54 protein-coding genes, 2 tRNA genes and 1 pseudogene (2 of these 57 cut by a window edge) are annotated in these 56,365 nt (G+C 60.7%); 33 read left to right on the plus strand and 24 right to left on the minus strand.

Annotation, left to right across the window (positions count from 1 at the left end; all coding sequences use genetic code 11):
* A protein-coding gene (locus PB2503_RS14385) for a CarD family transcriptional regulator (RefSeq protein WP_013301182.1) crosses the window boundary here: on the minus strand, positions 1-860 show its 5' portion. 67 nt of this gene lie to the left of the window's left edge; 860 of the gene's 927 nt are visible here — the first part of the coding sequence; it begins with the start codon at positions 858-860; its stop codon lies off the left edge, out of view.
* Between the two features lie 236 nt (positions 861-1,096).
* The gene (fdxA, locus tag PB2503_RS10235) at positions 1,097-1,435 is read right to left on the minus strand and encodes a ferredoxin FdxA (protein ID WP_013301183.1); all 339 of its coding nucleotides are present in this window, start codon (positions 1,433-1,435) and stop codon (positions 1,097-1,099) included.
* A gap of 197 nt (positions 1,436-1,632) precedes the next feature.
* Between fdxA and PB2503_RS10240 the strand changes: the two genes are divergently transcribed.
* Positions 1,633-1,911, plus strand: a complete 279-nt coding sequence (locus PB2503_RS10240; protein WP_148235255.1) for a succinate dehydrogenase assembly factor 2 — start codon at positions 1,633-1,635, stop codon at positions 1,909-1,911.
* Complete coding sequence (locus tag PB2503_RS10245; RefSeq protein ID WP_013301185.1) at positions 1,904-2,578, plus strand: carbonic anhydrase; 675 nt, start codon at positions 1,904-1,906, stop codon at positions 2,576-2,578. The genes PB2503_RS10240 and PB2503_RS10245 overlap by 8 nt, the downstream gene beginning before the upstream one ends.
* Here the strand turns inward: PB2503_RS10245 and PB2503_RS10250 are convergent.
* Positions 2,575-4,068, minus strand: coding sequence for a sigma-54-dependent transcriptional regulator (locus PB2503_RS10250; RefSeq protein ID WP_013301186.1), 1,494 nt, complete (start codon positions 4,066-4,068; stop codon positions 2,575-2,577). The two genes, PB2503_RS10245 and PB2503_RS10250, sit on opposite strands and share 4 nt — an antisense overlap.
* 211 nt (positions 4,069-4,279) lie before the next feature.
* Between PB2503_RS10250 and PB2503_RS10255 the strand changes: the two genes are divergently transcribed.
* The 6 genes from PB2503_RS10255 to PB2503_RS10280 all read left to right on the plus strand — a co-directional run bounded on the left by PB2503_RS10255 (position 4,280) and on the right by PB2503_RS10280 (position 9,362).
* A complete protein-coding gene (locus PB2503_RS10255; RefSeq protein ID WP_148235256.1) occupies positions 4,280-4,510 on the plus strand; it encodes a hypothetical protein in 231 nt (76 codons plus the stop codon).
* A gap of 95 nt (positions 4,511-4,605) precedes the next feature.
* Complete coding sequence (locus PB2503_RS10260) at positions 4,606-5,778, plus strand: Re/Si-specific NAD(P)(+) transhydrogenase subunit alpha (RefSeq protein WP_013301188.1); 1,173 nt, start codon at positions 4,606-4,608, stop codon at positions 5,776-5,778.
* Positions 5,779-5,780: 2 nt separating this feature from the next.
* The gene (locus PB2503_RS15165) at positions 5,781-6,245 is read left to right on the plus strand and encodes an NAD(P) transhydrogenase subunit alpha part 2 (RefSeq protein ID WP_013301189.1); all 465 of its coding nucleotides are present in this window, start codon (positions 5,781-5,783) and stop codon (positions 6,243-6,245) included.
* Positions 6,246-6,317: 72 nt separating this feature from the next.
* Positions 6,318-7,490 carry an iron-containing alcohol dehydrogenase gene (locus PB2503_RS10270; protein WP_162467714.1) on the plus strand — a complete coding sequence of 391 codons (1,173 nt, stop codon included), beginning with the start codon at positions 6,318-6,320 and terminating at the stop codon, positions 7,488-7,490.
* Between the two features lie 2 nt (positions 7,491-7,492).
* Complete coding sequence (locus tag PB2503_RS10275) at positions 7,493-7,927, plus strand: acyl-CoA thioesterase (protein WP_013301191.1); 435 nt, start codon at positions 7,493-7,495, stop codon at positions 7,925-7,927.
* Between the two features lie 22 nt (positions 7,928-7,949).
* Positions 7,950-9,362, plus strand: a complete 1,413-nt coding sequence (locus PB2503_RS10280; RefSeq protein ID WP_013301192.1) for an NAD(P)(+) transhydrogenase (Re/Si-specific) subunit beta — start codon at positions 7,950-7,952, stop codon at positions 9,360-9,362.
* Between the two features lie 115 nt (positions 9,363-9,477).
* On the opposite strand, the gene PB2503_RS10285 is transcribed toward PB2503_RS10280, so the two are convergent.
* Positions 9,478-10,158: a nitroreductase family protein gene (locus PB2503_RS10285; RefSeq protein ID WP_013301193.1), complete on the minus strand. Its 681-nt coding sequence runs from the start codon at positions 10,156-10,158 to the stop codon at positions 9,478-9,480.
* A 51-nt stretch (positions 10,159-10,209) separates the two neighbouring features.
* On the opposite strand from PB2503_RS10285, the gene gpmA reads away from it, so the two are divergent.
* Positions 10,210-10,917, plus strand: coding sequence for a 2,3-diphosphoglycerate-dependent phosphoglycerate mutase (gene gpmA, locus PB2503_RS10290; protein WP_013301194.1), 708 nt, complete (start codon positions 10,210-10,212; stop codon positions 10,915-10,917).
* Between the two features lie 889 nt (positions 10,918-11,806).
* Here gpmA and PB2503_RS14575 read toward each other — a convergent pair.
* Positions 11,807-12,061: a hypothetical protein gene (locus tag PB2503_RS14575; RefSeq protein WP_148235257.1), complete on the minus strand. Its 255-nt coding sequence runs from the start codon at positions 12,059-12,061 to the stop codon at positions 11,807-11,809.
* Positions 12,062-12,216: 155 nt separating this feature from the next.
* A complete protein-coding gene (locus PB2503_RS10300; protein ID WP_013301197.1) occupies positions 12,217-12,684 on the minus strand; it encodes an Hsp20 family protein in 468 nt (155 codons plus the stop codon).
* A 198-nt stretch (positions 12,685-12,882) separates the two neighbouring features.
* Here PB2503_RS10300 and PB2503_RS10305 point away from each other — a divergent pair, with 198 nt between their 5' ends.
* The 3 genes from PB2503_RS10305 to PB2503_RS10315 are packed head-to-tail and all read left to right on the plus strand — an operon-like array spanning position 12,883 to position 15,066.
* Positions 12,883-13,788 (plus strand): class I SAM-dependent methyltransferase, encoded by a 906-nt coding sequence (locus PB2503_RS10305; RefSeq protein ID WP_013301198.1) that lies wholly within the window; start codon positions 12,883-12,885, stop codon positions 13,786-13,788.
* Positions 13,788-14,102 (plus strand): SCP2 sterol-binding domain-containing protein, encoded by a 315-nt coding sequence (locus tag PB2503_RS10310; RefSeq protein WP_013301199.1) that lies wholly within the window; start codon positions 13,788-13,790, stop codon positions 14,100-14,102. Before PB2503_RS10305 ends, PB2503_RS10310 begins: the two co-directional genes overlap by 1 nt.
* The gene (locus PB2503_RS10315; protein ID WP_013301200.1) at positions 14,095-15,066 is read left to right on the plus strand and encodes an alpha/beta fold hydrolase; all 972 of its coding nucleotides are present in this window, start codon (positions 14,095-14,097) and stop codon (positions 15,064-15,066) included. The genes PB2503_RS10310 and PB2503_RS10315 overlap by 8 nt, the downstream gene beginning before the upstream one ends.
* Here PB2503_RS10315 and dprA read toward each other — a convergent pair.
* Together dprA and PB2503_RS10325 are read right to left on the minus strand one after the other, a co-directional pair.
* Positions 15,030-16,145: a DNA-processing protein DprA gene (gene dprA / locus PB2503_RS10320; protein WP_013301201.1), complete on the minus strand. Its 1,116-nt coding sequence runs from the start codon at positions 16,143-16,145 to the stop codon at positions 15,030-15,032. The genes PB2503_RS10315 and dprA overlap by 37 nt on opposite strands.
* On the minus strand, positions 16,142-16,480 hold the full coding sequence (locus PB2503_RS10325; RefSeq protein ID WP_013301202.1) for a P-II family nitrogen regulator: 339 nt from the start codon (positions 16,478-16,480) through the stop codon (positions 16,142-16,144). Before PB2503_RS10325 ends, dprA begins: the two co-directional genes overlap by 4 nt.
* A 91-nt stretch (positions 16,481-16,571) precedes the next feature.
* Between PB2503_RS10325 and PB2503_RS10330 the strand changes: the two genes are divergently transcribed.
* The 3 genes from PB2503_RS10330 to PB2503_RS14390 all read left to right on the plus strand — a co-directional run bounded on the left by PB2503_RS10330 (position 16,572) and on the right by PB2503_RS14390 (position 19,334).
* Entirely contained in the window at positions 16,572-18,053 is a 1,482-nt protein-coding gene (locus PB2503_RS10330; protein ID WP_013301203.1) for a bifunctional ADP-dependent NAD(P)H-hydrate dehydratase/NAD(P)H-hydrate epimerase, read from the plus strand.
* 93 nt (positions 18,054-18,146) lie between these two features.
* Positions 18,147-18,231 (plus strand) — tRNA-Leu (locus PB2503_RS10335).
* Between the two features lie 151 nt (positions 18,232-18,382).
* Positions 18,383-19,334, plus strand: a protein-coding gene (locus tag PB2503_RS14390) for an IS630 family transposase (protein WP_420798244.1) whose coding sequence is annotated in 2 segments (ribosomal slippage) — positions 18,383-18,726 and positions 18,725-19,334 — 954 coding nt in all. Because the reading frame shifts where the segments join, the coding sequence is not laid out codon by codon here.
* Positions 19,335-19,488: 154 nt separating this feature from the next.
* On the opposite strand, the gene PB2503_RS10350 is transcribed toward PB2503_RS14390, so the two are convergent.
* On the minus strand, positions 19,489-21,546 hold the full coding sequence (locus PB2503_RS10350; RefSeq protein ID WP_148235258.1) for a TonB-dependent receptor plug domain-containing protein: 2,058 nt from the start codon (positions 21,544-21,546) through the stop codon (positions 19,489-19,491).
* Between the two features lie 452 nt (positions 21,547-21,998).
* On the opposite strand from PB2503_RS10350, the gene PB2503_RS10355 reads away from it, so the two are divergent.
* The 4 genes from PB2503_RS10355 (at position 21,999) to PB2503_RS10370 (ending at position 26,744) form a co-directional block, all read left to right on the plus strand.
* Entirely contained in the window at positions 21,999-23,132 is a 1,134-nt protein-coding gene (locus PB2503_RS10355) for an NAD(P)-dependent alcohol dehydrogenase (protein ID WP_013301207.1), read from the plus strand.
* Between the two features lie 219 nt (positions 23,133-23,351).
* A tRNA-Gly gene (locus PB2503_RS10360) sits at positions 23,352-23,425 on the plus strand.
* Between the two features lie 138 nt (positions 23,426-23,563).
* Complete coding sequence (locus PB2503_RS10365) at positions 23,564-24,511, plus strand: NAD(P)H-dependent flavin oxidoreductase (RefSeq protein ID WP_013301208.1); 948 nt, start codon at positions 23,564-23,566, stop codon at positions 24,509-24,511.
* A gap of 91 nt (positions 24,512-24,602) precedes the next feature.
* Entirely contained in the window at positions 24,603-26,744 is a 2,142-nt protein-coding gene (locus PB2503_RS10370; RefSeq protein WP_013301209.1) for a malate synthase G, read from the plus strand.
* A gap of 174 nt (positions 26,745-26,918) precedes the next feature.
* On the opposite strand, the gene PB2503_RS10375 is transcribed toward PB2503_RS10370, so the two are convergent.
* Positions 26,919-27,380 carry an Lrp/AsnC family transcriptional regulator gene (locus tag PB2503_RS10375; RefSeq protein WP_013301210.1) on the minus strand — a complete coding sequence of 154 codons (462 nt, stop codon included), beginning with the start codon at positions 27,378-27,380 and terminating at the stop codon, positions 26,919-26,921.
* Between the two features lie 166 nt (positions 27,381-27,546).
* Here PB2503_RS10375 and PB2503_RS10380 point away from each other — a divergent pair, with 166 nt between their 5' ends.
* The 10 genes and pseudogenes from PB2503_RS10380 (at position 27,547) to tgt (ending at position 36,617) form a co-directional block, all read left to right on the plus strand.
* Positions 27,547-28,488, plus strand: a complete 942-nt coding sequence (locus tag PB2503_RS10380; RefSeq protein ID WP_013301211.1) for a Ppx/GppA phosphatase family protein — start codon at positions 27,547-27,549, stop codon at positions 28,486-28,488.
* 128 nt (positions 28,489-28,616) lie between these two features.
* A complete protein-coding gene (locus PB2503_RS10385) occupies positions 28,617-29,351 on the plus strand; it encodes an RlmE family RNA methyltransferase (RefSeq protein ID WP_013301212.1) in 735 nt (244 codons plus the stop codon).
* Positions 29,348-29,863, plus strand: a complete 516-nt coding sequence (locus tag PB2503_RS10390; RefSeq protein ID WP_013301213.1) for a tyrosine phosphatase family protein — start codon at positions 29,348-29,350, stop codon at positions 29,861-29,863. The genes PB2503_RS10385 and PB2503_RS10390 overlap by 4 nt, the downstream gene beginning before the upstream one ends.
* An 11-nt stretch (positions 29,864-29,874) precedes the next feature.
* Positions 29,875-31,350, plus strand: a complete 1,476-nt coding sequence (guaB, locus tag PB2503_RS10395) for an IMP dehydrogenase (protein ID WP_013301214.1) — start codon at positions 29,875-29,877, stop codon at positions 31,348-31,350.
* A 33-nt stretch (positions 31,351-31,383) separates the two neighbouring features.
* A complete protein-coding gene (locus PB2503_RS10400; RefSeq protein ID WP_013301215.1) occupies positions 31,384-32,673 on the plus strand; it encodes an RsmB/NOP family class I SAM-dependent RNA methyltransferase in 1,290 nt (429 codons plus the stop codon).
* Between the two features lie 263 nt (positions 32,674-32,936).
* Positions 32,937-33,116: pseudogene (locus tag PB2503_RS15170) on the plus strand (DUF4167 domain-containing protein); the annotation flags it as partial.
* Positions 33,117-33,155: 39 nt separating this feature from the next.
* The gene (locus PB2503_RS15175; RefSeq protein ID WP_238525769.1) at positions 33,156-33,536 is read left to right on the plus strand and encodes a hypothetical protein; all 381 of its coding nucleotides are present in this window, start codon (positions 33,156-33,158) and stop codon (positions 33,534-33,536) included.
* An 88-nt stretch (positions 33,537-33,624) separates the two neighbouring features.
* Complete coding sequence (locus PB2503_RS10410; RefSeq protein WP_013301217.1) at positions 33,625-34,419, plus strand: SDR family oxidoreductase; 795 nt, start codon at positions 33,625-33,627, stop codon at positions 34,417-34,419.
* 9 nt (positions 34,420-34,428) lie between these two features.
* Entirely contained in the window at positions 34,429-35,499 is a 1,071-nt protein-coding gene (queA, locus tag PB2503_RS10415) for a tRNA preQ1(34) S-adenosylmethionine ribosyltransferase-isomerase QueA (protein WP_013301218.1), read from the plus strand.
* Positions 35,496-36,617, plus strand: a complete 1,122-nt coding sequence (tgt, locus tag PB2503_RS10420; RefSeq protein WP_013301219.1) for a tRNA guanosine(34) transglycosylase Tgt — start codon at positions 35,496-35,498, stop codon at positions 36,615-36,617. Before queA ends, tgt begins: the two co-directional genes overlap by 4 nt.
* 842 nt (positions 36,618-37,459) lie before the next feature.
* Here tgt and PB2503_RS10430 read toward each other — a convergent pair.
* From PB2503_RS10430 to crtY, 6 genes are read right to left on the minus strand one after another with little or no spacing between them, the layout of a single operon-like run.
* Positions 37,460-37,792, minus strand: coding sequence for a hypothetical protein (locus PB2503_RS10430; protein WP_013301221.1), 333 nt, complete (start codon positions 37,790-37,792; stop codon positions 37,460-37,462).
* A complete protein-coding gene (locus PB2503_RS10435; RefSeq protein WP_013301222.1) occupies positions 37,785-38,339 on the minus strand; it encodes a sterol desaturase family protein in 555 nt (184 codons plus the stop codon). The genes PB2503_RS10430 and PB2503_RS10435 overlap by 8 nt, the downstream gene beginning before the upstream one ends.
* The gene (locus tag PB2503_RS10440) at positions 38,336-39,109 is read right to left on the minus strand and encodes a fatty acid desaturase (RefSeq protein ID WP_202944372.1); all 774 of its coding nucleotides are present in this window, start codon (positions 39,107-39,109) and stop codon (positions 38,336-38,338) included. The genes PB2503_RS10435 and PB2503_RS10440 overlap by 4 nt, the downstream gene beginning before the upstream one ends.
* Positions 39,106-40,071 carry a phytoene/squalene synthase family protein gene (locus PB2503_RS10445; RefSeq protein ID WP_013301224.1) on the minus strand — a complete coding sequence of 322 codons (966 nt, stop codon included), beginning with the start codon at positions 40,069-40,071 and terminating at the stop codon, positions 39,106-39,108. Before PB2503_RS10445 ends, PB2503_RS10440 begins: the two co-directional genes overlap by 4 nt.
* A gap of 3 nt (positions 40,072-40,074) precedes the next feature.
* Positions 40,075-41,610, minus strand: coding sequence for a phytoene desaturase (locus tag PB2503_RS10450; protein WP_013301225.1), 1,536 nt, complete (start codon positions 41,608-41,610; stop codon positions 40,075-40,077).
* Positions 41,607-42,794 (minus strand): lycopene beta-cyclase CrtY, encoded by a 1,188-nt coding sequence (gene crtY, locus PB2503_RS10455; RefSeq protein ID WP_013301226.1) that lies wholly within the window; start codon positions 42,792-42,794, stop codon positions 41,607-41,609. Before crtY ends, PB2503_RS10450 begins: the two co-directional genes overlap by 4 nt.
* Before the next feature lie 9 nt (positions 42,795-42,803).
* Between crtY and PB2503_RS10460 the strand changes: the two genes are divergently transcribed.
* Positions 42,804-43,310 carry an NADH:ubiquinone oxidoreductase subunit NDUFA12 gene (locus PB2503_RS10460; protein ID WP_013301227.1) on the plus strand — a complete coding sequence of 169 codons (507 nt, stop codon included), beginning with the start codon at positions 42,804-42,806 and terminating at the stop codon, positions 43,308-43,310.
* 36 nt (positions 43,311-43,346) lie between these two features.
* Positions 43,347-44,120, plus strand: a complete 774-nt coding sequence (locus PB2503_RS10465) for a DUF2155 domain-containing protein (RefSeq protein ID WP_158305846.1) — start codon at positions 43,347-43,349, stop codon at positions 44,118-44,120.
* Here PB2503_RS10465 and aat read toward each other — a convergent pair.
* Positions 44,072-44,740 carry a leucyl/phenylalanyl-tRNA--protein transferase gene (aat, locus tag PB2503_RS10470; protein ID WP_013301229.1) on the minus strand — a complete coding sequence of 223 codons (669 nt, stop codon included), beginning with the start codon at positions 44,738-44,740 and terminating at the stop codon, positions 44,072-44,074. The two genes, PB2503_RS10465 and aat, sit on opposite strands and share 49 nt — an antisense overlap.
* A gap of 143 nt (positions 44,741-44,883) precedes the next feature.
* Positions 44,884-46,143 (minus strand): hydrolase, encoded by a 1,260-nt coding sequence (locus PB2503_RS10475; RefSeq protein WP_013301230.1) that lies wholly within the window; start codon positions 46,141-46,143, stop codon positions 44,884-44,886.
* A gap of 52 nt (positions 46,144-46,195) precedes the next feature.
* On the opposite strand from PB2503_RS10475, the gene PB2503_RS10480 reads away from it, so the two are divergent.
* Positions 46,196-47,671 (plus strand): protein adenylyltransferase SelO, encoded by a 1,476-nt coding sequence (locus tag PB2503_RS10480; protein ID WP_013301231.1) that lies wholly within the window; start codon positions 46,196-46,198, stop codon positions 47,669-47,671.
* Positions 47,672-47,793: 122 nt separating this feature from the next.
* On the opposite strand, the gene argC is transcribed toward PB2503_RS10480, so the two are convergent.
* Genes argC through PB2503_RS10505 form a run of 5 tightly spaced genes read right to left on the minus strand, consistent with a single transcriptional unit; the run spans position 47,794 to position 53,326 of the window.
* Positions 47,794-48,756, minus strand: a complete 963-nt coding sequence (argC, locus tag PB2503_RS10485; protein WP_013301232.1) for an N-acetyl-gamma-glutamyl-phosphate reductase — start codon at positions 48,754-48,756, stop codon at positions 47,794-47,796.
* On the minus strand, positions 48,753-50,072 hold the full coding sequence (locus tag PB2503_RS10490) for an acetylglutamate kinase (protein WP_013301233.1): 1,320 nt from the start codon (positions 50,070-50,072) through the stop codon (positions 48,753-48,755). Before PB2503_RS10490 ends, argC begins: the two co-directional genes overlap by 4 nt.
* Positions 50,065-51,123 (minus strand): acetylornithine deacetylase, encoded by a 1,059-nt coding sequence (locus PB2503_RS10495; RefSeq protein WP_013301234.1) that lies wholly within the window; start codon positions 51,121-51,123, stop codon positions 50,065-50,067. Before PB2503_RS10495 ends, PB2503_RS10490 begins: the two co-directional genes overlap by 8 nt.
* The gene (locus tag PB2503_RS10500) at positions 51,120-52,328 is read right to left on the minus strand and encodes an argininosuccinate synthase (RefSeq protein WP_013301235.1); all 1,209 of its coding nucleotides are present in this window, start codon (positions 52,326-52,328) and stop codon (positions 51,120-51,122) included. Before PB2503_RS10500 ends, PB2503_RS10495 begins: the two co-directional genes overlap by 4 nt.
* Before the next feature lie 2 nt (positions 52,329-52,330).
* Complete coding sequence (locus tag PB2503_RS10505) at positions 52,331-53,326, minus strand: N-acetylornithine carbamoyltransferase (protein WP_013301236.1); 996 nt, start codon at positions 53,324-53,326, stop codon at positions 52,331-52,333.
* Positions 53,327-53,570: 244 nt separating this feature from the next.
* Here PB2503_RS10505 and argH point away from each other — a divergent pair, with 244 nt between their 5' ends.
* On the plus strand, positions 53,571-54,980 hold the full coding sequence (argH, locus tag PB2503_RS10510) for an argininosuccinate lyase (RefSeq protein WP_041535603.1): 1,410 nt from the start codon (positions 53,571-53,573) through the stop codon (positions 54,978-54,980).
* 15 nt (positions 54,981-54,995) lie between these two features.
* Here the strand turns inward: argH and PB2503_RS10515 are convergent, their stop codons facing one another.
* On the minus strand, positions 54,996-56,365 hold the 3' portion of the coding sequence (locus PB2503_RS10515; RefSeq protein WP_013301238.1) for a TolC family protein. 28 nt of this gene lie beyond the right edge of the window; the window shows 1,370 of its 1,398 coding nt (coding positions 29-1,398); its start codon lies beyond the right edge, outside the window; it ends in the stop codon at positions 54,996-54,998.

The raw sequence follows: 56,365 nt of genomic DNA on the forward strand, positions 1-56,365 counted from the left end.
GATTTTTTCCGCACAGCCGCAACTTCGCGTCCGAACCGCTCACGCGCTTGTTCGAACAATTGCCGCTCAGAATAGCTCTGCTCGGGTTGATCGTCGGCGCGGAACAGATCGCGTACCACCTCCGCAACGGAAACGAGGTCGCCTGAGTTGATCTTGGCTTCGTATTCCTGTGCCCGGCGGGACCACATGGTCCGCTTCACCCGCGCCCGGCCTTCGAGCAGTTCGAGCGCATCGTCGATCTGTTCGGTGGTGGAGAGATTCCGCATCCCCGAAGCCGCTGCTTTGGCCACCGGCACGCGAAGTTTCATTTTTTCGTGTTCGAAATCGATCACGAACAACTCGACCTCAAAATCACCGATCGTCTGCTTCTCCAGATCGACGATGTTACCGACCCCGTGGGCAGGGTAGATGATCTGCGTATTGACCTTGAATTTTTGATTTTTGTCGCGGCGCGCCTCTGCCCGTTTGGCAACCCGCAGAGCAGGACGCATCGGCGCCGGCGCAATCTTCGGCTTGTCGTCGTCATCCTTTGCCGTTTGTGCGTCGGTTTTACTTTTGGGAACGGGGACGTTGGCCGATGACTTCACAGATTTTTTCTCAGTTGCTCTCTTAGGTTTTGAGGACGATGCGGTCTTGGTCGCGGTTTTTTGAGCCGTCGTTTTCGGGGCCGCCGCTTTGGTCTTGGTGGTTTTCGTCGTCGCTTTTTTAGCCGCCGCTTTGCGTGACGCAGCCGGCGCGCGGCTACTTGTCGTGCCGGTGGACTTGTTCACACGAGAGGCTGTTTTCCGCCGCGACTTCGCCGCCGCGGTGTCACTTGACGCCGCATCAGACGATTGTGAGGAGGAGGTGGCTTTGCTCATCGCCAATCCTTTCTTTCGCGCGAAACGGGGTCGCTCCGGAATCCGATAAGCGCCGTTTCATCAAAAAAAGACCGCCCGGCCGGCGGTCTTCCAATTCCTGTTTCTATGGAATCTGCCACAGTAGCGGTAGATATAGCACATCCTGCTCGGAATTGCCACTAGGTCTATTGCGGTGCAAGATGACAAGGTCGAGAGCTTGGGACGCGCGAGGGGAGCGATCGGCAGGGAAGGGGCGATCAATCGCCTTCGCCTGGCTTTTCGCTGAAATGCGTTTCAAGCTTGTTCTCGACATCCGCCATCGCATCCGCCTCGGGCAGGGCCGGTTTTGCCTTTGTGATATTCGGCCATTGTTCGGCGTATTTGGCGTTCAGCTCCGTCCATTTTCCATCGGGGTCTTCGGTGTCGGGCTTGATGGCTTCGACGGGACATTCTGGCTCACACACGCCGCAATCGATGCACTCGTCCGGCTTGATCGCCAGGAAATTCTCGCCCTCGTAAAAGCAGTCCACCGGACACACCTCGACACAGTCGGTGTATTTGCAGGCGATGCATGCATCGGTGACGACATAGGTCATCGCGGATAACTCCTTAGATCTCAGCACGAAAGGCGAAGGCTGGTTATGGAGATCTCCTGACGTTGCCGCAAGCCAAGCCTTGGGGGATCCGCCGCGAAGGGGTGACGCGCCCCGCCTCTCTTTCAGGGGGGCCTTTGGCGGCTCCCCCCTTTCGCAGCGATGAGAGATCGGATTAGAACCCTTTCATGGAAGAGATCATGCCCCCCGAACGTCGCCGGCTTCTCTATCGAGCGCAGCACCGCGGCTTCAAAGAAGCTGACTTGGTCATCGGCACCTTCGCCAAGCAACAATTAGCGGCGATGACCGAGGCGGAGCTCGAGGAATTCCAGCGCCTTCTTGAAGTGCCGGACCAGGAACTCTACGCGTGGATCATCGGTCGAGAGACCGTGCCGACCAATTACGAGGGGCCGGTGATGCGTCAGCTACAGGCTTTTGACTTGGCCGCGATCCTGACCGGAGACGTCTCGCGTGCCTAAATTCGCGGCGGGGGTGGTCCGCTTTCAGCAGCACGTTTTTCCGGAAAAGCAGGAATTGTTTGAGCGCCTGTCAAAGGGGCAATCCCCGGAAGCCTTATTCATTACCTGCTCCGATAGTCGCATCGAAACGGCGATGATCACCCAAACCGACCCCGGCGAGCTATTCATTTGTCGTAATGCGGGCAATATCGTTCCGCCCCATACCGATAATACCGGGGGGATGACGGCCTCGATCGAATTCGCCGTCGCCGCGCTTCGAATCCCGCACATTGTGATATGCGGACATACCCAATGCGGGGCGATGACGGGCGCCATGGACCCCGGCGGCCTTGAGCATCTGCCCCATGTGCGAAAATGGCTCGGCTATGCCGAGGCGGCGGTGGCGATCGTCAAAGACCAGGGGGATACCCTCACCCCCGAAGCTCAAATGCGGATGCTATTAGAGCAAAATGTCATCTTGCAATTGCGCCATCTCGAAACCCATCCCTCCGTTGCAGTCCGTCTCGCCCGCGGAGATTTGCGACTTCACGGATGGGTTTATGACATCGAAAAAGGCACTGTCGATGCCTATGATGCCGCCAGCGGCGCCTTTCGCACTGTCACTGACATCTATGCTGCGGAAGTCGCCCAATACGCCACGACATGCGAGCACGGCGATCACCGTTAGCTGGCGCGCTTGACCTCGATATTCTGTTCCTGAACCTTTCGGTACAGGGTCGAGCGACCGATTCCGAGCCGTCGCGCCACTTCTGACATCTGACCTTTGTAAAGGTCGATGGCCATTTCGATCAGGTCCCGCTCGATATCGGCAAGAGGCCGGATATGCCCGTCGCCGTCGAGAAAGGGCAGCGGCACCGGCGCCGCATCATGATCGTGATCGTAATAGGCGAGGGCGGCGGTCTCCCCATCCACTGTATTTGCCGGGCCATCATGGTCCATCGCCGGGGGCGGCCCACTCGCGATGCCCGCTTCCTCAAAGGCATCCGCCAGGAGGGGGAAGTCGTCGGCGCAAAGCCATTTCCCCGCCGACAGCACCACAGCGCGGAAAATCGTGTTCTCAAGCTGGCGGACATTGCCCGGCCAGTCCTGGTCCACCAAGACCTCCAGCACTTCATGGCGGACACCGCGCACCTCGCGGTTTTCCTCCGCGTTATATTTGCTGATGAAGTGCTTGATCAGCTCTGGAATGTCAGCCTTGCGCTCTCTCAGGGGCGGCAGGTGGATCGGAAACACATTGAGGCGATAGAACAGATCTTCGCGGAAACTGCCCGACGCCACTTCTGTTTCGAGGTTTCGATTGGTGGCGGAGATCACGCGCACATCGACCTTTACCGGCCGTTTGGCGCCGACGGGATCGACCTCGCCCTCTTGCAACACGCGCAGCAATTTGACCTGGGCCTCGAGGGGCAGTTCGCCGACCTCGTCGAGGAAGATCGTACCGCCATGCGCTTCTTGAAACTTTCCGGCGTGCTTGGAGGTCGCGCCGGTAAAGGCCCCCTTTTCATGACCGAAGAGGATCGACTCGACGAGGTTTTCCGGCAGCGCACCGCAATTGACCGTGACGAAGGGTCCCCCGGACCGAGCCGAACAGCCCTGGATCGCCCGCGCGAACATTTCCTTGCCGACGCCGCTTTCGCCGGTGATCAAGATGGGGATCGTCGAACTGGCGGCCTTTTCGCCCATTTTCGCGCACGCGGCGAGGGAGGGGCTCGATTCAAGAAGGTCGTTAAAGGCAAGACCGCCGTCGTGACGGCGCTGCAATCGTTTTACCTCGCCGCGAAGGTGCTTCACATCGAGAACGTGCCGCAGCGAGACGACCACCCGTTCAGGGCTTGCCGGTTTAACGAAGAAGTCCGCCGCGCCCGCCTGCATCGCTTTCACGACCGTATCGACGCCGCCTTGTCCGGTTAGGACGATGACGGGGAGTTCGGGCCGGAACCGCTTGAGCTCCTCGAGCAATTCCATGCCCGAGAGATTGGGCATCAGGAGGTCGAGCATCACAACGCCGACGCGATCCCCATCGCTCGACCGCAGAAGATCGATGGCCAGTTGTCCATCCTGCATCGTGACAACGCAATAGCCCGCCCGTTCGCACACGCCCTGCATCAAACGGCATTGAACCGGGTCATCGTCAACGATGAGGACAGTATGCTGCATCTAGCGAAACCTTTAACTATACTTGAGTGCTTCCCCTTCGACTTAACCTTGTCCCGTAAACATCGGGTGAAGTCAGCGGCGAGTTGTCTCGTTTTGACGCTTCATCCCTGAGAAATCAGGCCAATGCGGCGTGGCGGGCCGGAAGGTCCTTGCGCTCCAGGCTGGGCCGACTATGACACTGTCACTTCACGTCGAATCTGAGGTCGAAGAGATGGCAAAAGACACACAGACCCTTCCCCCCGAAGATACAATCGTTCGTCACCGCAAATTCTATCAGGGCATGATGGATTTCGGCTTCACGGTCTTTCTGCCGGTCGGCGGCGCCGTCAGTCTGTTTGTGGCCCTCGTATTGATGGGGACGGGGGTCCTGACCGCGCTCATCCTCTCATTCTTTGGCTGGTTGGGCCTGCTGGGCATCGCCAAAAGCTTTTTCGTTCACTGACACCAGATCAGGCGGCGCCCGGTTTGGTGACCGCGGCGTCTCGTGTAAGGCGCGGGTCGCCCGTTCCAGTTCTCGATCCAAATGAGGAAGAGCTCATGAAAATTGCCGTCCTCGCTTCGTCACGCGACCCTCGGGTTGGCGCGTCTCCTGAAAGCGTAAAGAAATTGCTTGCCCTTGGGGCCGATGTGGCCATCGAATCCGGGGCGGGCGTCGCCGCGGGCTTTTCCGATGCGGTGTATCAAGAGGCCGGGGCCGAGACGGGCAGCGCCAAGGATGTGCTGAACGGCGCGGACGCCGTGTTCGTGACGGCGCCGCCGGAAAAAGCCCAGCTTAAGCAATTTGCCAGTGGGGCAAAGCTGATTGGTCTTCTCAATCCGTGGGACGAGCAGGAGAGCCTTAGCGATTACGCCACCGCAGGGATCGACGCCTTCGCGATGGAGCTCTTGCCGCGTATCACACGGGCGCAGTCCATGGACGTCTTGTCCAGCCAGGCGAACCTTGCCGGCTATAAAGCGGTGGTGGACGCCGCTGCCGCCTATGACCGCGCCTTTCCCATGATGATGACCGCTGCGGGCACCGTACCGCCGGCAAAAGTCTTCGTCATGGGCGCCGGGGTGGCGGGGCTGCAGGCGATTGCCACGGCCAAGCGATTGGGGGCCGTGGTGTCCGCGACCGATGTGCGCGCCGCCGCGAAGGAGCAGGTGGAGTCCCTTGGCGGTAGCTTCATCTTTGCCAAAGAGGCGATGGAAGAGGGGGAGGGGACCGGCGGCTACGCCAAGGAATTGACCCCCGAGCAACGCCAAAAGCAGCAAGAGCTCGTCGCCGAACACCTCAAGAAAATGGATATCGTGATCACGACAGCGCTGATCCCCGGCCGGCCGGCCCCCAAAACCCTGACGAGGGAGATGGTCGAGGCGATGAAAGCCGGCTCGGTTATCGTCGACCTTGCGGCCCCTCGCGGCGGTAATGTCGAGGGGGGAGAAGACGCCGAAACCTATACCCTTGGCCCCGCGACGGTGCTGGCGCCGAAGAACATTCTCGCAGGGTTGCCCGGTGAGGCGAGTAATCTTTACGCCCGCAACTTGTTTAATTTCGTCACGCTCCTCACCGACAAAGAAGAAAAACGTCTGGCGGTCGACTGGGACGACGATATCGTCAAAGGCGTGGCCCTGACCCGTGACGGGCAAATCATTCATGAACAATTCGGCGGCAACGCACTAGACGATACCCCCGCCGAGGTCGAAATCGTCGAGTCGGAGGAGTCCTGAGCATGGCAAGCGAGAACGCGGCGACAAGCGAACAAGTCGAAACCACCGTCGAAGAATTGCGGCAGGCGGCGGAGCAGGCGAATAACGCCGCCCAAGAGCTGGCGAAATCGGCCGATCAGGTCGAGGGGTTGATCTCCCCTCTGGAGACCTTGACCCAGGCCGCCCATGTTGCCGACTGGGTGTATTTGGGGGCGATTTTCGTCCTGGCGGTGTTCGTCGGCTATTATGTGGTGTGGTCGGTGACGCCGGCGCTGCACACCCCGCTGATGTCCGTGACCAATGCGGTGTCCTCAGTGGTGATCGTCGGGGCGTTGATCGCGGTGGGCGCCGATGTTGCCCAAAGTCCGTCGGGAGGGCTCAGCCGCTTTTTCGGCGTGCTCGGGGTGGCGCTCGCCAGCGTGAATATCTTCGGCGGGTTCCTCGTCACCCAACGCATGTTGGCCATGTACAAAAAGAAGGGGGCCTGAGAGCCCCGACGTATCGCCTGAAATTTTCGGCGAGGAAAAGAGAAGGGAGGATATCACATGACGATGACCGCGCTGACGTCCTTCTCCTTCGTCACGCCGCCGAAGATCGTGTTTGAGCCTGGCGGGAGTGCCAAGCTTGGCGATCTCATGGGCGACCTGTTGGGCGACCGTCCCCTCGTCATTACCGATCCGGGGCTCAGGCGTCTTGGATTGCCGGACCCGGCCCTCAAAAGCCTTGCTTCTTCTGGGTGCGAGGTGACGGTATTTGATTCGGTCGAAGCCGATCCCTCGCTTGCCACCCTCGAAGCGGCGATTGCCCTGGCGAAGGAAAAAGGGACCACTGGGATCCTGGGCTTTGGGGGCGGGTCGAGCCTCGATGTCGCCAAATTGGTCGCGTTGATCGCGGGGTCCGGCGAGGATCTGGAGGCGGCCTGGGGCGTCGCCCAGGCCAAGGGGCCGCGTCTCCCTCTGGCCCTCGTGCCGACCACGGCGGGAACGGGATCCGAAGTCACCCCGGTCTCGATCATCACCCTCCCAGGGGATGAAAAGCGGGGGGTTTCCTCGCCCATCATTGTGCCCGACATTGCGGTGCTCGACCCCGATCTGACCCTCGGTCTGCCGGCGGCCATCACGGCGGCGACCGGGATCGACGCCATGGTGCATGCCATTGAGGCCTATGCCTCAAAGAGTCCGAACAATAATCCGATTTCGCGGTCCCTCGCGCGGGAAGCCCTTTCCTTGCTGGGGGGGCATATCGAGCGGGCGGTGCAAACCCCTGATGACCGTGAGGCGCGCTCGGCCATGCTGATCGGCTCGATGCTGGCCGGACAGGCCTTCGCCAATTCACCGGTGGCGGCGGTGCATGCCCTCGCTTACCCCATCGGGGGGCGCTACCATGTGCCCCACGGCCTCTCCAACGCGTTGGTGCTGCCGCATACATTGCGGTTCAACGCCGCGGATGCGACCTCAAGGGCCTATGAGATTTATGCCGAGATCGCCCCTTTCGCCTTCCCCGATCTCGACCAAGGCGTCGGGACCCAGGCGCTCTCTGCACAGTTTATTGACCGTCTGGGCGCGCTGTCGAAAAAGCTTGGGCTTCAAACCCGGCTCCGAGAAATGGACATATCGGAGGACATGCTGCCGACCTTGGCGCAGGATGCGATGAAGCAGACCCGTCTCCTGGTGAATAATCCGCGCGAGGTCACCGAAGCCGATGCCCTTGCCATCTACAGAGCGGCTTACTGACGATGAGCCGCACCCCTCCGCAAACGCGCGACGCGTATCGTGCCTTCCGCACCCTGACCACACGCTGGGCGGATAACGATATTTATGGTCACATGAATAATGTCGTACATTATTCCCTCTTCGATACCGCGATCAACGGATTGCTGATCGACGAGGGGGTGCTGGACATCCGCGGCGGCGACCAGATTGGTCTCGTGGTGGAAACCGGCTGTCGCTATTTCGCCGAACTTGGCTATCCCGATCCGGTCACCGCAGGCATTCGCGTTGCCCATTTGGGGACGTCCTCAGTCAAATACGAAATCGGTCTTTTCCGTGGCGACGATGACAGTGCCGCCGCCGAAGGGCATTTCGTTCACGTCTATGTCGACGCCGACAGCCGTCGGCCCAAACCCCTTAACCCGCAATTACGGGCGGTCCTTGACCGTCTGTCCGTGTAAAGAAAGTTTCGAGGAGGCCGCTATGGGTAACGATCTCACCGCGATCTTATATATCGTCGCTGCCATTTTCTTCATCTTGGCCCTGAGAGGATTGTCCTCCCCGGAAACGGCGCGGCAGGGGAACAGAATGGGGATGATCGGGATGGCGCTTGCCGTCTTCGCCACCCTCTTCTCCGATCGCTTTTTATCGGGGGCCGGGTTCGGCGGCTGGTTCTGGGTGATCGTGGCCGTGGCGATCGGGGCCATCCCCGGCGCCATTATCGCGCGCCGCGTCGCCATGACCTCCATGCCGCAATTGGTGGCCTTCTTCCACGCTCTTGTCGGCCTGGCGGCGGTGTTTATCGCCTGGGCCGCCTTTCTCGCCCCGCGGGCTTACGGCATTGGCGAACCCGGCGCGATTGAGGGCAGGGCCATTGTGGAAATGGCGCTCGGCGTTTTCATCGGTGCCGTGACGTTCTCGGGGTCGATCATCGCCTTTGCAAAGCTTGATGGGCGGATGTCCGGAAAGCCGATTTTGCTGCCGGCCCGTCACGCGATCAATATTGCCCTAGCGGTGATCTCCCTGATCCTTTTGATCATTCTGTCCACCGGCGGTCAAAGCGCCACCCTGTTCCTGATCCTTACCCTGATCGCCATTGCGCTTGGCTTCTTGCTGATCGTTCCGATCGGCGGGGCGGACATGCCGGTCGTGGTGTCGATGCTGAACTCCTATTCAGGCTGGGCCGCGGCTGGGATCGGCTTCACCCTTGAAAATATGGCGCTGATCATCGTCGGGGCGCTTGTCGGCTCCTCCGGCGCGATCCTGAGCTACATCATGTGTAAGGCGATGAACCGGAGCTTCGTGTCGGTCATTCTCGGCGGGTTTGGCGGCGACGATGCCGCCGCGTCGGGGGGCGAGGTCGAGGAGCGGCCGGTCAAGCAAGGCTCGGCGGATGATGCGGCCTTTATCATGAAAAACGCCGGCAAAGTGCTGATCGTCCCCGGTTACGGCATGGCCGTCGCCCAAGCCCAGCACGCGCTGCGGGAGATGGCCGATATCCTGAAAGAGGCAGGTGTCGACGTGAAATACGCCATCCACCCCGTCGCAGGCCGGATGCCCGGCCATATGAACGTCCTGCTGGCCGAAGCCAATGTGCCCTATGACGAAGTGTTCGAACTTGAGGATATCAATTCGGAATTTTCGACCGCCGATGTGGCGTTCGTCATCGGCGCCAACGACGTGACAAACCCCGCGGCGAAAACGGACAAGACCTCGCCGATCTACGGCATGCCGATCCTCGATGTCGAAAATGCCGGCACGGTGCTTTTCGTCAAGCGCGGGATGTCCGCCGGCTATGCGGGCGTTCAGAACGAGCTGTTCTTCCGGGACAACACCATGATGCTGTTCGGGGACGCCAAGAAAATGTGCGAAGACATCGTCAAAGCAATTGGATGATTGGGCAGAGCCCGTTGATGCAGGGCCCGTGGATGCGGGGGGCGGCTACACACTGCGCTAATGAACGCTTGCGGTGCCATGCCCTCCGCCCCTGAAGGGGGGAGCCCCGACGGCTTTACGCTGTCGGGGGAGTGCCGAGATGACCGAACTGGACGACCTCAGACAAGGGTTTGCGTCCATTCGGGCTCTCCGCATCGCGTAGATCCTCGGGAAGGGTGGAGGGGTCACTTCGCTTGCCGATGGCGAAGGCACAAATGACCTTGTAGGCATTTCCATCGGCGCCAATGCGCTTGGCTGCCTGAGCCTGGTCAAAGCCGCCCATTCCATGCGTGTACCACCCAAGCGCGTTGGCCTGGAGGGTCATCGCCATCCAGGCCGCGCCGCTGTCGAATTCGGCCCAAGCATTTTTGGCTTCTTTCTCGGCAAAATGCCGCCGACAGACGACATAGCCGATAAGCGCCGCCTTCTTCGCCCATTTCTGGTTCTTCGGCGCCAGGGTCTCGAGAAAGTCCTGAAAATCAAGGCCAGTCCGCGGCGCGACGACGAACTGCCAGGGCTGGTCATTGAAACAAGAGGGCGACCACCGGGCGGCGCTGAAGATGATCTCAATCTCTTCGCGACTGATCTCCTGGGTAGGATCGAAAGCCCGTGGCGACCAGCGGTCGATGAATTGACGATCGACGCCGGGGCGCGCGTTTCTCTCTGTTCTGTCCAGGCTCATCGTGTACTCCTTCTCGATAGAGGAGATAGCGGCAATCAGGGCGGCGGAAAGAGCGTTGCCGGTCGCTTGCCTCACCGGCGGCAACTCTTTATCGACACAAGACAGATTGTTGGTTCGGAGACATTTATGCCGCGTATTTGCTTGGTGCGACACGGTCAAAGCCGCTGGAACCTCGAAAACCGCTTTACCGGATGGGTCGATGTCGACCTGACCGAGAAGGGGGAGGCGGAGGCCCGTCGGGCAGGGGAGTTGATGAAGGCGGAAACCTTCAAGCCCGTTCGTGCCTTTACGTCGGTTCAAACCAGGGCCATCCGAACCCTGAATATTGCATTGCATGCCCTCGACCGGCTTTGGGTGCCGGTGACCAAGGATTATCGCCTTAATGAGCGGCATTATGGCGGGCTGACCGGGCTCGACAAGGCCGAGACGGCGGTCAAACACGGCGAGGATCAGGTAAAAATCTGGCGTCGGAGCTATGATACCCCGCCGCCGCCCCTCGATGATCCTTCGCCCTTTCCGTCTCTGACGGATGAACGCTATGCCGGTATCGAGGTCCCCAAGACGGAGAGCCTGAAGCTCACCCTCGACCGCGTGGCTCCTTATTGGCAATCGACCATTGTGCCCGCCATTTCCGAGGGCGATTTGTTGATCGCCGCCCATGGCAATTCGCTCAGGGCGCTTGTCAAACTCCTTTTCGCCGTTGGCGACGATGAGATTACGTCGGTCGAGATTCCAACGGGCAATCCCCTCTTGGTGGAGTTGAACAACCAGATGCGGGCCTCCTCGGCAAAATATTTGGATGACTCGCGCGCTCAGGCGTTGCCGAAGATTTGAGAAGAGTCAGCCGACACCCCGATCTAGGGGCAGCTTCGTCTGCCCTGGGCAAAGTGGCCCGATGGTTGAGGTCGCTCTCACGCCAAATGAGGAACTGAAGACTGGCCCCGATATGATAAAAACCCGAAGAGATCGCCGGGAATATGCGGCTGGTTTCTGAGGCAGATAATAAGTATCTAATAGTACAATACGGCAGCCAGGCTTAAACAGTTCCCCTTGAGAGAAGATTAGACAAAATATTGCAATCGTAATTGACCTCTGAATATTTTGCCATTATCACAATGAAATCCATACTTCATTCCGGGGATAAAATTTGTTGTGAAGCCCACAGGACCATCGCCAATTATACGTCCGTCAAATTGAGCAATTATGGGATCGCTGCCTGTGTTTATGGGAACGATACTCTGCTGGAAAAGGATATTATCGATTCCTCCTAGCCTTTTGACACTTACACTTAGGGTACCCATATTCGTTGTTAGACAGCCAAAACGATTATGAACAGTGAAGTATTCCACTTCACGGTCATTGTTATCACTATAATTAAGTTCGTATACGAGCCCAGGTACAAATACGCCTGGCGCATTTTCGTGTGAGCTAATTCCCTCAGGTGATGACAAAATTGTTGCTTGAACTACGGTGTCCCCCCACTGGTGCTTTGCCACTTAGGGTGAATGCTAAATCCGAAGCGCACAAGCTATAATTGCATGGCGCATAATCATCGCTTGATTTTTCGGCGTGTGAGGATGGAGGCAGAGCCTACATCCATATCGAAGGGGCGTTCCAAGCCGTGTCCGTCATGGAAGAACGGCTATTGTGAGAGTTTCAACACTCGAGGCCCTTTTCGTGGGGGACATTATTGAGAGGCCAACTCACCGGGGAAGGGGAGGCCTTAATAGCACCGGAAGGTGCGATACTCCCACCCCGCGGCGGAGAGGGCCGGTTGCTGTGGCGCTGGCGTGGCTCTGACATACCCTTTGGCCCGGCACTGATTGGTCCCGGCCGCGTAGAGCTCAGACTGATTGTAATTATCAGGGTCATATTGCACGGTGACCACCGCATTCGGGTCGTAAGTATAAGGGGGGACAGATCCGCATGTCCCCAAGACGGTGACCGGAAGGAAAGCCAGCAAGCTCTTTTTATTCATGACCCCACGCCCGTACTGCTACCCGCAGCTGAGTGTGGTCGAGGGCGCGATCAGACGCAAGAGATCAAACGAGATCCCCCTTATCCGCCATAAGGATCAAGGGAAATTGGGGGGAAGAGATTTCCTCTTCCCCCCACAAACACCCCTATGAATGATTATGCGGCGTTCGAGGCGCTCAAGACGGCGGGCTGATCGCCACTGGTCTGACCGATCTCGATTTTACGCGGCTTTTTCGCTTCGGGAATTTCCAAGGCCAGAAGAACCGTCAGCAACCCATTTTCCAATTGGGCGCCGCGGACGGTCAGATGCTCAGCGAGCCGGAACCGGCGGTCAAAATTGCGGCCGGCAATGCCTTGGTGAAGATATTCCCGGTCTTCGTCCTGATCGGAATCGCGCCGACCACTCACGCGCAATTCACGGTCAACTACCTCGATTTCGAGATCATCCTGGGAGAACCCTGCTACTGCGAGCGTGATCTCGTAGTCCGTTTCTGAGGTGCGGACGATATTGTAAGGGGGGTATCCACCGCTTTCGAGCTTGGTGGCATTATCCACCAAGTCGTTGAACAGCTTGTCAAAACCGACGGTGGAACGGAGAAATGGTGTCAAATCGTAGCTTCTCATGTCATCCTCGTTGTGAGCAATAACCAACGATCTTCCCTCCCATGCGGCGAGGGGGATCGGTCAGACCATAATAGTCCTGACAGGGCGCATGTGTGGATAAGTCCTGGGATTTCAAGAGTGGCTGATCTCGGCTTCCGACGAAAACGCCTTCATTCACCGGCAGAGGCAAGCTAGGAAGGCAGGAGAGGAGAGTCCCCCATGCGATCATATCTATTGCCCAGTCTGTTACTACTCACAGTCGCTGCTTGCGGCGGTGAACCGGAAAATGTGGGGGGCACTGATCTTGGACCTTCTGAAGTCAATGAAAATCGGGCGGCGAGTGAAGACCGCACGACATCTAGCGGCCTGACCCTTACGGCGGCTATCGATCATCCGGCGCGGGACCCCGACGATCGCGCCAGAGACCGCTTCCGGCATCCGGTTGAGACCTTGGAATTCTTCACCGTTGTGCCCGACACGACGATCATGGAGATCTGGCCCGGGGGAGGGTGGTATAGCGACATTCTCGTCCCGTATATCAGTGAGAACGGGGGTACCTATATCGCGGCGCTCTCCGCCGCCGGTGATCGCGCCGAAAAGGCCGAGGCTTTTCGGAACGACTATCCTGACCATACGGTCGAGGTGACAGTCTTTGGCAAGGATACAGGCCCCCTGGCCACGGCCAGTTCGGTCGACCAGATCCTGACCTTTCGAAACGCCCATAACTGGGTCGATGGCGGCTATGCGGAGAAAGCCTTCGCAGACTTCTTCGACGCCCTGAAACCCGGCGGGACGTTGGGACTGGTGGATCATCGTCTGCCCAGCGAGGCGGATCCAGCACAGGAACAGGGGACTGGATATCTCAAAGAAGAGACCGTCATCGATTTGGCGGAGGCGGCCGGTTTCACGCTGATCGCGCGCTCGAACATCAACGCCAATCCTCTCGATACGGCGGACCATCCCTTCGGTGTCTGGACCTTGCCGCCGGTCAGCCGGACCGAGGCCAGGGACGGGAGTGTGCCTGAGGGGTTCGATCCCCAAATCTATCTGGCCATCGGTGAGAGTGACCGGATGACGATCCTGTTCGCAAAGCCGATTACGGCCGATGGACCGCTTCTCGAATAGTGGTCGACGAAGATATCATCGACGCCGCGCATACTTTTTTCATTAGCTCCTTCGAAGGCGTCATTCGGATCGAAGTTCTTGATGCGACCTTCGCCCTATGGATCGATGGTCGGGGGACAGGTATGCCGTTAATCTCGCGTGATCCGCCTGCCGATCTTCAGTCCCATTTCTGTTTATGGCGGGTTGATTATATCGACCTGATGCCGATCCTGCGGGAAGGCGCCCGGCGGCTGGAGGCGAGTTTCATTACCGGTCGCCTGGCGATCAGCGGCGATATGGGCGTTATGGCCCGGCTGGAGATCGGCGATGGGTGACGCCCCGCTGATCACGGTTCCTCACAATCCGCTGCCTGAGGGATTGTCGGCTTTTTTCGTGTCTTCCTATGATGGGGCCACCCTCCGTCTCGCCACGCTGAACGGGCCTTCCGGTCCGTCGGCGCCGGGACGGCGGGGGGCGATCCTGGTTCATCCGGGGTGGGCGGAATATATCGAAAAATATGGGGAGGTCGCGGAGGAATTGCACCACCGCGGGTTCGATGTGCTGCTTCTTGATCCCAGGGGACAAGGCCTGTCCCAACGAGTGAGCCCAGGGGACGACCGGGCTCTCATCGATAATTTCGATAAATTTACTGAGGATTTTTCCGTCGCGGTCGCGGAGATGACGGCGCGATATGCCCCGCCCTACCACGTCCTTGCCCATTCCATGGGGGGATTGATCACCCTTCTGAGTTTATTGAAGCCATCACCAATTGCCGTGGAGAAGGTCATACTCAGTGCGCCCCTGACGCGTCTGTTTTCCGGCGATCTTACGCGCGGTGTGACGCGTGGACTTGTCTCAACAATCTGTCGGCTCGGCTTTGGACGCCGGCCCCTTGCGGGGCGGTCTGATCAAGCCATGAATTTCGAGATCAATCGGTTGACCCATGACCCGATCCGCCACGAGCGATTCCGCCAACTCCTCCTGGCGCGCCCCGATACAGCCGCAGGTCCCCCCCGCTTTGCGTGGGTGAGAAGCGCGTTCCGTGCGATGGATACCCTGACACCGGCGGCGCTTAATCGGGCCCTCCGCCATCCCATCCTCGTGGCCTCGGCCGATGCCGATGTGACCGTCGATCCGCGCCATCATCGCGAATTGGCCGTGACGGTTCCCAATTGGCATCTCGTCCGTATTCCGCATTCCCGTCACGAAATCCTGATGGAGAAGGACGTCTTTCGAACACAGTTCTGGCGCGCCTTTGACGATTATCTTCCGCCGGTCCCGCCGATCGATAAGGCATAGGCGCCGCCCCCGACCTCTTCGATATGCCCATCGAGGAGAAGGTCGAGAAGACAGTCCGCCAGCGTTCCCGGCGCGAGGCCCGTTTCGCGAAGCAGAACATCGCGGCTGGTCGGTGTGACGCTCAACAGATTGCGGACCCGCTCCTTGAGGTCTTCTGTGATCTGAGGGGCTTCATAGGGGGAGGGAAGTTCTTGAAGCGTGATAGGCTGCGCCCGGTGCTCCTGTTCGAGAAGCTCCAACACATCCTCCGCATGACGAATAAGGGTAGCCCCGCTTCTTAACAGTCGATTGGTTCCTGCCGAACGCGGATCGAGGGGAGAGCCCGGCACGGCTCCAATCTCCCGCCCTTGTTCATTGCCCATCCGCGCGGTGATAAGGGTGCCGGAGCGTTCAGCGGCTTCGACCACGACGATCACCCGGCTGAGACCGGCAACGATCCGGTTACGGCGGGGGAAATCTTGGCCCTTTGCCCGACGGCCAATCGCATCCTCGGCGAGGATCAAGCCTTGCTTCCCTATAGCCCGATAGAGATCGGCATGATCAGGCGGATAGATCGAATCAATGCCGCCCGCAATGACAGCAATGGTCCCGGTCTTCAGGGCGCCCTTATGCGCAGCTCCATCGATCCCCCGCGCGAGACCAGAGACCACCACGCAGCCCGCCTCGCCCAGATCCGCCGCTAGTGTCTCAGCGAGGCGGAGACCGGCGGAGGACGCATTCCGTGCGCCGACGATGGCCACGGCGGGACGCGTGAGGAGATCCCCCCTTCCAAGCAAGGTCAGCACAGGGGGCGGATCTTCGATCGCCCGAAGAGCCGTTGGATAGGACGGATCCGTCAAAGAGAGGAGGGTGGCCCCATATCCATGGGCATCCGCCCATTCAGCCCGGGCCGCCGCCGCCGATGGGAGCGCCAGCGACCGCCCCTTGCGCGGGATTTCACCAGAGTCGAGGCCGCGAATCACGGCGATGGCTGAGCCGAACCGGTCAATGAGCCGACGAAAAGTGAGGGGGCCGAGCCCCACGGTTCGGGCAAGGCGAAGAGCGGCCAGCGTTTCGTCGCTGACCCCCTCGACACTCAAAGGGCGGCGGCGTCGGTTTCCCCGGTCCGGATCCGAACGGCCCGCTCCACTGTCGTCACGAAGATCTTACCGTCTCCGATGCGACCGGATTGAGCCGCCTCGGTGATCGCTCTTAGGACATCGTCGACAAGACTGTCCTCGATCACGATCTCGATTTTAAGTTTCGGCAGGAAATCAACGACATATTCGGCGCCGCGATAGAGCTCGGTATGGCCTTTCTGACGTCCAAAACCGCGCGCTTCTGACACCGTCATGCCCTTAAGGCCGAGGGCCTGCAGGGCCTCCTTAACATCGTCAAGCTTGAACGGCTTGATGAGGGCTTCGACCTTCTTCATCCGGGGTCTCCATGGCAATTCAATGACAGCGTACTTATCCACCGCATGATAGGCAAGAAACCTTCATAACGGCGATAGAAGAGCTTTCACCATGATTCCGCTGGTGTCACCCGATCAAATGCAGAATGTCGACCAGCGCACCATCGCCGCCGGTACCGACGGCTTTGTCTTGATGCGGCGGGCAGGGGCTGCAATTGCCGCTGTTCTACGCGGTCGATGGAGCGCAAGGCCGGTCCTTGTCCTCACCGGCCCTGGCCAGAATGGCGGGGATGGCTGGATCGTGGCGGATCTGTTGGCGCGGGCAGGATGGCCCGTCACCGTCGCAACGAACTGGGCCCCCTCCACCCTGAAAGGCGATGCGCACAGGGCCGCGGCGAGGGCGGGGCTCTCGCCGATTTCTCTCACCGAGGCGCTGTCCCGACCGCATACGCTTGTGGTCGATGCGCTGTTCGGAGCGGGGCTGAGCCGTCCGATTAAAGGGCCACCCGCGGCGATCATCAATGCGGTGAAAGAATGGGGAGCGGCCGTTATCGCCGCCGATCTGCCGTCTGGCCTTGATGGCCGCACCGGGCAAATCCATGGAGACGCGTTGACGGCCTCGGCCACGGTGACCTTCGGGGCGGCAAAACCCGGCCATTTTATCGGGGAGGGCCTCTCGCTTTGCGGTGATCTGCATATCGCCGATATCGGGCTCGACCTCCGCTCAGATGATGCGGCGGCGATCCTCAACCATCCAGAGGCGTGGCGCCAAGACCTGCCCTGGCCGCCCCGCGCCGCCCATAAATACGACCGGGGCGGCGTGCTTGTCCTCGCCGGCCCCCGTCACCAGACCGGCGCCGCCCGCTTATGCGCCGAGGCCGCCGCCCGGGCAGGGGCGGGGGCGGTGACTCTTGCGTGTCGGCCGTCGGCTGCGGATATCATCGCGGGACACGAGACCGCTGCCCTCCTTGCGATCTTGAGAGAAGATGACGACCTCGCCGCCCTCTGTCGCAGCAAGCGGGTGAAAGCGGTGGCGATCGGCCCGGGCCTTGGCATGGATGAGGCGGCGCGCAGCGCCCTCAGGACCATCCTTACCGCCCAGATTCCGGCGGTTCTCGATGCCGATGCCCTCACCTTGATAGCCCGCGACCGGTCCCTGCGGGAGCGGTTGGGCTGCCACCATGTGCTGACGCCTCATGAGGGGGAATTTTCTCGCCTGTTTCCCGATTGGGAGGGGGATGCCCTCTCCCGGTGTGCGAAAGCCGCCGATGAGCTCGGCACCACCCTCCTGCTGAAGGGGGCCGCTACCGTCATCGCAACCCCCGGCGCCCGCCCGGTGATCAATGCCCATGCAAGCCCAGTCCTCGCCACCGCCGGCTCGGGGGATGTCCTCACGGGGATCATTGCCGGGCTGATCGCGCAAGATATGCCGCCCCATAATGCCGCCTGTGCCGGGGCATGGCTGCATGGCGAGGGGGGATTGGCGGCGGACCCGGGGCTCACCGCGGAAGACCTACCGGCGGAGGTCGGGGCGGCAATGGCGGCGGCCTCTCAGGCGCGCCCACAGCGGGCGCGGCGGCTCGGTCAACGCTGAAGGGCCGCCATGTCGAGCCGCGCTGGGCAGGGAGCTACCAAGGCAAAGAGCCTCTTTCCCTCAGCGGCGGCGCCCGCTATGGGCCAGGGCTTCGCGGATGTGGCGGAACTGGTAGACGCGCTGGATTTAGGTTCCAGTGCCGCAAGGCGTGGAGGTTCGAGTCCTCTCATCCGCACCAAATTCCTTGCGCACCCGCCTCCGGCTGGTTGAACGTTCGGGCGGTTCGGGGCAGTCCTCTAGAGCGTTTTCCGACCGTCTGGAATCGTTCGGGGATTCACACGTCTGACGGATTGTGATTCACGCTTGGTGCTGGGCGGAGGCCAGCACCTATGGCGAAGGCTCTATCGGTTGATTTGCGATCTCGTGTCGTGCGGTCGGTGACCGAAGACGGACTGTCCTGCCACCGGGCAGCTGACCGGTTTGGTGTCTCAGTGTCGAGCGCGATCCGCTGGGTTCAGGCGTTCCGAGAGCGGGGCAACGTGGCGCCGAAGCCGCAGGGTGGCGACCAGCGGTCACGGCGGATCGAAGCGCTGGCGGATGAGATCCTCGCCTATCTGGAAGCCCACAAGGACGTGACGCTTGAAGACATGGCCGCCTGGATCGAGGCCGAGCATGGCGAGCGCTTCGCGGTCTCGACGGTGCATCGTTTCTTCCAGCGGCACGGGATCAGCTTCAAAAAAAACGGCACACGCCGCCGAACAGGACCGGCCGGACGTGAAGAAGCGGCGGCAGGCCTGGTTCGACGCCCAAGCTGATCTCGACCCGGAGCGTCTTGTCTTCATCGATGAAACCGGCGCGTCCACGAAGATGGCACGCCTCTATGGCCGGGCTCCACGGGGAGAGCGATGCAAATCACCGATCCCGCATGGCCACTGGAAGACCACGACCTTCACCGGCGCCTTGCGATTGTCCGGGCTCGGTGCACCTATGGTACTAGATGGCCCGATGCATGGCGAAGCTTTCCTCGCCTATGTCGAGCAGGTCCTGACGCCGACGCTCCAGCCTGGCGACATCGTCATCATGGACAATCTGCCGGCACACAAACCAGCCGCGGTCCGGCAAGCTATCGAGGCCGTAGGCGCCAGCCTCCAGTTCCTCCCGCCGTACTCGCCGGACCTCAACCCGATCGAGATGGCCTTCTCGAAGCTGAAGGCTATCCTGAAAAAGGCGACCGCCCGGACGATCGACGATCTGTGGCGGGTCATCGGAGAAAGCCTCGACGCCTTCACGCCGACTGAATGCAGAAACTTCTTCGCCGCAGCCGGATATGAACCGGAGTGATCGGAATCTGCTCTAGGTTCACCCTTTCTCCTCTGACGGCGCGGGGCGCCTTTGAGGGGGCGGGCGAGGGGAGGTCTCTTGACGTCGCTCTTTGCTGCGCTGTCGCCTCAGTGCATCCATTGATGCGGAGAACGAGGGATCTCGGCCGGGGCGTCTATCTTCTTAGGCTGAGTTGCAAAGAGAGGCGCCGTTCATTTTCGGACCAAAGGGTCGGATAAAGAAGATCGACGGTTTCCAGTCTCGAAGGGTCGAGAAGGTTCTCGCCAAGGATCGTCAGAGAAACCTGAGGCGTAAGGGCATGGGAGAGACGCAGATCAAGATCTGTGTAGTCCTCGGCAACCAGGCCACCGGTAGTCTCTCCGACCCAGCGAACCCATACGGAACCGTTGGTTTTCTCCGTAAACGAAAGATCTGTCTTAATCCCAATTTGAGCTTCTGGCCCTGCCCCCTGATTGTATTCTATCGAGCCGCTGCCCAACACCAAGGGGTCATAAGATTCGCTCCGTGAGAGATAGTTCCCGATCAAATTAACGGTCGCGCGGTCACTGGCCGTCCATTCTGCATGGAGTTCAACCCCTTTTGTCGTTTCGTCCCCGCCGGAGATGATATTGGTCGCGTTTAATGCCCGAACTGGAACCGGGCTCCCGCCCGGGCCGATGGGCGCGAAGACGAATGAAAATTCGCTCGTTTGGAACCCCATCAAATCGGAGTATTCATTCCAAAACCCCGTAACATCGATGGTCAGTCGATCGGTCACCTGACGGCGATAACCGAGTTCTATAGCGATTAATTCCTCAGCGGAAAGATCACCGCCGCCTGTCAGGGTAGAATCCACGGGCACGGGAATCGCCGGCGGGTTCGCCGCCGTCGTAAAGGAGTTCTCGATTCCCCGTTCAAATATGCCCGGTGTTCGGATCGCGCGAGACAGGGCCGCCCAATAGCTCGACCTATCGGTCGTATAGATAGAGCGGACGCTCGGCTGAACTTCCCAGCCGGTAAACTCGTTATGCTCGACCTTCGTTCCGAAGGAGACCCGCAATTTGCGATCGAACCCGAATACATCCCCCTGGATGAAGCCCGCATAAAGGGACCGGTTATTCGATGGCCCCTCGCTGACAACGCCGACAACCTGCGGATTGCTGTCAATATCATCGTTAATCTGACGATAGCTCATGCCCCAGATCGTCTCCCACCGGGCGTTCCAGGTAATGGAATGTGAAAAATCGAGATCGAAGGTGCGTGACTTCACAATCAAATTCGTCGCGTCTCTTTCAAGATCGGCGAAATACGACTGAAGGGTGATTTGGCCACCGCTCTCCGTCTTTCGACTCCACCTCGACAAGAAGTTGAACTCACGGTGTTCGGAATCGCTGATAGTCTCAATTTCACCAGGCGGCGCAATCAACGGATTATTGTACGTCGAGGACTGATCATACTCGGCAAAGACTCCATCGCCTTGGAGAGTAAACGAGTCCTCTTCGTTGGGTTCCCAATCGACGCGAAAGCCTAATTGTCCGCGAAGGGCGGCCTCGTTCACCGGTTCCTCCACGATGGAGGCAATCAACGGCGCCGATTTTTGTACGGTGGCCCACATCCTGGCGGCGGCATTTTCACTCAGACGCATGCCCTGACGCACATAGAGGCGCCCGAAATCCTCACCCGACTCGGTCAACCCGCCGCTCAACGTTGTGCTTTGCAAGAGGGTATCGACCGAATGTTTGCTGACAATATTGATCACGCCGTTGACGGCGTTGGCGCCGTAGAGCGTGGAACCCGGCCCCCTAATAACCTCGATCCGTTCGATATCTTCCACCGGCAATAATTGCGCGTCCCAAAAGACCCCGGACAGTGTCGGCTGATAAACCGCCCGACCGTCCACAAGGACGAGAAGTTTGTTTGCGTACCGCCAATTATACCCACGGATCGAAATCGCATAGGTTGAATCGTCGATCATCGCGACCTCAACCCCAGGGACGAGCCGCAGCACCTCAGGAATGGTCGTGGCCCCGCTTGTCCGGATGTCGTTTTCGGAAATCACGAAAATCGCAGCGGCGGTTCGGCTCACCGATTGGGGCTTCTTCGCCACCGAGGTCACCTCGACGGCCATCAGTTCATCGAGCGACATCTCCGATAGGTCATCATCGGCCGCATGGGCGGCCGAAACCGTAAACGCGGTCGACAATAAGAGGCTACGAAGGAAGGTTAGGTGCACCACTTCGGGTCACTCGCATTTTAGCTAATCGTTTTCGGGTTATGCCGCGTTGAGCTTAATACGCGGTGAAAGCCGACCAGATGTGAGCGGCCCGCCGTCGTTCCCGATACTAAGGCCCCAGGTCCGTTGCCTCACGCTAACGGCGAAAGGACATTGGCCCCAATGCGATGGGGGCGAGCAACCGACCTGTCGCTGGTTGGGGCCGCTACCTAGTTCGCGGAATATCCCCTCGCGTCCAATGAGGACAACGGCCGCAAGCCGGCATCGTTAGTCTATCCATGGCGAGAAGAGGGAGAGAAGGGGGAGAGGTGTTTCTTTCTTGTTTTGCCGCTTATCACTTTTGCCCCCTATCATTTTTGTCCCATGTCTTTGCCGTTAGGGGACACCCTGCCAAGTCTCGCAAGAGATGGCGCCGCTGATGTCTGGGCCCCGGCCAGAGAAAAGGATCGACGATGAAGGTTTTTGGATACGGAACCGAAGCAGCGGACAAGGACCTCGTTTCGGTCGTCTTTGAGCGCAAGGACCCGCGGGCGGGAGAAATTGCCTTCAAAGTGACCTATTGCGGTGTGTGTCACTCGGATCTTCACCAGGTCAGAAACGACTGGAGGAACACAACCTATCCCTGTGTCCCGGGCCATGAAGTGGTGGGTGAGGTCACAGCTGTCGGTGACGGTGTCACCCGGTTCGCCGTCGGCGACGTCATCGGCGTTGGCTGTATGGTAAATAGCTGCCTTGACTGCGAAAAATGCGACGCCGGGGTCGAGAATTACTGCCAGGGACCGAAGGGCTTCACCGCGACCTATAACGGTCCTGCCAAGGCGCGAGGGGAGAATACCTATGGCGGCTATACCAGCCATTTTGTGGTTCGTGAGGAATTCGCCATCACCGTGCCCAACGGCTATGACCCCCGTTATGTCGGCCCGGTCCTCTGCGCAGGGATCACCGTCTATTCGCCGATGAAACATTGGGGGCTTGAGGCAGGAAAGACCCTAGGTGTGGTCGGTGTCGGCGGCCTCGGCCATATGGCGATCAAACTGGGCAAGGCGCTCGGCGCCAGGGTCGTGGCCCTCACCCGCAGCGAAGGCAAAACGGATGAGATCCTGAAAATGGGCGCCGACGAGGTCGTGATCTCATCGGATAAAGAACAAATGAAGTCGGCCCGCCAAAGCCTTGACCTGATGATCAACACCATCCCCGTACCCCATGACATCAATCCCTATGTCGGCCTGATGAAGAGTGACTCGACCATTGTCATCGTCGGCAATTTGACAAATTTCGAAAACGTCGTTCCCGGGCCCCTCGTCTTCAATCGCATCGGCATTGCCGGCTCACTGATCGGCGGGATCAAGGAGACCCAAGAGGTGCTCGACCTGTGTGCAGAACACGATATTACGCCGTCGATCAAAATGGTGAAGATGCAGGACATCAACGATGTTTTGTCGACCCTTGAGGAAGGGAATGACGGCGATTTCCGCCATGTGATCGACATGCAATCCCTCCATGAGGCGACCGATCACCTTGAGCGTACGGCCGCGACGATCCCCGACCCCTATCGCGGTGATGTGGTGAACCGGAGGGCGAGCTGACGCGGGCCTCGTCCGGCTGCCTGCTCGGTACGGGCGCGAGCCATCGAGACCACAAGGGGGGCAGACCACGGGGGCCAGACCAGGGGGCCAGATAGCGGGGGGCCAGATAGCGGGGGGAGGCGTCCTTTGCCCGAAACCTGGACCAGCCCACAAAACCGGGGCTGTCGACAAAACAGGGCTTGCATCGCGCGCAATTTCGTCGCTTTTTGGGTCCCTCCTGCGGGTATAGCACAATGGTAGTGCAGCAGCCTTCCAAGCTGAGGATGCCGGTTCGATCCCGGCTACCCGCTCCAGTCGTTCGCCTTGTCTGACGCGAAGGGGTGCTGACACGGCGCTTTGCGGCGAAATCAGCTCACGCCGTCTCCACCACCTTGCGGCCCGTCGCGCCCACCCCCAAAAGCGGGGAGACCTATTCTGCCGAAGGAGACCCCATGGCCCTGCCTGATATCCTTGCCGACCGACTGCAATTGCCGGTGATTGGATCGCCGCTGTTCATCATTTCCAATCCCGATCTCGCCATCGCCCAATGCAAGGCGGGCATTGTCGGGGCGTTTCCCTCCCTCAATGCGCGTCCTTCGGGAACGCTTGAGGAATGGCTAAAGCGGATGAACGCCGAAGTGACCGAGGCGGATGCCCCTTACGCGGTCAACTTGATCGTCCACCGGTCGAATAACCGCCTCGAAGAAGACTTGGACCTTGTCGTCAAATATAAGGTCCCCATTGTGATCACCTCCCTCGGGGCTCGGCCGGAGGTCAACGAAGCGGTTCACAGCTATGGCGGGATTGTGTTTCACGACGTCATCAATACGACCTTTGCGAAAAAGGCGATTGAAAAGGGCGCGGACGGATTGATCGCTGTCGCCGCGGGGGCGGGCGGTCACGCCGGCACCGTCTCGCCCTTTGCCCTGGTCCAGGAGATCAGAACCTTTTTCGATGGCCCGCTTGCCCTGTCGGGCTCCATTGCGACGGGCAGCTCCATCCTTGCTGCGCTCGCGATGGGGGCGGATCTTGCCTATATCGGATCGGCCTTTATCGCGACCGAGGAAGCCAACGCCGTCGCCGCCTATAAGCAAATGATCGCCGACAGCACTGCCGATGATATTGTTTATTCAAACCTGTTTACCGGCGTACACGGCAATTACCTGAAGCCAAGCATTCGCGCGGCGGGGATGGATCCGGACGATCTGCCCGGGGCCGATCCCTCGAAAATGGATTTCGGGACCGGTGGCGACGAGGGCGGCTCCGATGCCAAGGCGTGGAAGGACATCTGGGGGGCAGGCCAGGGCATTGGGGCGATCGATAGTGTTCAACCCGCCGCGGCCTTTATCGACCGCCTCAAGCGCCAATATGCCGATGCCCGCATCCGGCTCAGCACCTGAGGAGGGACGGCAAGCGGTTTGACGGCGGGACGGCTCGCCCCTACCCCTGCCGCGATATATATCACGCATTCTTAGTAAGACGGAGCATCTCATGGCTGATAACCGGGTCGAACGGTCGGGCCTGTCGATTGAAGCGGGTCTCGCCGATTTTATCGAAAACGAAGTGTTGGCGCCGATGGGTCGCGATCAGGCGGCCTTTTGGGAGGGCGCGGCGAAGATCATCGCTGATTTCACGCCGAAAAATCGGGCATTGCTGGCAAAGCGCGCCGAACTCCAGGCTAAAATCGACGACTATCACCGGGAGACCAAGGCCCCGGTCGACCAAGCGAGCTATCAGGCGTTTCTCCGCGACATTGGCTATCTGGTCGACGACCCCGCCCCGTTTTCCGTTGATACTGAGAATGTTGATCCTGAACTTGCCACCCTGGCCGGCCCGCAGCTTGTCGTTCCCGTCCTGAACGCCCGGTATGCGCTCAACGCCGCCAATGCGCGGTGGGGCAGCCTCTATGACGCGTTTTACGGCACCGATGCGATCCCGTTCACGGGGTCGGAGCAAAAGGGATATGATCCCGAGCGGGGGAGCCGGGTCATCGCCCAGGCGAAGGCGTTTCTCGACAAAGCCGCCCCGCTTAATGACGGTATTCACAGCGAAGTGAAACGCTACTGCATTGAGGAGGGGAAACTTATCCCCACCCTGAGGGATCCCGGCCAGTTTGTCGGCTATACCGGCGAGCCCGAGGCGCCCCAGACCCTTCTCCTCCGCCACCATGGTTTGCATATTGAGATCCGGATCGATGCGGATCATCCGATCGGCAAAACCGACCCGGCGCATGTCGCGGATATCCATCTTGAATCGGCGCTCTCTTCGATCGTCGACCTCGAAGACTCCGTCGCGGCCGTCGATGGTGAGGATAAGACCCTTGCCTATCGGAACTGGCTGGGATTGATGCGCGGCGATCTCAAGGAGACCTTCGAGAAGGGGGGAGAAACCCGCACACGCGAACTGCAGGCGGACCGCGCCTACACCGCCGCTTCGGGGGAGGGAGAGGTGACCGTCAAGGGTCGTTCACTCCTCCTTGTACGGAATGTTGGACACTTGATGACCAATCCCGCCGTGCAGCTGGCTGACGGGACCGATGTCCCTGAGGGCATTCTCGACGCTATCGTGACGAGCCTGTGCTCGATCGTCGATGTCGAAGGAAAGGGCCGTTTCCGCAATTCCGAAAAGGGCTCGGTCTATATCGTCAAACCGAAGATGCACGGGCCCGAGGAATGTGCGTTCACGAACGAGCTGTTTGATGCCGTCGAGGATCTTCACCAATTGCCCCGACACACGTTGAAGGTCGGTGTGATGGACGAGGAACGTCGGACATCCGCGAACCTCGCCGCCTGTATCGAAGCTGTTCGTCATCGGATCGTCTTTATCAATACCGGGTTCCTCGATCGGACCGGGGACGAAATGCACACCTCCATGGAGGCCGGTCCGATGATTCGTAAGGCGGAGATGAAAGGCTCGTCCTGGATTGATGCGTATGAGAAGCGCAATGTCGCGATCGGCCTTGCCTGTGGCCTGTCGGGCAAAGCCCAGATCGGCAAAGGCATGTGGGCGGCGCCGGATCGCATGGCAGACATGCTCGAGCAAAAGATCGGCCACCCGAAGACCGGCGCCAATTGCGCCTGGGTTCCAAGTCCCACGGCGGCGACGCTCCACGCGCTCCACTATCACGAGGTGGATGTCTTTGCCCGTCAGGACGAGGTGAAGGCCGCCGGGATCCCCTCCCTTGACGATCTTCTGACAATTCCCGTGGCGCGGGAGACGAATTGGCCTGAGGAGGCGCTGCGCAACGAGATCGAAAACAACGTCCAGGGGATCCTTGGCTATGTTGTGCGCTGGATCGACCAAGGGGTTGGCTGTTCGAAGGTCCCCGACATCAACGATATCGGCCTGATGGAAGATCGAGCCACTTTGCGTATTTCCTCACAGCATGTGGCAAACTGGCTTCACCACGGCATCGTCTCGGCGGATATGGTCACCGCAGCGTTCGAGAAGATGGCGGAAAAGGTCGACGCGCAGAATGCCGGCGACCCGGCCTATGAACCGATGGCCCCGAATTTCGATGCGTCGATTGCGTATCAAGCGGCCAAGGCCCTGGTCTTTGAGGGGCGGGTCCAGCCGAGCGGCTATACCGAACCGCTGCTTCACCAATATCGGCTGAAGAAGAAATCTCAGTAAAAGACGGGCCGGTAAAAAACGGGCCAGTAAAAGACGGAGAGGGGGAGGAGGTTTGTTTCGACAACTGTCGACAGACCCCCTGCCTCCTCCATCGTCTCCCGTGAACGAAAGCTCAGCGATGTCGCGCAAGTCGATGTCACCTGCCGCGATGTCACCAGCCCCGGGGAAAGGGGGTTAGGGACTGGGCAGCGGCCCTTTTTTCGCAACCTGGCGAAGGGTAAAGCTCGACTCGATTGAGGCGATGTTTTCGGTCCTGAGAAGTCCCTCAGACAGAAACTGCTCATAAGCGCTGAGGCTCGGTAGAACGACCTTGATGAAATAGTCGTATTTTCCGGTGACCAGGACGCATTCCATCACTTCGGGCCGCTCGGCGATACTTTTCTCAAAGGCCCGCAATGAGGCGTCGTCTTCCTTATCGAGCTTGACCAAAATGATCACCGAGACCGGCAGACCCAGGACTTCGAGATCGAGGTCCGACCGATAGCCGGTGATCACTTTCTCTTTCTCTAGCCGTCGCAGTCGTCGCAGACAGGGGGTCGGTGACAGGCCGACTTTCTCCGCCAGCTCCGCATTCGTGATTCGCGCATTTTCCTGAAGATGGGAAAGGATACGTCTATCGATCTGATCGAGTTTCAAACCGGCCCTCGGGCGTTATTATGCATTATTGTTGTGTCCGTATTTCACAGGGACGGCAACGCGAAAAGGTGTTTTTCGGCTAAATGACCTTTCTTTCTGAGCAGGGGAGGCTCTTAATCGGCGATTTCCTGCATATCAGGGGTCGTTGAACGGGGATTGAGGGTCAATGCGGGTCGCCACACTTGATTTGGGCACCAATAATTGCCGCCTTGCCATCGCTGAGGGGTCGCCCCACGCGCCGGTCATACTCGAACAGTTCTCGCAAATAACACGCTTGGGGGAGAGCCTTGTCCCTGACGGCCCGCTGTCTCCTCACGCAAAGGCGCGAACGCGGGCTGCTTTGTTGGAATGCGCGGCAATCGTCGAAAAATGGAAGGTCGTGCAGGCCCGGTGCGTTGCCACCGCCGCCTGTCGGATTTCAGCGGATGGCCTTGAATTCATCCGGGATATGCGCGCCGAGACGGGGTTGCCCCTCGAAATCATTACCGCAGAAGAAGAAGCGCGGCTGGCGGCGGCGGGGGCCGTGGACTTGCTGGGCGAGGACGCTGAGGGGGGGATGATCGTCGATATCGGTGGCGGGTCGACCGAACTTGTCTTTGTCGACCCCCATGCCCCCCTCGCCATGACCTATTGGACGTCGGTGCCGGTCGGTGTTGTCAGCCTGGCGGACCAGTTCCCGCATGATGTTTTTGACGGCGAACAGTACGAAACCATGGTTGCGGCCATCACAGAGAAGGTGGCCCCCTTCCTCCAGCACGCCGATCTTGTGGCCCATGCCCAGCCGGCACAGTGCCATCTGATCGGCATGTCGGGCACAAGCACGGCGCTGGCCAGTGTTCATCTGGGGTTGGCCCATTACACCCGCGACGCGGTCGACGGCCGCTGGCTGTCTCGCAATGAGGTCACCCGCCTGATCACCAGGCTCAGGTCGCAGGATTTGGCGCAGCGGGCGCGACATCCCGGAATTGGGAAAGACCGTGCCGATCTCATCGTCCCGGGAGGCGCGATCCTCGATTCGATCTTTCGGTCCTGGCCCGTTCCTCGGATGCGGGTGGGGGATCGCGGATTACGTGAGGGCATGCTGCGTTTGCTGCTTCACGATCAATAACCTTGCGGCAGCGTGAATTTCCGCTATTCACCGCCATGGCCGAGCGTCCTAAAAAACCGTCCAAGTCGCCGAAAAAGCCGTCCGCTGCGTCGCGGGCGCGCGGGAAGGGCGGCCAGCGGCAGACGGCCATGGGGGAGCTACCGCCAAAGCGGACCCTGTCTAAGGAAACCCGCGCCGAGGCGGACCAACTCGCCGCCAGAGAGCTGACCGAAAAGGTGAAGACGGCCAGGGGCCGCAAGATTTCCTCAAAGCTCTGGCTCGAACGTCAATTGAACGATCCCTATGTGGCCCGTGCCCGGGCGGAAGGGTTTCGCAGCCGCGCGGCCTATAAACTCCTCGAACTCGACGAAAAATTCGGATTGTTGCGCCCCGGCGCGCGGGTCGTCGACCTTGGCGCCGCCCCCGGCGGGTGGTCGCAAGTGGCGGGGCGCGCTGTCCTGCCCGGCGGGCAGGTGGTCGGCATTGACTATCTCGATATGCCCCCCCTCGATGGGGTCACGCTGCTGAAGGCGGATTTTCTCGACGAAGACACCCCCGGACGTTTGCGCGCGGTTCTTGGGGGGCCGGCCCATCTTGTTTTATCGGATATGGCGGCCCCCACGACTGGCCACAAATCCACCGATCATTTAAGGATTGTGGCGCTGGCGGAAGCCGCGCTCGATTTTGCCGAAACAGTGCTGGCACCGGGCGGCGGTTATGTCGCGAAAGTGCTGCAAGGGGGGAGTGAGAAGTCGCTCCTTGACCGACTGAAGGCAGATTTCACCGACGTCGCCCACGCCAAACCCAGTGCAAGCCGAGCGGAGTCTGCGGAAATGTACGTCGTCGCGACAGGCTATCGCAGCGCCAAAGGAAAGCCGTCATGAGAATTCATGTGTGTTCGTTGGAGAAAGCGCCCCCTCTGAGTGAGGAGATCCGGCCGGGCTGTGCCGTCAGCCTTTTGTCGCCGGAAGATGCCTTCCCCACCCTCAGTGCACAGAACCATCACAGGGTCAGTATGCATGACATCAGCGAGGTGTTGCCCGACCATCAGCCGCCCATGCATCACCATGTTGAGAGGTTGGTGGCATTCCTTGAAGATTGGGATCCGTCAACACCGCTTCTGATCCACTGCTATGCTGGCATCAGCCGCTCCACCGCCTCGGCTTTTACGGCGGCCTGTCTGAAAAATCCCGATACCGAAGAGACGCACATCGCGGATCATCTCCGATCCGCCTCATCCACGGCCCACCCCAACCGCCGCATCGTTCAGTTTGCCGACGATGTGCTTGGCAGAGAAGGGCGCATGGTTGCAGCCATTCAGGGGATTGGCCGTGGAGTTGTGGCAGAAGTGGCCCAACCCTTTTCAATTCCCGCTCGATTTCCCGCTCGACCTTGAGGAGACCTCCCATGCGAATCCGTGATGCCCTGACCTTCGACGATGTATTGCTTGAGCCCCAGGCGTCGAGCGTTCTGCCAACTGAGGTCAATGTTCAAAGCAAGCTGACGTCACGTATCACGCTCAATATTCCGATCCTCTCCTCTGCGATGGATACGGTCACCGAGGCGGAGATGGCGATCGCCATGGCCCAGGAGGGGGGGATCGGCGTTCTGCATCGAAACATGTCTATCGAAGAACAGGCAGAACATGTCCGGCGGGTCAAGCGATATGAGAGCGGCATGGTCGTCGCCCCCTTCACCCTTTGCCCTGACTCCACACTTGGCGAAGCCAAGGCGATCATGGCTACCCGGAATATTTCCGGCTTTCCGGTGGTTGAAGATCCCGACGAAACGGGCCGAGGACGCCTTGTCGGGGTGCTGACCAATAGGGACATTCGGTTTGCCGACGATCTGGGACAGCCTGTACGGGAGATTATGACCTCCGAGAACCTCGCCACCGTCAAGCCGGGCGCCAGCCAGGAGGAGGTTCGGGAAATTGTGCACCGGCGGCGTATCGAGCGGGTGATCGTTGTGGACGATGAGTATCGCTGTATCGGGCTGATCACCGTCAAAGATATGATGAAGCTCGAACGGCACCCCCGATCGGTGAAGGACGAAGAAGGTCGATTGCGCGTCGCCGCGGCCTCGACGGTCGGCAATGAAGGGATTCTCCGCGCCGAAGCGCTGATCGATGCGGGCGTCGACGTTATCGTGATTGATACGGCGCACGGCCATTCCGCGGCGGTGGCAAAGGCCGTGGAGCAGGTCAAGAAGCTGTCCAACACCGTTCAAGTGATCGCGGGGAACGTCGCAACCTATGAAGCGGCCAAAGCCCTGGCAGGCGCTGGGGCCGACGCGATCAAGGTCGGGATCGGCCCAGGTTCGATATGCACAACGCGGATTGTTGCTGGCGTCGGGGTGCCGCAGCTCACCGCGATTGCCGATGCCGCGCGCGCCGGGGACGAAGAGGGGGTGCCGATCATCGCTGATGGCGGCATCAAATATTCAGGCGATATGGCGAAGGCGCTGGCCGCGGGGGCCTCGACCGCCATGATCGGCAGCCTTCTGGCGGGGACGGACGAGTCCCCCGGCGAAGTCTTTCTCTACCAGGGCCGGTCCTACAAATCCTATCGCGGGATGGGGTCGACGGGGGCGATGGCGCTCGGTTCGGCGGATCGCTATTTCCAGGCCGATGTGAAAGAGACCATGAAATTGGTCCCCGAGGGGATCGAAGGCCGCGTTCCCTATAAAGGGCCGATTGCGCCGATCCTGCACCAATTGGTGGGCGGGGTTCGGGCCAGTATGGGCTATGTCGGCGCGGAAAACCTTCAATCCCTGCGGGAGCGGGCGCGCTTTGTGCGGTTGACCAATGCCGGCCTTCGGGAAAGCCACGTCCACGACGTGTCTATCACCAGAGAAGCACCGAACTATCCGAGCCCGAATTGAGGACCAGGAGCCGCAGCGCACGAGGACGGAATAATGCGTGACGCCGGGCGCATCGCCGCCGCGCTCGACGTCTTGGCGCAGTTCGAGGCGCGCCGCGTGCCGATCAAAGTGTGTTTGGCCGACTGGGCCCGCGGGGCCCGCTATGCGGGGGCAAAGGACCGCGCCTTTATCGGGGGGGTCGTCCATGATGCCCTCCGCTACCGAAGAAGTCTTGAGCTCGACACGCGCCCGCGTATCGGGATCGGGCGTGTCCTGATGACGCTATGGGGCTGGCCCGAGGCCCGGCTGGTCGAGGCCTTTGCCGAGACGCCGCATGGTCCCGGGGCGTTAAGCGCCGAGGAAATCGACGCCATCGCCGAAGGGGCAACCCTGGCCGCCCGAGACGTTCGGCGGGACTGGCCTGAATTTGCCCTTCCCTTGCTCGAGCGGGTGAACGACAATCCGACGGCGGAGATTGAGGCCAATCGCGCCAGGGCGCCCGTGGATCTCAGAGTGAATACCTTAAGATCCGACCTGCCCCGCACGGAAAAGGCCCTGCGCGGTGAGGGGGCGGTGCCCGCCCCCCTTGCGGCCCTGGCCCTAAGATGCGCCGTCCCCGCCGCCGAGCGCCGGGGACCGGCGATCGAGATCACCCCTGCCTTTCAAAAAGGATGGGTCGAGATCCAGGACGAAGGCAGCCAGCTTGCCGCCCTCGCCATGGGCGACCTCGCCGGCGGTCAGATTCTCGATTTTTGCGCCGGGGCGGGCGGGAAAACCTTGGCCATGGCGGCTCACCTCGACAATCGCGGTCAGGTCTTTGCCTATGACATCGACGCGCGGCGCTTAGCGCCCCTCTATGACCGAGCGCGGCGGGCGGGGGTGCGCAATGTGCAGGTTCTGTCCCCGACAAGTGACGCGGCGCGCCTTGGGGATCTCACGGGTAAAATGGATGGCGTTTTCGTCGACGCGCCTTGTTCCGGTGCTGGGACATGGCGGCGGCGCCCGGACACGAAGTGGCGTCTGACGCCCGACCAATTGGCGACACGGCAAGAGGAACAGGATCGGGTTCTCGACCAGGCAGAAGCCTTTGTCAGGCCCGGTGGTATCCTTGTCTATGTCACCTGCTCGATCTTCGCCGAAGAGAATGAAGATCGGATCGCGGCCTTCCTCGATCGCCACCCGACCTATGATATCGAAGATCCAGGGGCGGCCATCACCGCCTCAGGGGGCGTCCATGCGGGCGCGGTATTGCCTCCCGCCGACGGGCGCGGTACGCTAAGGTTGAGCCCGGCAAAAACGGCCACGGACGGCTTTGCCATTACCCGCCTGCGACGGCGCGGCTAAATTCCGGGTTGGAAAAGCGTGAGAATGCCTCTAAGCCAGTGCTCATAGAGTTCGAACGGTGATGTTCGACTTTTTAAAATTCCTCATCTGATCTGATCATCGCCGCGACCGTGCTGCGGAAGAGCTTAGGCTGAGGATAGACGCCACCGAAGGGGGGCTCCCCGCTTCGATGGCGCAACTCCAGTACGGAGACCATGCAAGGCCCTGGCAGGATTGTTGTCATAAGGCCCCATGCGCAGTGAAGTGATGAAGAACGGAGTCCCATGGCGCAAAATTCCAAACGCGGTCGCAATAGCAATCGTCGCCGACAGGGTGGAAACAACCCGAACCGATCATTTGATTCGACTGGTCCAGAGGTCAAGATTCGGGGTACAGCAACTCAAATTTACGATAAATATCAAGCTCTTGCCAGAGATGCCGCGTCCTCCGGGGACCGCATTCGCGCCGAAAGTTTGCTGCAACATGCCGAGCATTATTTCCGCATGATGAAAGCGATGCAGACGGCCAGTGAAAAGGCGGAGGAGAACCGTCAAGCCAGCCAGGGCGATCGGAACGATCCCCAAGGCCATGACTCCCAGGGTCATGACGATTCTCAAACGGAAGACGAAGCGCCCACCGAGAAAAAGTCCCGCAGGAAAGAGAGCGATGAGACGTCCAATAAGGACGATCGCGATCAAGAGGGCGAGACTGCCGCTGAGTCCGATAGCGGAACGGACACCACCACCAATGGCGACCAAGAGGACCCAGCCCCGCGACGGCGGCGTCCCCGTCGTCGGCGCCAATCGGATGAGGCGAATGGCGACGAGACACCGCCAAAAGCCGATGAGACCCAGGACAACGACGAATCCGTTTCTGTCGCTTAAGCGCATGTCGCGCCGATGAGAGAAGAGGAGCGGGTCTTGCTCCCCAGCGCAGAAAGCGGCAGCTTCCGGCGCCATAAGGAGAAGAATTATGGTCGATCTTTCGGGAACGCTGTTTGATTTGACGGGCAAGACGGCAATCGTTACCGGCGCCTCTCGCGGTATTGGCGAGGCCATTGCGCGCCGCCTCGCTCAGCACGGCGCCAATGTAACGATCTCCAGTCGGAAGATTGAGTCATGTGAAACTGTTGCGAGCAGCATTAACGAAGCCGAAGGGCGACAAGCAGCGCACGCGGTGGCGTGCAACATTTCCGACGAGGCGGCGCTCGAAAACCTCGTGAAGGAAACGAATGATGTGTTCGGACCAGTGGACATTCTGGTTTGCAACGCGGCGGTCAATCCCGCCTTCGGCCCCTCAAAGGCCATTACCGATCAGCAGATCGATAAGATTTTTGATTGCAACATCAAAGCGAACCACAAATTGGCCCATCTCTGCCTGCCGCAGATGGAACAGCAGGGGGGCGGCGCCGTCGTCATCATCTCCTCCATCGCGGCGATGGTCGGCTCCTTGGGGATCGGGATGTATGGCGTCTCGAAGGCTGCCGACATGGCGATCGCCCGAAACCTCGCCGTTGAATACGGAAAGAAAAATATCCGTATCAATTGTATCAATCCGGGGATCGTGAAGACCTATTTCGCCGAAGCCCTCTGGAAAGACCCCAAGGTTGAGAAGGCGATGAGTGCAAGCATTCCCATGCGGCGCTTTGGGGAGCCCGATGAAATTGCCGGGGCCGCGGTATTCCTGGCCAGCGAAGCCGCCCAGTGGATGAACGGACAATCCATCGTCATCGATGGAGGAACGGTCATCGGCGTCGGCAGCATGTAAGCGCCTTGAATGCGCGTCGATCTGTTCGATTACGATCTGCCCGAGGAGCAAATTGCCTTGGTCCCGCCGCCGGAGCGCGATGGGGCAAGGCTGCTCATCGTACCCCCGAATGGCCCCTTTGGCCATGATCTGATCGCCCATCTCGCCGAGCACTTTGGGCCCTCCGATGTCCTGATCCTCAATGACACCAAGGTCATTCCCGCAACCCTTGCCGGCATGCGTCCTGCACGCGATGTGGGCGGCGGCGATCCCGCAGGGGTCGGCATCGACATCACGCTGCTCAAATGCCTTGAGGAGCGAGACGACGGGGTGAGGTGGCAAGCCTTTGTGCGGCCGGCCAAACGGGTGCGGGCGGGCGATGACATCGAGATCGGACCTGTGACGGCGCGCGTGAAGCGCCGCGAGGGCGCCGAAGCGGTTCTCCATATCCCCCTGACGCCCAGCGCCTTTCAGTCGTTCCTCTACGATCATGGCACCATGCCCTTGCCCCCCTATATCGCGCGGAAGCGCGCCGTGGAGGTGAGCGATCAGGACCGTTATCAGACGGTTTTCGGCAAGCGGCCGGGATCGGTGGCCGCCCCAACGGCGGGCCTTCATTTCACGGATCGATTGCTCTCGGCGATTGCCGAACGGGGAGCGACGATCCTCAGGGTGACCCTCCATGTGGGGGCGGGGACGTTCCTGCCGATCACGGCGGCGGACTGCACAGATCACCGTATGCATAGCGAATGGGGAGAAGTGTCTCCCCCGGTTGCAGAGCGCCTGCGCGCTGCGAAGGCAGGGGGAGAACGGATTACCTGCGTCGGCACGACAGCTTTGCGGATTGTGGAAACCGCCGCCCAATCGGGAGAGGTTCAAGCCTTTGCCGGGGAGACCGACATTTTCATCACCCCCGGCTTTTCGTTCCAATGTGCGGATCGGTTGCTCACCAATTTTCATCTGCCGCGATCGACCTTGCTGATGTTGGTCAGCGCTTTTTCCGGCCGGGAACGGATTCTCTCCGCCTATCGGGAGGCGATTAATGAGGGCTATCGCTTCTTCTCCTATGGCGATGCGTGCCTTCTCGAAAGGGTATCATGACGACGTTCGGGTATACGCTCCACGCGACCAGCGGGGCCGCTCGACGCGGCACGGTCACGACGCCGCGGGGACTTATTCAGACCCCGGCCTTTATGCCGGTGGGCACGGCGGCGACGGTCAAGGCGATGCAGGTGCGGGACGTCGCGGCAACTGGTGCCGAAATCATCCTCGGCAATACCTACCATCTGATGCTGCGGCCCAGTGCCGAGCGCATTGCCCGCCTTGGGGGACTGCATCGCTTTATGGGGTGGGAGGGACCGATCCTCACCGATTCAGGGGGCTTTCAGGTCATGTCATTGGCGAAACTACGTCGTCTGACCGAAAAGGCTGTGACGTTTCAAAGTCATATTGACGGCTCCCGCCATGAGCTATCCCCGGAGCGGTCCATCGAGATCCAAAACCTTCTTGGGTCTGATATTCAGATGCAACTTGATGAGTGCCCGCCCTTTCCCATCGCCGAGGACGCCTCCCTTGAGAGCCTTGAGCTGTCCCTCAGATGGGCAAAAAGGTCTAAGGCGGCGTTCGACCACCTCGCCGATGACGGTCGGGCCTTGTTCGGAATCGTTCAGGGGTCGGTCTATCCGGACCAGCGGAAACGATCGGCGGAGGGGCTGATGGAGATTGGCTTCCCCGGCTATTCGGTCGGCGGACTGGCGGTTGGGGAAGGGCAGGGCGCTATGTTTGAGACCCTGGAGGTGACGACACCCCTGCTGCCCAGGGACAAGCCCCGCTATCTGATGGGGGTCGGCAAGCCCGACGATCTGGTGGGGGCCGTGGCCCGCGGGATCGATATGTTCGACTGCGTATTGCCCACCCGGTCGGGCCGTCATGGCCAGGCCTTTACCTGGGACGGACCGATCAATATCAAAAATGCGACCTATCAAGACGATCCCACGCCCCTCGATCCTGAGAGTGACTGCCCCGCCTCACGGGACTATGCGAAGGCCTATCTCAACCACCTCTTCAGAGCGGGGGAATATCTCGCAGCCACCTTATTGTCGTGGCACAATCTGGCGTTCTACCAAGCCCTGATGCAGCGTATGCGAACGGCGATCGAGGACGACCGGTTCGAGGCATTCGCCGCGGATTTCCTCAATCGCTATCGGTCATCATCCTAGGGAAGCAATGCTTAGCTGCCGCAGGCCTGGGCTGGCGCTTTCGCCTATGTCCATCAGGGGGCGACGTCTCATCGCTGTGATCCCCGATCGAGGCATGGCCCAGAGGAAGCGTCATCAATCTTGCACAATAGAATAATAATGTAGAAAACTTGCCAGAGCACACGTTCGTTTTGGACCTCTCAGGGATGGGCGGAGACAATGACAAAAGCGATATTCTTATCAGTAGGCCTCTTGTTTCTTGCGGCTTGCGGCGGTCCGAAAACATCTACGGGCGTTTCTTATGAGAACAAATCGAGTTCAGATATTCGATCAGGCTGCGCCGATATGTTGGAAGGCTATTCAAAGGCTATTCCTAACGAGGCAAAACGAAAGGCCGAAGAACGGCAGATCCGGCCCTGTTGCCGGGAGCTGGCCCAAAGCGCCAAGAAGCTGAGTGCGGAACAACGCGCTTATGCGTGGTATGACTTTCTGGTCGCTCAGAGCGGATCGATTTCCCCCAATCAATACGAGGCGGCCCTCGCTAAACGCGATGCGATCGGGGACGACTTCACGTCCGAGGAACGGAGGCCCGCCTTTCGCATGCGCTATACTGGCCTGACATGCATGTCGTCTCGCGCAAGAAAGAACCAATAAACCACATCGGTCACTGAATAGGGCACTACTGGTCGAGGACCGACGTCAACATATGTTGAGCGTCGTCCTCCGATACCGCCCTCGCTGACCCAAAAAATCCCTGCGGCGCCTGTGTTACGCGCCCCTTGTCATTGTGTGCCTTCGCCCAAGACGATTGGGTGTGCCGCCGACATTTTTTGGCCCCTCGCTCGCAATGATGTCAGCGTGCCTCACAGCAAACATTTATCGATCGCCTGGGACCGTGCCTCACTACGTGTGCTCTTGGCAATTGCATTTGCGCGGTTGAAATCATCGACGGCATCCGCCGATCCCGAGTCGAGAAGGGCGAGATTGGCCTTGGCACTTTCAAGACCCGCCATTTCCGGCATGAAAGCGTTATAGCATTGACAGTCTGCCTTGCTTTCAAAGCCCTGATCGGCCCATCCGCCGACATCTCGCGAGCACGTATTCACATAGGCCTTCTTCAGCGCCGATGGGCTTGAATCCGACCCACAAGCGGAGACAAGCACCATGCAAATTGAAACGATCGCTGATCTATACATCTTGTACCTTCCTAAAGGGGGGAACACGGGGGTCTGACGATGATGCCCCCTCCGCCGCAAGGGCGCGATGACGCTCCGCCCGAAACTGTCGTAGCTTTTCGCGTAAATGCCGGGGGTCAGGGGCGAGAACAAATCCAAAGCTGACATTGCCGCCTTGCGTCGTCACCGCGTGGTGCAGCTTGTGCGCTTGCACCAACCGGCGGAGATAGCCGCGCTTGGGCATGAAGTGCCAGGGCCAGCGCTGATGGACCAAACCATCATGCACAAAGGCATAGAGAAGACCGTAGAGCGTAATCCCAGCGGCGACATACCAGACCGGCGGCCAATAGAGATAGCCGACAATAAACAGACCAAAGGCAAAGCTGCCGAACACAACGGCGAACAAGTCGTTCTTTTCAAACACCTTATCGTGGGGCTCGTGGTGATCGCGGTGCCAAGCCCACCCCCACCCATGCATGATGTAGCGGTGGGCCCACCAGGCAAACCCCTCCATCAAGGCCGCCGATCCGAGAACAAGCGTGATTTTCTGCCAGAGTGCCAAGGTCATGGCCCTGTCCTTTTTCTCCGGTCCCGTTCCCATCCCCCTCGCTGCGGCAGACGCCACCAGGGCTCATGGGGAAAGAGATGATGTTCGTGATGATAGCCCCCAAAATGATAACACGTCACCAGGGACAGCATATAGGGGGACCGGACCGACCGGGCGCGATGATGATCCGCAAACCCCTGGCGCTCATGGCGGTGAGGCAGGAACGTCCCGAAATAGAAGAGCTGCCCCGCCGAGAGGAGGGCGGGCACCCCATAGAACAAAACGATATTGACCGGGTTCGCCCCAAGCACCAGCCAATAGGTGAACACCACGGCATTGACGGTCAAAAAGGGTCGCCACCCGAAATATCGCCGAAAGAACGCGCCGAACCAGGGTAACGGCCGGTCTGGGCTGTCCACGGAAAAATCCGGGTCCGCCGCCGTTCCCGGCGAACGATGATGCCGATGATGCGCCGCGGCCATGCGATCAAAATCAAAGCCGGCATAAAGCGTCATGCACAAACGCCCCATGGCCCGATTGAACGCCGGACGGCCTGGCGCCAGCGACCCATGAATCGCATCGTGACTGATGATGAAGAGCCCTACGCTCAGCCAGCTTTGAAGAAGGATGATAACCGGCGCCAAGGCCAAGACGATCGGATCGAGCGGAGCGAAAAACACAAACCCGATATGCATAAAGACCCACGCCGCGATGATCGCCCCGGCAAGGCTCAAGCCCCAAAGGGCCTGGCGTACAGGGATTGTGGTCTGAGGGCGGGGGGAAGCCGTCACGTCGCCGGTCGGGTCCACAATTTCGGCCGCTCCGGTGGGGCGAGGAAGAACATCGATTTCGAGCCAGCCCCTTGGAGACATCCAAGGCCCGCCAGGGCCAATTTACGACGCCGACTGGTCCGGGCACGAACATCCCACGCCGCCCGGCCACGGGCGCGCACGACCCGCCCGATATCGCGGTAGACGCCGCGGGCCGCCGCCACCGCGAACCCTGCACGGATCGGCAAACGGCGAACGCCGGGCCCCGCAGAGCGATAATATTTATCGGCCTCGTCGAGCAGCGTTTGGGCCACTCGCCACACGCGCTCGCGATTGGCGGGATCGCGTACCACCGCAGGGGTCGGCACCAAGCCCTCACGCCACAAAAGGTCCGTTGGCAGATAAATTCGCTCTATATGCGCATCGTCGATGACGTCACGGCAGATATTGGTCAGCTGGAAGGCAATCCCAAGGTCGGAGGCGCGGTTGAGCGTATTGTCGTCCTCCGGATCGACGCCCATGATGATCGCCATCATCACGCCGACAACGCCAGCGACATGATAGCAATATTCGAGCAGCGCTTCGAGATCGTCATAGGCGCGCTGGTCGACATCCATCTCGAACCCTCGAAGCAGGGCGAGGGGGTGGACGGCCGGCATATCCGTCGCGGCCACCACTTCTCGCAAGGCTGCAAAGGGAAGGGCGGCAACATCCCGCCCTTCGATGGCGGCGAGGGTATTGCGGTGGAGATAGTCGAGGTCCTTTGCCCGCGGAATATGCGCCGCCGGATCATGGGGCGCGGCATCGAACCCGAGATTTTGGCCATCAATCACATCGTCGCAATAGCGGCACCAGCTATACAGCATCTGGGCATGACGCCTCATATTCGGGCGGAAGAGGAGCGACGCCAAGGCGAAGCTCTTCGATCCCTTGGAGATCGTCGCCTCGGCGTGCTCAGCTATGGTCTCAATATCGCTACTCACCGTTTATGCCGCCTTTGGTCCCCTGTTTGAGCGCGAGAGCCCCATATCCTCGATCATCAACCCGGCGGTGGCCTTTGCCGACCCCACCACACCGGGAATACCGGCACCGGGATGGGTCCCTGCCCCCACGAAATACAGATTTCCGATTTTATCGTCTCGATTATGAAGGCGGAAGTAGGCGGACTGCGTCAAAACCGGTTCGAGACTGAAGGCCGATCCGACATGGGCGTTCAACTTGTCTTTGAAATCCGCCGGGGTGAAGCGGTGGGTGACAGCGAGATTGTCGCGAAGGCCGGGCAAATAGCGCTCCTCAAGATAGGCAAGAATGCGCTCTTGATATTCCGGCCCGGTGACTGACCAATCGATCCCGGCCTTTTCGAGGTTGGGCACAGGCGAGAGGACATAGAACGCATCGCATCCCGGCGGCGCGAGACCCGGATCGGTCGCCGTGGGCCGATGCAGATAGAGCGAAAAATCGTTCGGTAATTGCGGCCCTGAAAAGATCTCGGCGATCAACTCACGATAACGTGGTCCGAACAGGATCGAGTGGTGGGCAATGTCGGGATACTGCTTTTTGGTCCCAAAATAGGTAACGAACAGGGAATTCGAAAACCGCTTTTGTTTCAGCCCCTTTGCCGCCTGCGGGCCGCGTTTTGAGCCGCCGAGCAGATTGTCATAGGTATGAACGATATCGGCATTCGAGGCGACGGCGTCGAATTGATGGGACCAGCCGCTTTCGGTCGTGACCTGAGTGATTCGGTCGTTTTGAACTTTGAGATCCGTCACCGGATCCTCAAGCCTCAGCGTCCCGCCAAGATCGGTGAACAGACGTCCAAGCCCCTCGATCAAGGCGCCGGTGCCGCCGCGCGGGAACCAGACCCCCCATTTGCGCTCAAGCGCGTGGATCAACGCATAGATCGACGAGGTTTTGTGCGGATCTCCCCCCACCAAAAGCGTGTGGAAGCTAAAAGCCTGGCGGAGTTGCTCGTCCTCGATGAAATCCGCCACCCGGCCATAGACCGACCGAAAGGCCTGGAGCGTCGTCAATTGGGGGGCTGCCTTGACCATCGACCAGAAATTCAAGAACGGCACGGCCCCGAGCTTTTCGTAGCCCTCTTTGAACACCGCTTCGGAATAGCGGTAGAATTTACGATAGCCCTCAACGTCCTTGGGATTTTTCGCGCGGATTTGGGAGAGGAGATGCTCCTCATCCTTCGCATAATCGAAACTGTACCCATCCTCCCAATGGAGACGATAGAGGGGGTCAACATTGAGCAATTCGACATAATCGGAGAGGCGCCGCCCCGCCATCGCAAAGATTTCTTCGAGGGCGGAGGGGTCCGTCACCACGGTGGGGCCCGCATCGAACGTATAGCCCTCAAGGGAGTAGACATAGGCCCGGCCGCCGAGTTTATCCCGCCCCTCAATAAGGGTGGTGGCGAGCCCGGCGGCTTGGAGACGACACGCCAGCGCCAAGCCCCCAAATCCACCGCCGATGACACACGCCTCTTTCTGTCCGGCCTCTTTCTGTCCGGTCATCCCAAAATCCCTTCTCTCATCCCGGCGCTATGGCCAAGCGGCTGGGGGCGCAAGGCGGAGATCGCCCTCATCAGGGGGACAGGCGGCTTGCCCGCCAGCACCCTCAACTTGTCGCCCGTATTTGTCTCTCCCGCATAAAATCGCTCGATCAGGGGAATGGGCAACCGATAGAAGCGCTCTAAGACAATATACCGCTGGTCCGGCGCGGCGGCGCGGAACAACAGTCGATTGAGCAGGCGGTAGAAGCCGTGGGCGCTCCAGCGATCCCTGGCATAGTCCTCGACTATGGGTCTCACACGATCCGAGGTGAGGGGGGTGTCCCGGCCCAGGCGGTCGGCGAGGGTGGCCGCATCGGGAACGGAATAGCCGGTGACGGGATGGAACAGGCCGGCGGCAAGTCCAATGGGGACCGCCCCTGTCCGGCGCTCCGCCCAGAAAGCCTCGAAATCCCCTTCGAGCACAATCGGAAGAACGCCTTGCTCCCGCCGAGAGATCGTCGCGATCGTCCATCCCTTGCGCGCGGCATAATGGATAATTTCCGCCTCTAAATGCGATTCTGAGAGGTCAAAGCCGTCGGCGTAATAGGTGTCCTCGATCAACAGCTCGGTTTCGCTGAAGGGCAGGACATAGACAAAGCGGTAGCCGTCGGTCTGCGGTACGGTCGCATCCATGATGATCGGTTGGTTAAGGCCGTGGGGGGCAGCCAAGGTCACCTCAAGACCGAGGAATTTCTGGAACCCAAGACGCATATGCCGCACCCGTCCGGGTCCACGCCCATCAAAGACGCATGGCGCCGACAGCTCTCGACCGTCGGCGAGGATGAGACGATCCGCCGTCGCCTTTGTGACCTGTGCGCCGGTGATCACGTCAATCGAGGGGACCCCGGACAAAACGGCCGCCAAGCGCTGGGAGGTCATGGCGCAATAGGGGGTGGGAAGGTCGCGGTCATGACCGGGGAACCGCACGGATTGTCCCGGCCATCGTTTCAGGATGAAGGGCTTGAGGCCCTCAAGGATCGCGGGCGCGATATCGGTTTCGTGGAAGCACCATGTATGGTTGCCGCCCACAGCGGCGCCTTGCTCGACCATACCGATATGGAGGGATGGGGTGCGTCGCGCCAACCGGTAGGCGGTCAGGCTGCTGGCAAGGCCCGCCCCGGCGAACAGCACGTCATAGGAAGTCATAAGAGGGGTATGGGCCCAATTGCCGTCTTTCGCCAGAGAGCGAAACCAAGGGCCGAAACGCTGGACACGCGGGGCGAGCCCGACGATAAGTCCGTTATGCTGAGCTTCATCAAACGCCTCTTCATCTGGTGGCACGGTGCCACGTTCGGGACGTCCCTCCAAATCGCCAAATCGGGCGGGAAGCTGATCGGCAAGGACGATCAGGGAAACCGCTATTTCGAAGAAACCGGGGCGCCGTCCCATCCCGATGGGGGGGGGCGCCGCCGACGCTGGGTTGTTTATCACGGCGTGGCCGAGGCCAGCCGGGTGCCGCCGGACTGGTTTGGATGGCTCAACCACATTGTTGCCGAGCCCCCGACAATCGCCCCCTTGCCGGTGAAGAAGTTCGAGCAGCCCTATCTCCCCAATATGACCGGCACCCCTCTCGCCTATCGCCCCAAAGGCTCGCTGGCACGGGCGGGGGACCCGGTGGACGTGGACGATACTTATGAAGCGTGGTCGCCGGAAAACGCCTAAATCATCCGTCTGGGCGGAGGAGAAAGATCGATGGGCATGAGGCGTGACGCCAGGGAAGGGGCTAAGGGACGGTCCATTGGGGGGAAGGTCACGGGATCGATGATCGGCCTCCTTTTCGGTGCCGCCTCGGCCCAATCCGTTCCCGATACGCCAACCATTCCCCTCAGTGCCGAAGAAGCGGCGGAAGGCGAGTATCAGCTCGGATGGGACGTGGTGCTGCCGCCGCCCTCGGACGACAACCAGGACGAGATCTCAGAACTCGATCGCCTGATGCGCTCCTCTTCCGGGGCGGGCTTTGGGGCCCTCACCTATAATGCCAAGACCGACAATCCGCTGGAGCCGGTCGCGGTAACCTTGCGGGCGCTCGACAAGATCACCGCCACCTTTACCGATATCACCATTCCCTTGGGGGAAACCGCCGCCTTCGGCCCCCTCACCCTGCTGCCGCGCACCTGCGATCGGCGCCCCCCCGAAGAACCGCCTGAGACCACGGTCTTCCTCGAAGTCTATGCAGGGGACGGCGATGTGCAGGGACAGCGGGCCCGGGATGCGCGGGCCGAGCGGGAGGCGATGCAAGTCGAGGCGCCTCGGTCGACACTCCAACTCCCCGGCACGCAAATGTCCTCGGGGGCTGAGGCAGACACGCCGCCATCCGCCCTCGCCCAGGAGAATGTGATCGACACAGAAGCCTTGGGAGAGGACGTATTCAAAGGGTGGATGTTCGCCTCCTCGCCGTCGCTCAACGCGATGGAGCACCCGGTCTACGATGTCTGGGTGATCGATTGTAAGATGGTCGACCCGCGGATTTGAGCGGGCAGGGCGGTCATGTCGCCCTTCACGGCCAGCGCCTCGTTCAGCATATGCTGATATTCCTTTGCGACGATTTCCTGCGCGCCGAATTGGGTCAGATGATCGTTCTGAAACTGCGCATCGAGGAGCCGGAACCCGCCCGCGAGGAGGCGCCCGACGAGATGCACCAGCGCCACCTTGCTGGCATCGGTCTCGGTCGAGAACATACTTTCACCGAAAAACGCTCCCCCAATGGAGACCCCATAGAGGCCACCGACCAGTTGCCCGTCTCGCCAGCTTTCGATGGAGTGCGCATTCCCCTGAAGGTGGAGGCGATCATAGACGTCGAGGATCTGCCCATTGATCCAGGTCTGCTCCCGGTTTGTGCGGGGCGCGGCGCATCCGCGCATCACCTCGCGAAAGGCTGTATTCAGTCGTACCTCAAATCGGTCCTGCCGAACGACCTTGCGCAGGGATTTGGGGAGGTGAAATCCCTTTAGCGGAATCACCCCGCGAATATCCGGCCTGACCCAAAAAACCTCCTTTGCAAATCGATCTTCCGCCATCGGAAAATACCCGATGCGATAGGCCTGAAGGAGAAGATCTGTCGTCAGACGGCTGGGGGGTTGGGGTTTCGACATTGATCGAGTTTGCGCTGTTTTTCACCGAACGTCACGACGCTTTCACATGATTTTCAAGCGAAGGGGGCACCGATTGGCGTGAAGAAAATGCGATAAAACAAAGGTCTAGTGGCGTTTCGCGGGGCCACTTGATCAATAAGGCCCTAGGCAGTCATCAATTGCCTGAGGCGCGGTCCGTCGATCTCGCCGCTGGCCAGGCGGGCCAGTAATAACGCGGATAATCTCGCCCGTTCGACAAAGCTGTCCGCTTCGACGAACTCTTCATGGGAATGAATGCGGCCGCCGCGCACCCCGAGCGTATCGATATTGGGCACCCCCGCCGCAAACAAATTGTTTCCCTCACAGACCCCGCCTGAATCGATGAAACTGAGGGAGAGACCAAGAGCCCGACCCGTGCGATCCACAGCCTCGATCAGGGCGTCCTGCGCCGCATTCCGCGGCTTGGGGGGACGATAAAAACCGCCATGGAGGTGAGCGGAGATCCCGTCACGCTGATTGACCGTGTGGACGAGACGATCAATTTCCCCCTGGCACCAGGCGGCGGCCGCCCCGTCGGGGGCACGGCATCCGACCCGCAAGATAGCCAGGTCGGGCACGATATTCACCGGTGCGCCCCCTTCGATCGCCCCGACATTGACGGTCACGCCGTCATATCGTGCGTTCAGCGCCTCAAGCTCACAGGTTAGCCATGCCGCCGCTTCGAGGGCAGAGCGGCCCTCCGCCTTGGCGCGCCCGGCGTGAACGGCACGACCGCGTACCACGATGTCGATCACCGCCGACCCCTTTCGGGCCGCCGCAAGGGCGCCGCCTTCCAGCGCCGGCTCATAGGTCATGCCGAGATGCACCCCGCTCTGGGCGGCGGCGATTAAGGCATTGGCGCTGGCGAAGTTACCGATCTCCTCATCGGGGGTGATGACGATCTCATAGCCCAGACGATCCCGCAGCGGGCTCGCCTCGAAAGCAAGGAGCGCTTCGCGCATCAGCACGAGCCCCCCCTTCATGTCGGCAAGGCCAGGCCCGTTATAGACGCCGCCCCCAAGATCGGTGATCTCCGTGAAGGTCCCCGGGGGAAAGACGGTGTCATAATGCCCTGTGAAGACAACCCGCACCGGCGCATCGGTCCGCGCGGATACCCGCAATATCGGGCCAGTCTCGGTCGCCTCCGGCTCCCCATTGGCACCGATCAAATGGAACGGATCGCCCGCGTCAAGCCGCACCTCCCCTTCGAGGGCGCTGAAGACATCCGCCAAAATCGGCGCAAAGCGCTCAAGGCCGTCGACATTGGTGCTGCCCGTATTGTGGCGGGCCCAGTCAATGGTCGTGGCCAGCATGGCCTCGCCTCGGTCATCCAGTTGAGCGAGAAGGTCGCGCTCCTCGGCCGTCAGAAGATCCACTTCGGTCATTCTTTCCTTCTGCCCCTTTCCCTTTCCGGAGGCGAGCACCTACCTTCGATCTATGGCCCTTTCCAATAGACCGGCGACCGATCGTCATTCGCTGTTTCAGGCGAATGTTCTCGCCCTGCGTTTCACTCAATTGCCCAACGCCCTGTGGCACCCGCAAGAGGCGGAGAGGGTGGGCCTCGACCCCCAGCTCATCCATCTCAATCACGCGGCGCTGCCGGCGGTGGGACTGATGGCCGCGGCGGACCGCACGGCGCTGACCCGCCTTCTGGCCGGTCATGAGGCGTCCGCCCAGACTGACGCGCCCAGATCCTTTGCGACGGTCTATGCGGGCCATCAATTCGGCCATTTCGTCCCCCAGCTTGGCGATGGACGGGCGATCACCATCGCCGAAGGCGTGGGGCGCGACGGCCCCTTTGAGCTGCAATTGAAAGGGGCGGGGCGGACGCCCTTTTCCCGGTTCGGGGACGGCCGGGCGGTCCTGCGATCGGTCATTCGGGAGTATCTCGCATCCGAACATATGGCGGCCCTCGGCGTGCCGACGACCCGCGCGCTCTCTATCGTGGCCAGTCATGAGGGAGTCCAGCGAGAGACCCTTGAGCCGGGCGCCGTGATGGCGCGCTTTGCCCCGACCCATGTGCGCTTTGGCCATTTTGAGTACTTCCATCACCGGGGAGAGACTGCCCATGTCAAAGCCCTTGCGGATTGGGTCATTGGGGAATTCGACACCGACCTTGCGGATAGCGCCGACCCTTACGGCCAGTTCTTCGATCGGGTTGTTGAGCGGACCGCGCATCTATGCGCAAAATGGCAGGCGGTCGGCTTCGCCCATGGCGTGCTCAACACCGATAATATGTCGATCCTGGGGCTGACTATAGATTACGGTCCCTATGGTTTTCTCGACCGCTACGACCCGAACTTTATCTGCAATCACTCCGACCACCAGGGGCGATATGCCTTTGGGCGTCAGCCGGAGATCGTGTTCTGGAATCTCCGCGCGCTGGCTGTGGCCCTCTCCTCCCTGGTCCCGGTCGAGCGCCTGGTCCAAGGGCTCGAGCGCTTCGGTCCTCAATTCGACGAGGGATGGCGGGCGGCCTATGGCCCGAAATTCGGGATGGAGACAGCGCAGCCCGAGGATGGGCCGCTCCTGGTGGATTTCCTCACCGGATTGCGGACCCTTGGCGCGGATTATCCCACTAGTTTCCAGGCGCTGACCCGCTGGATTGAGGGCGAAGGGGAGCTGCCGCCCTTTGACGGCGCAGGGGAGTGGGGCGAGCGATGGCGGGAGAGGGGCCTCGACCCCGCACAGGCAGCAAAGGTCGCTGAGCGCGCCAACCCCGCGATTACCTTACGCAATTGGGTCGCCGAAACCGCGATTCGCGCTGTGGAGAGAGATCAAGACCTTGTCTTTTTCGATCGTCTTTTTAATGCGCTCACAGCACCTTTTGAGGAATTACCTGAAGTTCTTGCGCCTCTCGCCGGCCCACCGCCCCCCGAACTTGCCGGCCTCGCAGTGTCCTGCTCCTCATAAGAAAGGCCCAGCGCATTGAGGACGCCGGGCCTTTCTCATGAGTAAAGGAGTGTTACACGGTGCCGATGCAAACGGCATACCGGCCCTTGGGGGGATCGCCGCCGCGCAAGGGGGGGAGGGGCTTATCCAGAAGGTGGAGGGACAGACAGTCCCAGCCCCTCAGGCAACCCCAGCGAAACGTTCAAGTTCTGGACGGCTTGGCTCGCCGCCCCCTTGAGGAGATTGTCGAGGGCACAAGAGAGCACGATGCGGTCGCCCTCGGCCGCGCAGACGGGAAGCGAGAGGTCCGCGCGAAGAGACCCTGCCACCGCGGCGGGCTCGGCCGGCGCCGCAATCAAGCGGATGAACGGCTCCTTCTCATAGGCCTCTTCGATCAGCTTACCCGGGTCCGCATGACCGACGATCCGTCCCGATACAAGCGCCACCAGCCCCCGGAAGAAGGGCATAACGACCGGCGTAAAATGCACAGCCGTCTTCGCCCCGTGGGCGATCTCGGCTTCGTGTCCATGGTCCACCAGACCATAGGGTATGGCATTGTCCCGCAGGGCCTCAGGGTCGTTCTTCCGCGACGGCGTGGTCCCCGCCCCTGACCAGCCCGAAAGGCCGGTCACCGTCACCGGCCCCTGCCAGAGGGAGGCGAGGGGCGCGATCGCTAATTGCGCAGCGGTGGCATAGCAGCCGGGATTGGCGATCCGCTTTGCCCCGACAATCGCTGTTCGCCCGAGTTCGGGAAGGCCATAGGCCCATGCTGGGTCCGCCCGATAATCGGCAGAGAGATCAATCAAGCAGGTCTGCGGTGACGTTTCCTCGATTGCCGCAACGAACGGAGCCGCCTTTCCATTGGGGAGCCCGAGAAAGGCGACATCGACCGGACGCGCCGCCATCTCCTCAGGTCCCAGCGCTTCGCACACCAGGTCACTGATCGGCGTCGCCGCAAATTCAGTATAGACCTTGCCCAGCGCTTGGCCCGCCCATTCCCTTGAGCTTGCATAGACGACCTCAACCTCGGGGTGCCCCGCAAGAAGGCGCAAGAGCTCCCGCCCGACATAGCCCCGGGCCCCAATAATCCCGACCGATACCGTCATGAGGAGGCCTCGAACGCTTCGGGCCGACCGGCGATGGCGGCGACGGCGGGGGCAACGGTGTTAAGGTCAATCTCGCCTTGCCAGAAGACTTGCCACATGCCGCGGCGGACGCACCCATCGGCACGCTCACTGTAGAAGGCGTTGAAGCCATTCTGCGCTCTTGACCGCCAGAAGAGGAGGGGGAAATCCTCGCTCATCCGCCGCCACAGCGCATGGCTCAACCCCTCGCCCCTGGCCCCCCGGGACACGGCGAATTTGTCGAGAACAGCCATGCCCTCGACCTCAATGACCACGGCCGCGGCGCGCATATCCGCCGAGGCGTAGATCTTTGCGACCTGCAAATTATCGAGATAGCCGGGCTTGAGGGAACGGCCGAAGGCATCCTCGATCAGCGTTGAGAGCTTGGTGATGTCGAGGGTCTCAAAATGGGTATGCGCCGTGATGATCTCCCCCCGCCGGACCAAGGTCCCATCGCCCCCATGGGTGAACAGTTCACGGACGAGACCGCGGGGCGAGGTGATCGAGACCGACGTCGACCGGGGCAGCGGGTCGAGCAGCTTTTGGATTTCCTCGAGTTTCAGCTTCATGCCGGAATGCACGGTGCCATCCTTGACCAGACCGTCGAGCTCCGCATCGAGATTGATGGCGGGGATCCGCCGACCCTCTTGGTCGAGAAGGCCCCCGGTGCCGGTCACAAAGACGATCTTCAACGGTTCGAAATCGATCGCGAGGGCCCGCGCCACGGAATCTGCATTGATATTCAGTAGACGTCCTGTCCGGTCAATGCCCAGACTGCCAAGAATGGGGATCGCGCCCGAGGCAACGACGTCCTCAATCAGCGATTTGGCGATGCCCGTCGGCTCGCCCACCCGGCCATAGGTCGCTTCGTCGATGGGATCGGCGGCGAGGGCCATGGGCGGGAGGGGCACGGCGCGCCCCCCGGCACGCCCAATGGCAGCCGCAAGGGCCGTCGAAATCTCCATCACCGTCGTGCCCGCCAGCTCGGCAATCCGGTCATCGGTGACCCTCAGGCCATCGACCTTGCCGCGGTCGAGGCCCCGCGCCTTGACCTCCCGATCGAGTTGCGGGCCGGCGCCGTGGACGACGATCGGCGTCAGGCCCACTGTGTTGATCAGGGAAAGCGCGGCCGCCAGCTCCTCATAGCCATATTCGAGGACAGCCCCGCCGAGCTTGAAAATCGCAAAGCGGGTCTTCGCCGCCTCACCGAAGCGGTCGAGATAGGCCCGTACCTCTTTGCCGTTTTGCACATGACCGAGCAGCTCGGTCAGGGCCGATCTCAAGGAAGGTTCAGCCATCGGTCAGGATCTTCAGATAGGCGTTATACGCCGTGGTCAGATGATCGTAGAGCACGAATTCATCGGCGGTGTGCGCCTGGGCGATGTCCCCTGGCCCAAGAACGGCCACGGGCAGCCCTGCTTTGGAAAATAAGGCTGCCTCGGTCCAGAAATCCACCGGACTGCCAACTTCGATGTCGAGCCCATAGAAATATTCGTTGAGCTCCACCTGACGGAACCGGGCCTCGGGATCCGCGGGGGGCAAGGCAGGCCCCCAAAAGCGCGTTGTATCCGTCTCAAGAGCCGCGCCGGCAAGCACCCGCAGCCGTTCGACCCGCGGATCCGGGTTCTCCCCCGGCATACACCGCAGGCCGAACTGTATCTCGCAGGACGGCGCGATCATATTCGGTTTGATGCCGCCTTCGATGCGCCCAAAATTCAACCTGTCATCCTTGGCCCAGCTTTCGGTCAGGGCCTGGGTGATAAAGCGCGCCGCCTCGTGAACCGCCGACAATCCCCCTTGGGACGCATGACCCGCCTCACCAGCGAGGGTGAGGGTGCCAGCGTAAATCCCCCGGTGACGGGTCACCGCAATCGACTGGGTGGGTTCCCCGACAATGACCCTTTCATAGCGAGGGGAGGTCTCCAGGAAGCGCCGCACCGCGACACTCGACCCCGCTTCCTCATCGGTGGTAAAGAGAAACGCCGCCGGTGCATCGGTCTCTGCGGCGGCGGCGAGAAGGCACGCGGCCGCGCCTTTGATATCGCACGCCCCAAGGCCGATGGCGCGATCATTTCCCCGCTCAAGGGTGAAGGGGTCCTTTGTCCAGGCATCGGTGGCCGGCACCGTATCGATATGGACGTTGAACAAGGTGTCGGTGGTTCCCCTTGTGGCAAGAAACCCAAGGCACCCTTCGCCCCCATCGTCGATCGATGTCTCAAAGCCCGGCAACGCCTCTCGCAGCGTCGCAAACAAAGACGACTCCGGGTTCAAATTGCGCGGCGGGTTCTGCGTGTCATGGGCCACCAACTGCTCAAGATGGCCGAGAATTGATTGAAGAGGAGCCGTCATGAGGTCACCTTTCTGCCGACCTCCGACCAGAGGGCGGAGGACTGGCCGGAGAGCTTTGTGAAGCCCTGGGCTTCCTCACCGCTCCACCCGGCCCGTTGCGCGTAAACCGCCGTATCGCTTTTGAGGATCATCGGCGAGTCGACCTCGACGGCATCGACCCGGCCGCCATGGGTTTCAACGGTCACCGCCCCGTGCACCCGCGCCTGGGTGGCGCTGATAAAGGCTTCGATTTCCGCGCGCAGGGGATCAAAATACCCGCCATCATAGACAAGATCGGCCCATTTCGCCGCCGCCACGGGCTTGAAGGCGTTCTGTTCGGCGGTCAGCACCGCGTGTTCCAGGGCCCGGTGCGCCGCCTCAAGGACGACAAGACCCGGCGCCTCGAAAGCAATACGCCCCTTAAGGCCCGGCAGCGTATCGCCGGTATAGGTCCCAAAGCCGACACCATAGGCGCCGAAATCATGATTGAGGCGGCTGAGCAATTCAGGGCCGCTGAGAACCTGCCCATTGAGGCTGATCGCCTTGCCCTGATCGAAGGCAATCACCGCGCTATGGGCGCTTCTGGGCCAGTCCGCAGGGGCGGCCGTCAGCGAGCGAGCAGCCTCGTCCGGCTTCTTCCACTCGTCGATTTCCCCACCGGAAAACGTCGTGCCCAGAAGGTTCTGGTTGATCGTATAGCGTTTCTGCGACGCCGGAACCGCGAACCCTGCGTCCTCGAGGACCCCCCGCTCATAATCACGGACATTCCCCACCGAGGCGGGGATATCGCGAATAGGGGCCAAGACCTCAAGGTCGCTGAGGGCTCTTGCAGAGCGGTCGAACCGCACCTGATCATTCCCCATACCGGTGCAGCCATGGGCGATGGCCCCGGCCCCCACCGATTTGGCGAGTTCGATCCCCGCTTCAACGATCAAATAACGATCAGCACAAAGAAGAGGATAACGGCCCTGCCGCCACTCCCCCGCTTGGATGAGCGGCACGACAATGCCGTCCCACAAGCGCTGCGACGCCTCGATGTTATGGTGATCCACCGCCCCAAGCTCCTTGGCGCGGGCGGCCACTTCTTCGGGGCTCGCCTCGGCACTGCCGGGCCCTGCCGTGTCGACGAAATAGGTAATCACTTCGTACCCAGCCTTTTTCAAGGCCAACACGCAATAGCTGGTATCAAGACCGCCCGAAAAGGCGAGGACAACTTTCTGGCTCATCGTCAATTTCCCTTCAGCAAGCGCTGCAATACGGCTTTTTGGACCGGCAGGCGGTTGGCGGCTTCCTCGATGATCATGGATTGAGGGCTGTCTGCAACAGCATCGGTGACCTTCACATTCCGGCGAAGGGGCAGGCAGTGGCTGAACAGGGCATTGTTGGTGAGGGCCATTTTGTCCTCATCAACCCTGAAATGGCGATGCGCGTCTCGGATCGGCTTTTCTTCCTCCCAACGCCCGAAATAGGGCAAGGCGCCCCAGCTCTTGGCATATACCACATCGGCATCGCGATAGGCGGTTTGCGGATCGTGACTGATCGTCAAGGACCCACCGGACCGCTTCACATTCTCCTCGGACGCCGACATGAAACGGGGGTCGAGGAGATATTCCTCTGTCGGACAAAGCAATGTCACGTCCATGCCGAACTTGGTGGCGATGAGGAGGCTTGAATTGGCGACGGCGGTGTTCAGCGGTTTGGGGTGATAGGTCCAGGTCAGGACGTATTTCTTCCCATCGGGGGCCCCAAGCCGATCCTTGACTGCCAGCATATGGGCCAGTTCCTGACACGGATGAACGATCGTTTCCATATTGACGATGGGCACGGTGGCGTATTCGGCGAAGGCATGGAGAAGGCGATCCTGCCGATCCACCGACCAGTCCTGAAACTTCGGAAAGCATCTGATGCAGATGACATCGACATAGGTGGAGAGCACCCGCGCCGCTTCCTTGACGTGCTCCTCCGCCCCTTGATCCATCATCGCCCCTGGCTCGACCTCAAGGGACCAGGTGCCGGCGGTATCGAGAACGAGAGCGTTCCCCCCCATTTCGATCATCGCCACCTGAAAAGAGGCACGGGTCCGAAGCGAGGGATTGAAGAAGATCAGCGCGGCAGTCTTGCCTTTCAGCGACTGGTCCTTGAGGCCGCGCAGACGGTCAGCATCGACCAGGAGCTGTTCGAGATCCTCACGGGGCCAGTCTTCTGTCGTCAGAAAATGTTTCATCTTAATGTCCTGGGACGGGGAGGGCGCGGTCATCCGTCGACCGGCGCCGGAAAAGGGGGACGAGGGGCGACGCTCAGCGCACTCAACGCTCAGCGTCGCGGGAGTCGTCGCCGCAGGCGCGTCGGAAACAGTCTATGCCGAGCAGTGGTCACCTGCACAAAAGCGATCCTTGACAGAAAGCGTCTCTCTACACACGGGGAAAGGCCCAGCGTCAAGAGACCCCTTAGCCTTGGAGAGCGCGATCATGGCCAGTGACCCAAAGACCCCCACCAACACCATGTGGGGCGGGCGCTTTTCGGTTCCCCCCGCCGAGATCATGGAAAAATTCAACGCCTCGATCGGTTTCGATCAAAAACTGGCGCGTCAGGACATCGAGGGGAGCAGGGCCCACGCCCGTATGCTCGCCCGCCAAGGGATTCTGTCAGAAGCGGACCGCGAGGCGATTCTGTCGGGCCTCGATCAGGTCGAAACGGAGATCGCCGAGGGACGCTTCGTCTTTTCTACTGCCCTCGAAGATATCCATATGAATGTCGAGGGTCGACTAAAAGAACTGATCGGGGAGGCGGCCGGGCGGCTCCACACCGGCCGCTCCCGCAATGACCAGGTCGCCACGGATATTCGGCTTTGGGTGCGCGAGAGCCTTGAGGCCATCGCCTCGGCCCTCCTCGGCTGGCAGGGGGCCCTTGTCGACTTGGCGGAGGCCCATGTCGACACGGTGATGCCGGGCTTCACCCACCTTCAGCCCGCCACCCCCGTCACCTTCGCCCATCACCTTCTCGCCTATGTCGAAATGGCGGATCGTGACCGGGGCCGCATTCTCGACGCCAAGGCCCGCGCCAATGAATGCCCTCTAGGCGCGGCGGCGCTCGCGGGCACTTCTCACCCCATCGACCGTGACCAGACCGCCAAGGCCCTCGGATTCGATCGCCCCATGGGCAATTCCATCGACGCGGTCTCGGCACGGGACTTTGCCCTTGAGGCCATGAACGCCGCCGCCCTGGCCGCGATCACGATGAGCCGTTTCGCCGAGGAGGTCGTGATCTGGTCGACCCCGCAATTCGGCTTTGTCCGCTCCGCCGAAGCGTTCTCCACCGGATCCTCGATCATGCCGCAAAAGCGTAATCCCGATGCCGCCGAATTGCTGCGTGGCAAGACGGGCCGCGTCATCGGCGCTTGGACCAGCCTCGCGATCACCATGAAGGGACTGCCGCTCGCCTATTCCAAGGACATGCAAGAGGATAAGGAGCCGCTGTTCGACGCCCTCGATACAGTGCGCGATTGCCTCGCCATCGCCGCGGGGCTGACCGAAAGCCTGGAGGTCTTCCCGGACGCCATGGCCCAGGCGGCGAGCCTCGGCCATACGACGGCGGTCGACCTTGCCGACTGGCTCGTCCGACACCTCAACCTTCCCTTCAGAGAGGCCCATCACGTCGTCGGTGCCCTCGTGTCTGTGGCGGACCGTGAGGGCGTCCAGCTCCATGAATTGAGCGATGAGACCCTGATGGCGGCCCATCCACGTCTCGACGGCTCGGTCAGGGCGCATCTCTCCCCCACAGCATCGGTGGCGGCGCGGGATCATTTCGGCGGCCCCGCCCCAGCGCAAAGCCGCGCCCGGATTGCCACCTGGAAGGAGCGACTGGCCTCGCCTCGTTAAGAGCGGCCCGCGCCTTTAGCGGATAATGGTCTCCAGGCGGTCAGGGTAGTCAAGGACTCCCATCGCGGCGTAGAGATCAAACAGCACCGTGTAATAATCATAGACGGCATTCACTTTGAACGCGGCGATCTCGGCATAAATTTCCGTGACGCGGACAAGATCGGTCAGGGTCTTGGTCCCCAGATTATATTCTCGCTCCGTCAGCGCCAATTGCCGCCGCACTTCTTCCTCAGCCCGCTGAAGTTCACGCACGGCCCGCCGCTGGGCCGTGGCCCGGCCAAGACTTGAGCGAACCGCATCCTCAAGGCTCCACCGCTCAAGGCGTGCCTCGGATTGCGCCTGTTTGAGCCGGGCAATCGCGCTTTGTTGCTGCGCCTTGAGCCGGCCGCCGGTGTAAAGGTCCTGGGTCAGGGAAAACCCGAGCCGGACATCCTCTTCGGCGGTGTCCGTGGTTTCCCCGAAGAAATCGACTTCGACGTCGCTGAAATGGACCGCAAAACCGTTGAGAGACAGGGTCGGCAGGGCGGCCCGCTTTGCCGCCTTCACCTCCGCTCTGGCGGCCTCAATGGCCGTTTCGGCCGACTGAAGATTAGGCGACCGGGAGGTGGCGAGCGAAACCGCCTCGTCCGCCGAAAGATCCAACACATCGTCGATCCCGGGAAGCACGAAGTCGGGCACCGTCTGCGGATCAATACAGTCGATCGGCTGGTCGATCAGGACCGACAAGCGGGCGCGATTGGCCTCGGAGCGCGATTCGGCGGTCACCAATTCGGACAATTGCCGGGCAAAGCGGGCGCGAATTTCACTTGCCGCGGTGATGGTGATCGCCCGCCGACGCAGGCGAAGGTCAGCGGCCTCCACGTCCTGGGAGATGATCCCTTCGGCGCTTTTGGAGATGGATTGAAGCGCCTGGGCGCGCGCAAATTCGATATAGGCCCGCGCCGCCCCCAGCGCGATGTCATTCATGGTGCCATCGACACCGATCGCCGCCGCTTCGGCTTTCAGGCGGGCCGCGTCGCTGGCGGCTCGACGGGCGCCGAAGCTGTAGAGTTCCTGATTGAGCTGGATCCCAATCTGATCGTCCCGCCGCCGATCGAGGGGCGGCGTGTCCCCCAAGCCGGTGGTCCCGAAGGCGGAAATCTGCGGGTAGTAGCGAGAGCGGGCGGCCTTCATTTCAGCCTCGGCAAAAAGCCGGTTCGCTTCGGCCCGATCGATCCGGGGATCGGCACTGACGGCGAGGGCAATCGCACTCGATACGCCGAGACAATTGGCATTGAGCGGGGAGGGGGCCGATCCGATAGACGTCCGGGCATTGTCGTCGAAGCTGTCGGACACTGATTCGCCCGCCGCAACATTGACGGCAAATCCGGCGGCCGTTACCGCGA

Origin of the sequence: Parvularcula bermudensis HTCC2503 (genome assembly GCF_000152825.2) — a bacterium.
GTDB classification, from domain to species: domain Bacteria; phylum Pseudomonadota; class Alphaproteobacteria; order Caulobacterales; family Parvularculaceae; genus Parvularcula; species Parvularcula bermudensis.

Coding starts and splice junctions, on each gene's coding strand:
- PB2503_RS10315 (WP_013301200.1), top strand. CDS start 14,095: ATGGGTGACGCCCCGCTGATCACGGTTCCTCACAATCCGCTGCCTGAG.
- PB2503_RS10250 (WP_013301186.1), bottom strand. CDS start 4,068: ATGCAGCATACTGTCCTCATCGTTGACGATGACCCGGTTCAATGCCGT.
- PB2503_RS10475 (WP_013301230.1), bottom strand. CDS start 46,143: ATGACCGAAGTGGATCTTCTGACGGCCGAGGAGCGCGACCTTCTCGCT.
- PB2503_RS10260 (WP_013301188.1), top strand. CDS start 4,606: ATGAAAATTGCCGTCCTCGCTTCGTCACGCGACCCTCGGGTTGGCGCG.
- PB2503_RS10460 (WP_013301227.1), top strand. CDS start 42,804: ATGGGCCCAATTGCCGTCTTTCGCCAGAGAGCGAAACCAAGGGCCGAA.
- PB2503_RS10330 (WP_013301203.1), top strand. CDS start 16,572: ATGATTCCGCTGGTGTCACCCGATCAAATGCAGAATGTCGACCAGCGC.
- PB2503_RS10355 (WP_013301207.1), top strand. CDS start 21,999: ATGAAGGTTTTTGGATACGGAACCGAAGCAGCGGACAAGGACCTCGTT.
- PB2503_RS10450 (WP_013301225.1), bottom strand. CDS start 41,610: ATGACCGGACAGAAAGAGGCCGGACAGAAAGAGGCGTGTGTCATCGGC.
- queA (WP_013301218.1), top strand. CDS start 34,429: ATGCGCGTCGATCTGTTCGATTACGATCTGCCCGAGGAGCAAATTGCC.
- PB2503_RS10240 (WP_148235255.1), top strand. CDS start 1,633: ATGCCCCCCGAACGTCGCCGGCTTCTCTATCGAGCGCAGCACCGCGGC.
- PB2503_RS10385 (WP_013301212.1), top strand. CDS start 28,617: ATGGGGGAGCTACCGCCAAAGCGGACCCTGTCTAAGGAAACCCGCGCC.
- PB2503_RS15165 (WP_013301189.1), top strand. CDS start 5,781: ATGGCAAGCGAGAACGCGGCGACAAGCGAACAAGTCGAAACCACCGTC.
- PB2503_RS10495 (WP_013301234.1), bottom strand. CDS start 51,123: ATGACGGCTCCTCTTCAATCAATTCTCGGCCATCTTGAGCAGTTGGTG.
- guaB (WP_013301214.1), top strand. CDS start 29,875: ATGCGAATCCGTGATGCCCTGACCTTCGACGATGTATTGCTTGAGCCC.
- PB2503_RS10365 (WP_013301208.1), top strand. CDS start 23,564: ATGGCCCTGCCTGATATCCTTGCCGACCGACTGCAATTGCCGGTGATT.
- PB2503_RS10435 (WP_013301222.1), bottom strand. CDS start 38,339: ATGACCTTGGCACTCTGGCAGAAAATCACGCTTGTTCTCGGATCGGCG.
- PB2503_RS10255 (WP_148235256.1), top strand. CDS start 4,280: ATGGCAAAAGACACACAGACCCTTCCCCCCGAAGATACAATCGTTCGT.
- PB2503_RS10490 (WP_013301233.1), bottom strand. CDS start 50,072: ATGGCTGAACCTTCCTTGAGATCGGCCCTGACCGAGCTGCTCGGTCAT.
- aat (WP_013301229.1), bottom strand. CDS start 44,740: ATGTCGAAACCCCAACCCCCCAGCCGTCTGACGACAGATCTTCTCCTT.
- PB2503_RS10390 (WP_013301213.1), top strand. CDS start 29,348: ATGAGAATTCATGTGTGTTCGTTGGAGAAAGCGCCCCCTCTGAGTGAG.
- argH (WP_041535603.1), top strand. CDS start 53,571: ATGGCCAGTGACCCAAAGACCCCCACCAACACCATGTGGGGCGGGCGC.
- PB2503_RS10275 (WP_013301191.1), top strand. CDS start 7,493: ATGAGCCGCACCCCTCCGCAAACGCGCGACGCGTATCGTGCCTTCCGC.
- PB2503_RS10410 (WP_013301217.1), top strand. CDS start 33,625: ATGGTCGATCTTTCGGGAACGCTGTTTGATTTGACGGGCAAGACGGCA.
- PB2503_RS10305 (WP_013301198.1), top strand. CDS start 12,883: ATGCGATCATATCTATTGCCCAGTCTGTTACTACTCACAGTCGCTGCT.
- PB2503_RS10380 (WP_013301211.1), top strand. CDS start 27,547: ATGCGGGTCGCCACACTTGATTTGGGCACCAATAATTGCCGCCTTGCC.
- PB2503_RS15175 (WP_238525769.1), top strand. CDS start 33,156: ATGATGAAAGCGATGCAGACGGCCAGTGAAAAGGCGGAGGAGAACCGT.
- PB2503_RS14575 (WP_148235257.1), bottom strand. CDS start 12,061: ATGAATAAAAAGAGCTTGCTGGCTTTCCTTCCGGTCACCGTCTTGGGG.
- PB2503_RS10505 (WP_013301236.1), bottom strand. CDS start 53,326: ATGAAACATTTTCTGACGACAGAAGACTGGCCCCGTGAGGATCTCGAA.
- PB2503_RS10480 (WP_013301231.1), top strand. CDS start 46,196: ATGGCCCTTTCCAATAGACCGGCGACCGATCGTCATTCGCTGTTTCAG.
- PB2503_RS10325 (WP_013301202.1), bottom strand. CDS start 16,480: ATGAAGAAGGTCGAAGCCCTCATCAAGCCGTTCAAGCTTGACGATGTT.
- gpmA (WP_013301194.1), top strand. CDS start 10,210: ATGCCGCGTATTTGCTTGGTGCGACACGGTCAAAGCCGCTGGAACCTC.
- PB2503_RS10465 (WP_158305846.1), top strand. CDS start 43,347: ATGAGGCGTGACGCCAGGGAAGGGGCTAAGGGACGGTCCATTGGGGGG.
- argC (WP_013301232.1), bottom strand. CDS start 48,756: ATGACGGTATCGGTCGGGATTATTGGGGCCCGGGGCTATGTCGGGCGG.
- PB2503_RS10400 (WP_013301215.1), top strand. CDS start 31,384: ATGCGTGACGCCGGGCGCATCGCCGCCGCGCTCGACGTCTTGGCGCAG.
- PB2503_RS10370 (WP_013301209.1), top strand. CDS start 24,603: ATGGCTGATAACCGGGTCGAACGGTCGGGCCTGTCGATTGAAGCGGGT.
- tgt (WP_013301219.1), top strand. CDS start 35,496: ATGACGACGTTCGGGTATACGCTCCACGCGACCAGCGGGGCCGCTCGA.
- PB2503_RS10300 (WP_013301197.1), bottom strand. CDS start 12,684: ATGAGAAGCTACGATTTGACACCATTTCTCCGTTCCACCGTCGGTTTT.
- crtY (WP_013301226.1), bottom strand. CDS start 42,794: ATGACTTCCTATGACGTGCTGTTCGCCGGGGCGGGCCTTGCCAGCAGC.
- PB2503_RS10500 (WP_013301235.1), bottom strand. CDS start 52,328: ATGAGCCAGAAAGTTGTCCTCGCCTTTTCGGGCGGTCTTGATACCAGC.
- PB2503_RS10280 (WP_013301192.1), top strand. CDS start 7,950: ATGGGTAACGATCTCACCGCGATCTTATATATCGTCGCTGCCATTTTC.
- PB2503_RS10430 (WP_013301221.1), bottom strand. CDS start 37,792: ATGTATAGATCAGCGATCGTTTCAATTTGCATGGTGCTTGTCTCCGCT.
- fdxA (WP_013301183.1), bottom strand. CDS start 1,435: ATGACCTATGTCGTCACCGATGCATGCATCGCCTGCAAATACACCGAC.